The sequence below is a fragment of the Micromonospora sp. BRA006-A genome, from assembly GCF_033433935.1.
Taxonomy (GTDB): domain Bacteria; phylum Actinomycetota; class Actinomycetes; order Mycobacteriales; family Micromonosporaceae; genus Micromonospora; species Micromonospora aurantiaca.
Window position 1 is genome coordinate 3,068,288 of sequence record NZ_JANCLW010000001.1, and the last position, 51,482, is coordinate 3,119,769.

A 51,482-nucleotide genomic window follows, 5' to 3' on the forward strand; every position below is an offset into this window, starting at 1 on the left:
AAGAACAGCCTGCTGGTCCTCGTCATCGCGATCGGCTTCGTGTTCACCCCGTCGGTCGCGCGCATCGTCCGCGCGAACGTGCTGTCCCAGTACGGCGAGGACTACGTGGCCGCCGAGCGCATCATCGGCGCCCGGCGACCGCACATCCTCTGGCGGCACGTCCTGCGCAACTGCGCCGCCCCGATCCTCGTCTTCGTCACCGTCATGGTGGCCGACGCGATCGTCTTCGAGGCCTCGCTGTCCTTCATCGGCGGCGGCCTCGCCCCGCAGGAGGCGGCCTCCTCGTGGGGCTCGGTGATCGCGTTCGGCAAGGAGATGGTGCAGATCGGCGGCTGGTGGGCCACGTTCTTCCCCGGCCTGCTGATCCTGCTCACCGTGCTGGCGCTCAACGTGCTCTCCGAGGGCATGTCCGACGCCTGGGCCGCCCCGGCGGCGCGCCGCGCCACGTCCACCACCAGCGGTGACGCGCTGGAGCAGGCGAAGCCCGGCACCGGCGAGGTGGTCGAGCTGCCGGGTCTCGCCGAGGCGGCACGGCGGCTGCGCGAGCGCGCCCGCCCGCTGCCGCAGGGCAAACCGGTCCTTCAGGTCAGCGACCTGTCGATCGGCTTCGAGGGCCGCCACCGCGGCGTGGACATCGTCGACGGGCTCTCCTTCGACGTCCGCCCCGGCGAGGTCGTCGGCCTGGTGGGGGAGTCGGGCTCCGGCAAGTCGCTCAGCGTCCTGGCCGTGATGGGCCTGCTGCCGCAGGGCGCCCGGGTACGCGGCGAGATCCGCTTCCAGGACACGAACCTGCTGAAGCTCAACGCCAAGGGCCGCCGTGCCCTGATGGGCCGCGAGATCGCCATGGTCTACCAGGACGCGCTGTCGGCGCTGAACCCGGCGCTACGCGTCGGCGCCCAGCTCGCCCAGATGATCCGCCGCGGCGGCACCCGCTCGGCCGAGGAACTGATGCGGCTGGTCGGGCTGGACCCGCAGCGCACGCTCGCCGCGTACCCGCACGAGCTGTCCGGCGGGCAGCGGCAGCGCGTCGTGATCGCCATGGCGCTGTCCCGCGACCCGAAGCTGATCATCGCGGACGAGCCGACCACCGCGCTCGACGTCACCGTGCAGGCCCAGGTGATGAAGCTGCTGCTGGACCTGCGCGAGCGGCTCGGCTTCGCCCTCATCCTGGTCAGCCACGACCTCGCCCTGGTCAGCGACGTCTGCGACCGGGTCGTGGTGATGTACGGCGGGCAGATCGTGGAGACCGGCGTGACCGCCGACGTGATGGAGGCACCCGCCCACCACTACGCCCGCGGCCTGCTCGGTTCCGTCCTGTCCCTGGAGACCGGAGCGGAACGGCTCACCCAGATCCGCGGCGTGGTGCCGTCACCCGCCGACTTCCCGAAGGGCTGCCGGTTCTCCGACCGCTGCCCGATGGCGACCGAGATCTGCCGGGACACCGCGCCCGCCCTGGAGGGCACGGACGGCCACGGGTACGCCTGCCACCACCCCGCCGTCACCGTCAGCGAGAAGGAGCCGGCCCGATGAGCGCCACCGCCGAGCACCGGCCGATCGCCGAGCTGAGCGACGTGCACGTGGTGCACGCCTCGCGCGGCGGCGGCATGTTCAGCCGGGAGAAGGTCTACGCCCTCACCGGCGCCGACCTGGTGATCCGGGCCGGCGAGACGGTCGGCATCGTGGGCGAGTCCGGCTGCGGCAAGTCCACGCTCGCAAAGGTGCTCGTCGGCCTGCAACGGCCGACCGCCGGCACGGTGTCGTTCGCCGGCAAGGACGTGTGGTCGATGAGCGCCGCCGAACGGCGTGAGCACATCGGCGCGGGCGTCGGCATGATCTTCCAGGACCCGGCCACCTCGCTGAACCGCCGCATGCCGGTACGCGACATCCTGCGCGACCCGCTCGACGTGCACCGCCGGGGCACCCGGCAGCAGCGCGAGCAGCGGGTGACCGAGCTGATGGCCCTGGTGGGCCTGCCCCGCTCGGTCGCCGACGTGCTGCCCAGCCAGCTCTCCGGCGGCCAGCGCCAGCGGGTGTCCATCGCCCGCGCGCTGGCCCTGGAACCGGGGCTGGTCATCGCCGACGAGCCGACCAGCGCGCTCGACGTGTCGGTACGGGCCCAGATCCTCAACCTGCTGCTGGACCTCAAGGACCGGCTCGGCCTGGCGATGGTGCTGGTGTCGCACGACATCCAGACCGTCAAGCGGGTCAGCGACCGGGTCGTCACCATGTACCTGGGCCGCATCGTCGAGCAGACGCCCGCCGACCTGCTGCCCGAGGGCGGCCGGCACCCGTACACCCGGGCCTTGTTCTCGGCCACGCCGGGCCTGCTCTCCCCGATCGAGCCCATTCCGCTGGTCGGCCCGGTCCCGTCGGCCACCCGGCCGCCGAGCGGCTGCCCGTTCCGGACCCGCTGCTGGGCCGCCACCGACGGCTGCGCCGTGGACATGCCGGCGCCGCGCCCCGCCGAGGGCGAGGGCCACGAGTTCCGCTGCCACCACCCGGTGCCCGCCGGAACCGCGAACACCGAACTGGTCGCGCTCGCCACCTCGGCGACCGGCCGCACCACAACCGAGTCTGTCGAGGAGAACCTGTGACCACCCCAGCCCCGCGGTTCGCCGGAGTCGTGCCGCCGGCCGTGACCCCCCTGACCGATGAGGGCGAGGTCGACGTCCACTCGCTGGAACGGCTGGTCGAGTGGCTGCTCGACGCCGGCGTCGACGGCATCTTCGCCCTCGGCAGCTCCGGCGAGACGGTCTTCCTCACCGACCGGCAGCGGGACCTGGCCCTGGAGACCATCGTGAAGACCGCCGGCGGCGCCGTGCCGGTCATCGCCGGCTGCATCGAACCCACCACCCGCCGGGTCGTGGAGCGGGCCGAGGCGTCCACCCGGCTGGGCGCGGACGGCCTGGTCGTGACCGCGCCGTTCTACGCCATCGTCGGCCCGCACGAGATCGAGCGGCACTTCCGTGCGGTCGCCGCGGCGGTCGAGCTTCCCCTGCTGGCGTACGACATCCCGGTCTGCGTGCACAGCAAGCTCTCCGTCGACCTGCTGACCCGGCTCGCCGCCGAGGGCGTGCTCGCAGGCGTCAAGGACTCCAGCGGCGACGACGTCGCGTTCCGGCAGCTCGCGCTGGCCATCGCCGAGCACGCGCCGGAGCGCGACTTCAGCCTGCTCACCGGCCACGAGGTGGTGGTCGACGCGATGATGCTCGCAGGCGGCTCCGGCTCGGTGCCCGGACTGGGCAACGTGGACCCGGCCGGGTACGTGCGGCTGCACCGCGCCTGCGTGGCGGGTGACTGGGCCGCGGCCCGCCGCGAGCAGGACCGGCTGACCCGGCTGTTCCGCATCGTCGACGCGGCCGACCCGGCCACCTCGGCGGGCGCCACCCGGGGCGTCGGCGCGTTCAAGACCGCGCTGTCCCTGCTCGGCGTCATCGCCGGCAACGCGGTGTCGCTGCCGCTGCGGCCGCTGGACGCCGCCGAGACGGGCCGCGTGCGTACCCAGCTGGAACTGGCCGGGCTGCTCTGACCATGCCCGAGGTGAGCACGACCGCTCTGGTCGCCGCGCTCGACATCGGCGGCACCAAGACCACCGCCGCCCTGGTCACCGCCGCCGGAGAGGTCGTCGGTCGGCGTACCGCGCCGACACCCGGCCGCTCCGGCGCGGCCGCGGTGCTCGACACCGCCGCCGGCCTGGTGGAGAAGCTGCGGGCGGACGCGCCGGGCGTCGTACGGGCGCTCGGCGTCGGCAGCGCCGGAGTCATCGACAGCGGCTCCGGCCTGGTGCTGTCCGCCACCGACGTGCTGACCGGATGGACCGGCACGGACCTGCGCGGCGACCTGAGCCGGCGCCTGGGCGTGCCGGTCGCCGTGATCAACGACGTGCACGCCCACGCGCTGGGCGAGGCGCGTCACGGTGCCGCCGCCGGGTACGACACGGTGCTCTACGTCGCCGTCGGCACCGGCGTCGGGGCGTCGTTCGTCCTCGGCGACACGGTGCTCGCCGGTGCGCACAGCGCCGCCGGGCACGCCGGGCACCAGCCGTCGGCGTACGCCGGAACGCTGCCCTGCACCTGCGGCGGGCGCGGGCACCTGGAGGCGATCGCCGCCGGGCCCGCGCTGGCCGCCGAGTACGTCCAGCGTACCGGCCGGCCGGTGGCCGACCTGCGGGCCGTCGCCGCGCTCGCGGCGGACGGCGACGAGGCGGCCCGGGAGGTCGTCCGGCGCGGCGGCGCAGCCGTCGGTTGCGCCGTCGGCGGCCTGGTCAACGTGCTCGACCCGGCCGCCGTGGTGATCGGCGGCGGCGTCACCGGCCTCGGCGAGCCGTGGTGGCGGGCGCTGCGCGACGCGGTGCCCGCCGAGACGCTGCCCGCCCTGGCCGCAGTGCCGGTCCTCGCCTCCACCCTCGGCCCCGACGCGCCGCTGCTCGGCGCCGCCTCGCTCGCCTGGAAGGTCTCATGAACGCGCTCGTCGACCAGCTCCGTGACCGCCTGGTCGTCTCCTGCCAGGCGTACCCGGGTGAGCCGATGCGTGACCCGGACACCATGCGCCGGGTCGCGCTCGCCACCGCCCGGGGTGGCGCCGCCGGCATCCGCGCCCAGGGCCTGGCGGACATCGCGGCCATCCGCGCAGCGGTGGACCTGCCGCTGATCGGGCTCTGGAAGGACGGCGACGACGACGTCTTCATCACCCCGACGCTCGAGCACGCGCTCGCCGTCGCCGACGCCGGGGCGCACGTCGTCGCGCTCGACGGCACGTACCGGCCCCGGCCCGACGGCCGTACGCTCGCCGAGACGATCGCCGCCGTGCACGAGCGCACCGGCGCGCTCGTGATGGCCGACTGCTCCACGCTGGACGAGGGCATCGCCGCCGCCGCAGCGGGCGCCGACCTGGTCGGCACAACGCTCGCCGGGTACACCGCGTACACCACGAAGGGCGACGGGCCGGACCTGGACCTGGTCGCCCGGCTCGCCGCCGCGGTCGACGTCCCGGTGGTCGCCGAGGGACGCATCCACACGCCGGAGCAGGCCGCGCAGGCGCTGCGGGCGGGCGCGTGGACGGTGGTGGTCGGCACCGCCATCACCCATCCGAGCACGATCACCGGCTGGTTCGCCTCCGCCGTACGGGAGGCCGCGTCGTGCCGCTGACCGACCTCGACCTGGCCGGCTGTCTGGCGTACCGGCCGGAGCTTCACGTGCCGGCGGACCTGGACGCGTTCTGGGCGCGCACGCTCGACGGCGGCGGCGATCCGGAGGCGGCGGTCTACGAGCCGGTCGACACCGGGCTGACCCAGATCCGGACGTACGCCGCCACGATCCCCGGCTTCGGCGGCGAGCCGGTGCGCGGATGGCTGCACCTGCCGGCCGGTGCCGACGGGCCGCTGCCCTGCGTGGTCGAATACCTCGGCTACGGCCGGGGCCGCGGCCTGCCGCACGAGAAGCTGTTCTGGGCCGCGGCGGGCTTCGCGCACCTGATCATGGACAGCCGGGGCCAGGGCTGGAGTGCCGCCACCGGCGGCACGCCCGACCCGCACCCGTACCCGGCCGGCACCGTGCCCGGCTTCCTCACCCGGGGCGTCGCCGACCCGGCCGACCACTACTACCGGCGGCTCATCACCGACGCGGTCCGCTTCGCCGAGGCCGCCCGGCGGCACCCGGCCGTCGACCCGGACCGGGTGGCGGTGACCGGCTTCAGCCAGGGCGGCGGCCTCGCCCTGGCCGCCGGCGCGCTGTGCCCGGACGTCGTCGCGGTCATGCCGGACGTGCCGTTCCTGTGCGACATCCGCCGGGGCGTGCGCGTCGCCGGCCCGGACAGCCCGTACGCCGAGGTCGTCGACTACCTCGCGCTGCACCGCGACCGCGCCGACCGGGTGTTCCGCACGCTGTCCTACCTGGACGCCGCGGTGCTCGCGCCGCGCGCCACAGCGCCCGCGCTGTTCTCGATCTCGCTGCGCGACCAGGTCTGCCCGCCGTCCACCTGCTTCGCCGCCTTCCACCGCTACGGCGGCGACAAGGACGTGCGGGTGTACGAGTTCAACGACCACGAGGGCGGCGAGGCCGAGCACCAGCGCGAACAGCTCACCTGGCTGCGCGGGGTCCTGGGCGGCTAGCGGGCGCGTTCCACCACGTAGTCGGTCAGCTCCAGCAGGAACCGGCCGTCCTCGGTGTCGGCGGCGGCGCCCAGCGCCCGCTCACCCTCGCACCGGGCGGCCAGCGCGAGATCCCGGGCGCTGCGCCGCGCCGACTCCACGCAGTCGTACGCGAGCAGCCGCCCGTGCAGCCAGCGCACCTCGGCGTCGGTGCGCTCCGCCCGGGTCCGGCTCAGCAGCCGCACGAGCCGTTCGCGTTCCTCGGACGTGCACCGCCGCATGAAGTCGATCAGGATCAGCGTGCGCTTGCCCTCCCACAGGTCACCGGCGATCTCCTTGCCGTACCGGGCGTAGTCGCCGGTCAGGTTGAGCGCGTCGTCCTGGATCTGGAACGCCGCGCCCAGGTACCAGCCGTACCGGTCGAGCACGTCGACGGCGTTCTCCCGGCCGGTCGCCACGAGAACGCCGGTGCGGCACGGGTAGATGCAGGTGTACCAGGACGTCTTCTTCAAGCACATCCGGTAGTAGTCGTCCGCGTCGAGGTCGCACACGTTGTCGCGGATCCAGCCGATCTCGATCGCCTGCCCCTCCAGCGAGTGGCGCATCATCAGCTCGGTCTCGGTGAACAGCCGCCACGCGATCCCGGAGCCGAGCGCCGCCCGGTTCGCGGCCAGCCGCCGCAACGCCAGCAGGTTCGTCATGTTGCCGACGTTCAGCGCCACGCCCACGCCGTACTCGGCGTGCAGGGTCCGCCCGCCGCGCCGCTGCTCGCTCTCGTCCTGGATGTCGTCGTGGATGAGGAAGGCGTTGTGGAACAACTCCACCGTCACTGCGGCGTTGAGGCCCACCGCGTCGCCGCCGCCGAACGCCCGGCACGTCGCAAGGCACAGCGCGGCGCGCAGCCCCTTGCCCCACCGCCGGGGGTACTCCGCGACGAGGTCGTAGAGGTATCGCGGGCCGCCGTCGGGCACGTCGTCGAGCAGCGCGCCGAGGGCGAGCCCGCGATAGCGCTCCAGCATCCGTTCCACGTGCCCGCCGGCCACCCCGGCGGTCGGCGCCATCGCGCCGCTACCGGTCCGCCGGCCGCTTCGGGGCCGGCGACGCCAGCCGGTCCGCGAGCCCGTTGGCGACCTCGGGGGCCAGCCGCGCCAGATTGAGTACGGTGTCCAGCGCGTCGTGCGCGTCCGACGTGTACCGCCGGATCACCTCGCCGCGCTGGTCGTCGGCCATCTTCAGCTGCCCGACCACGGTGTCGATCAGGGCGTGCCCGTCGGTGCGGACCCGGGCGACGAGTTCGTCGAACGCCTCCGGGTCCACGCGCCGGCTCTCGGTCAGCTTCTCCTCGAGCCGCCGGGCGCCGGCCAGCCCCGCCGCGAGTTCCTCCTCCAGCACCGTGGCCGCGTGGGTCACGGTCTCCGAGGTCTCCTCGGCCACCTTCTCGAAGCGCTCGTTCGCGCGCTCACGCTTGCCCTCTGTCATGGGCGAAGTGTCACCGGACCAGGCACGACACACCAGACGAGTGTCGCCATGGTGACTGAGCGTGGCCGGGCCGGGTGGTCTTCCACTGGGTACGGGTACTCAGCGCAGTACCGTCTCGTCGCTCATGTGCGGGCGCGGCGGCGTCGACAGGATCCTTGTCATGGCCGAGACGCTGCACCGACACGCCGCTGCACGTACCGTCGACACGCCGCTGCCCGCCGAGGCCGCGCTGGCCCCCGCCGGCCGCGCGGTCGCCGCGCTGGCCCGGCTCGTCGCCCACCACCCGGCCGGCTGGCGCTGGCTGGCCCGGCGCCACCACCCGGTCCTCGACCGGCTCGCCGCCGCGAACGCGCGATCGACCTGCGTGCGCGCCGCCCGGCGGGTGCCCGCCTACCAGGCGTTCCTGCGGGCCCGTCCGGGCGGCCTGCGCCGCCGGCTGCGGGACTTCCCGGAGACCGACAAGCGCGGGTACGTCATGGCGTACGACGCCTCGGCCCGCTGCCGGGACGGGCGGATGCCGGAGCGGGGCGTGGTGGTCGACGAGTCGGCCGGCTCGTCCGGGCGGCCGTTCAACTGGCCGCGCGGCGAGCGGGAGCTGCGGGCGGTGCACCGCGACATCGCCGGGTACACCGGCCTGGCGTTCCCGATGCGCCGCCCGTTCGTCATAAACGCGTACTCGATGGGCGCCTGGGCGACCGGCACCACCACGGGCGCGGCGATGGCCCGGATCGCCACCGTGAAGAACACCGGCCCGGACCTCGGGAAGATCGTCGACACGCTGCGCGAGTTCGGGCCCGGCCACGACTACCTGGTGACCGCGTACCCGCCGTTCCTCAAGCACCTGCGGGACCGGCTCGACGCCGAGGACTTCCCCTGGACGCGGTACCGGATCTTCGCCAGTTGCGGCGGCGAGGGGATGACCGAGGCGCTGCGCGACTACCTGGAACAGCGGTTCGTGCGGGTGCGCTCGGCGTACGGGGCGTCCGACCTGACCATCGGAATCGGCGCGGAGACCCGGTTCACGGTGTGGCTGCGGCGACGGCTGCGCACCGACGCGGGGCTGCGCGCGGAACTGCTCGGCCGCGGCGAGCAGCGGCTGCCGATGGTGTTCCAGTACAACCCGTTCGCCACCTACCTGGAGACCAACGAGCGGCGGGAACTGCTCTGCACCGTCACCGGCCCGCACGTGCTCCAGCCGCGGCTGCGCTACAACGTGGGCGACGAGGCGCTGCTCGTGCCGTACCGGCGGATCGTCGAGCTGGCTCACGCCGACCCGGTACGCCGCGCCGAGTTCCGTACCGCGGTGGCCGAGGAGCGGATGACGCTGCCGCTGCTGCTGTTGTTCGGCCGCAGCGACTCCACCGTGTCCTACCTGGGCGCGAACCTCTACCCGCAGGACGTCGAGTACGGCCTCTACACCGGCAACCCGTACGCCGCCGAGATCAACAGGTTCTGCCTCACACTGCACGAGGACGCGGCGCTGGAGACCCGGCCGGTGATCCACGTCGAGCTGCGCCGCCCGCTGGACACCGCGGCCCGCGCGGCGCTCGCCGACGCGTGCCGCAACGGGGTACGCGCGCACCTGACCTCGGTGTCGCGGGACTTCGCGCAGTCCCTGGTGGAGGACCCGACCGCCGGCGACCTGCGGGTCGAGCTGCACGAACCCGACGGCGGCCCGTTCGCCGACATGCAGAAGATCAAGAACGTCTACCTGGTGAGGTGAACGATGCGTACCCGTGACTTCTCCCGAGCCCCGGCCCAGGCCCGCGCCGGCGCCATGTTCATCGGCGGCACCCGGTACGCGAACCCGCTGGTGCTGCTGCGCCTGGCCCCCGACTGGATCCGGATGGTGCGCGACATGCGCCGGATGTCCGGCTACTGCTGGCACACCGTCTACTGGCGGTTCCCGCTGACGCTCGGCACGATCGCGTTCTTCACCGACCGGGACGCGCTGCTGCGCTTCGCCCGTACGCGACACCACCGCAAGCTGATGATGTGGCTGACCGACGGCGAGCGCAACGCCACCGCCGGGTTCATCCGGCTCTACACCGCCTCCCCGGACGGCTACTCCAACGGCGCGTGGCGGGCCGAGGACGGCGCGATGGGCCACATCGAGCGGTTCACGCCGCTGGGCGCGGAGACGACCGGACCGGCGGTGCGGCGGTGACCGGCCACCGGTTCGAGCGCGTGACCGGCCGGCGCGGCCTGCGCGACTTCCTCACCCTCACCGACCGGCTGTACGCCGACGAACCCCGGTACGTGCCGACGCCCCGGCAGCAGATCCGCCGCTGGTGGCGCGACGGCGTGCCGATGTACGTGCTGCGTGACGCCGCCGGCGCCGTGGCCGGGCGGACCACGCTGCACACCGACGGCGACTTCGACGCCAAGCTCGGCCGCCGGTGCCAGCTGTTCGGGCTCACCGAGTTCACCGCGCCGGCCGCCCGTCCGCTGTTCGACGCGATCACCGCGTACGCCACACCCGGCCGGGATCTGCTGTTCGGGCCGGTGGCGCTGCTGCCCAACCAGGCCGGCGGCGTGATCACCTCCGGGTACGCCGACCGGGGTTTCGTGGACAGCGCGTGGAACCCGCCGTACTACCCGGACGCGTACGAGGAGAACGGGTTCACCGGGCGGTTCGTCTCCGACACCTGGATCTGCCCGGTGCCGCCGCCGACCGGCCCGGCTCCCGGCCTGGGCGTCCAGCCCGACGGCGCGCGTCTGGAACTGCACCGGGGGGACACCAGGCGGATCGACGAGCAGCTCGGCCTGCTGCGCGGGATGCTCAACGACTCCTTCGCCCAGCTCGGCTACTACACGCCGATCTCGGCGGCGCAGTTGCGGCGGCAGACCGACGGCCTGGCGTACCTGCTCGACGAGTCCCTGCTGCTCTACCTGACCCGCGACGACCGGCCGGTGGCGTTCGTGCTCTGCGTGCCGGACATCAGCGACTTCCTGGTCGCGGTGCGCGGCGACCTGAACCCGGTCAACCGGCTTCGGCTGCTGGCGACCCGCCGCCGGTACCGCCGGGAGGCGGTGCTGATCGTCAAGGGCGTGGTGCCGGAGTTCCAGGGGCGCGGCTACCAGCGGTTGCTCTCCGCGCACCTGCACCGCAACCTGCACGACGGCGGCTACACGGCGCTGCGCAGCACGTACGTCGGGCGGGACAACCCCGCGTCGGCGGCCCAGTACCGGCACCTCGGCGGACGCCCGCTGCACGGCTACACGTTCTACGCCAGGGAGCGGTGACCATGGACCTCGCCGCGTTCCACGCGCTGGAGCCGCTGTGCTGGCGGGCGCCGAGCGCACACAACACCCAGCCGTGGCGGCTGCGCTACGAGCGCTGGGCGATCACCGTCGGCTGGGATCCGGCCGACGCGCTGCCCGCGGGCGACCCGACCGGGCGGGACCTGCGGCTGTCGCTGGGCGCGTTCGTGGAGACCTGCCTGATCGTCGCCGCCGACGCGGGGCTGCGGCTGGACTGGGCCGCCGACCACGACGAGTCCGACCGGCGGGTGGGGCGACTGCGGCCGGCACGGCAGCCGTACCGGACGCCGTTCCGCACCGCCGACGTGTGGGACCGGCGTACCCACCGGGGCCGGTTCACCGCCGGACCGGACGCCGACGTGGTCGCCGCCGTGGACGCGGTCGCCCGCCGGGCCGGTGGCGCGGTCCGCGCGGTGCCGGCGGCCGGGCGGCTGCGCGCGCTGCTGCGCACTGCCGACCGGCAGGTGTACGCCGACCCGTCGGTGGTCGCGGAGCTGCGCCGCTGGCTGCGCCTGGACCGGTCGGGCCCGCGCTACCGGGCCGACGGGCTTAGTGACAGCTGCCTCGGGCTGGGCCGGGCCACTGCTGCCGGGCTGCGGGCGGCGCTGGCGGCGTACCCGGCGTTGCGCCCGCTGGGGCTGCCCCGGCTGCTCGCCGCCGCGGGCGGTGATCCGCTGGCGCAAGGCGGCGGGGTGCTGGCGCTCGTCGCGCCGCCCGGTCTGGACTCGGCCGGGCAGGTCGAGTTCGGACGGGTGCTGATGCGGATGTGGCTGACGCTGCACACGGCCGGGCTGGCCGCGCACCCGCTCAGTCAGCTCGTCGACGTGGCCACCACCCGGGACGCGCTCGGCGCGCTGCTGGACGTGGCGCCGGAGCGGATCGTGCACGTGGCCCGGGTGGGCCGGCCGGCCGCGCCCGCGCCCCGCTCGGCCCGCCGGGTCGAGCGGGGTGGTGGGGGAGTGCGGACGCGGACCCCCGCGGTGCGGGTGGGGTAGGACCGCCGGGGGTCATCGCGACGGCGGCGCGGTGCTGGCCCGCACCACGAGAGTGGTGCCGAGTTCGTAGCGTTCCTGGGCCGGGGAGCGGCCGTCCGCCAGGGTGAGGGCGAGCCGGGCGGACGTGGCGCCGATCTCGGTGAACGGCTGCCGCACCGTGGTCAGCGGCGGCGCGAGCCAGGCCGCCTGCTCGACGTCGTCGAAGCCGACCACGCTGAGCTCGTCCGGTATCCGCAGGCCGGCGTCCCGGGCTGCCGCGTAGACGCCCATCGCCTGCAGGTCGTCGCCGCAGACGACTGCGGTCGGCGGGTCAGGGCGGGCGAGCAGCCGAGCGCCGAGGTCACGGCCGTCCTCGAAGGTGAACACGCCCCGCTGTTCGAGGCTCTGGTCGAACGGGACGCCGGCGTAGTCCAGCGCGGCGTGGAAGCCGTCCAGGCGGGCGCGCGCGGACAGGTCCCGGACCGGTCCGGTGATCACGCCGATCCGGCGATGGCCGAGGTCGAGCAGGTGCCGGGTGGCGGCGAGCGCGCCGCTCCAGTTGTTGGACCCGACGGCGGGCGTGGGGAACAGGTCGCCGGTCGGGTCGATGGCGACCAGCGGTATTCCGTCGGCCGCGAACCGTTCGCCGTCCTCGGCGGTGACCAGGGCGAACGCCGTGATGACGGCGGTCGGCTGCCGCACCAGCAGTTGGTCCGCCCAGGGCAGCCCGGCCGACACGAGCCGGTGCACGTCGGTGAATCCGACGGTGTGGTCGTGGGCGGCGGCGACCTCCTGGACGCCGCGCAGGATCTGCATGGCGATCGAGGACAGCATCCGGTGGAAGACCACCTCGACGCAGAGGGCCGCGCCGGTGCTCTGCCGCCGCCGGTAGCCGTGGTCGCGGAGCAACGCCTCCACCCGCTGCCGGGTCTGCTCGCCCACCCCGCGCCGGCCGTTGAGGACCTTGGAGACGGTGGGTGGGGACACCCCGGCGAGTTCGGCGATCGTCGCGAGGGGCAGGTCGCCGCGCCGGGGCTTGCGCAGGTGCGGCCGCGGGCCTTCTTCGATCACGAGGGAAGTCTATGGCTGCGGCGCGAGGGCGAGTACGCGCCGCTCAGGCCGCCTGCGAAAGGTTATCGATAACATTTCGCGCTCCGGAAGAGTTCGCCGGTCGGGTCGTGGATCTCCGGATGTCTCGCGGGAACTTTCGCGAAACCTGTTCGTCACGTCTTGACGGCTGACACCTCCATCCATGAGAGTCCATATAGGCAGATGCGGCGCACGGACGGGAGCCCGGGTGCCGGTGGGTGGCGGGGCGCGTACGGGAAAGATGCCTGGGCAGCATCTTGTTAGCGCTAACACCGACCCTTCCTGCCGACACCAGACGCCGGTCCGGCCCGCGTCATCACGTCCACCCATCCACGCGCACGAGCGTGGCGGCAGAGGGGTTCCGATCCGTGGCGATCAGTCGACGAGCACTCATCAAGGCCGTGGCCGCATCCGGCGCACTCACCGCGGCGTCGGTCGCCGGCCTTCCCGGCGTGGCCTGGGCGGCGAACACCGCGTACGCGATGGCCTACTTCACCGAGACGCCGAACTTCCAGGGCGCGGACTACGGGTTGCACCTGGCGGTGAGCCGGGACGGTCTGAACTGGACACCGCTGAACCAGAACAACCCGGTGGTCACCCCGACCCAGGGACAGATGGGCCTGCGGGACCCGTTCGTCTTCCGCAAGCAGGACGGCAGGTTCGTCATCCTGGCCACCGACCTCAAGGGCACCAACTTCGGCCTGAACAGCCAGTACCTGCACGTGTGGGACTCGACCGACCTGACCGCTCTCACCGGCTACCGCCGGATCCGGATGCACACGCTGCCCAGCTCGCACACCTGGGCGCCCACGGCGTTCTGGGACGCCGGCCGCGGCCAGTACGGCATCGTCTACTCCTGCAACAGCGGCGGCGACGTGCTGATGGTCAACTACACGAGCGACTTCGTCACCGTCGGCCCGCAGCAGGTGTTCTTCAGCCCCGGCTTCGGTGTGCTCGACGGCGACGTCGTCGTCGACGGTGGCACCACGTACCTCTACTACAAGAACCTGTCCACCGGCCTGCTGCACGGCGCCCGCTCCGCGACCGGCGCGCCGAACAGCTTCACCACGTACACGAGCGGACTGCGGCAGGGCAACGCGATCGAGGCGCCACTGCTGGTCAAGAACAACGACGGCAGCGGCTGGCGGCTCTGGGGCGACTCGTTCAGCCCGGTCAACGCCGACTACTACATCTGGTCAACCTCGAACATCGGCGGCAACTCGTGGACCGCGCTCAACCAGCGCGACTACACGCCGCCGCTGAACGCCAAGCACGGCTCGATCGTCGGGATCAGCGACGCCGAGTACAACGGAATGATCTCCCGGTGGGGGACCCCGAACTGGGTCCGGCTCAAGTCGTCGAACCTGCCCGACCACGTGGTACGGCACAGCAACGGCGTCGGCCGCGTCGACGCGTACCCGTTCGATCCCTACCAGGACCAGATGTGGCGGATGGTGGCCGGCCTGGCCGACGCCACAGCCGTGTCGTTCGAGTCGGTGAACCGGCCGGGCAGCTTCCTGCGGCACCGCGACTACGCCATCCGCCTCGACCCGAACGACGGGACGGCGACGTTCCGTGCGGACGCCACCTTCCACCGCACCGCGGGGCTCGCCGACGGCTCGTGGACGTCGTTCCGGTCGCACAACTTCCCGGACCGCTACCTGCGGCATGCCAACTACCTGCTGCGGATCGACCCGCTCAGCTCGGCGTCGAGCGCGAGCGACAGGCAGGACGCCACCTTCCGCATCACGCCCTGACCGAGGAGGCCGTCATGACCAGAAGACTCCTGCGACACGGTGTCGCGCTGATCGCGAGCATGCTCTGCGCGGTCGCGCTGACGCCGGCCGTCGCCCACGCGGACAACCCCATCGTCCAGACCATCTACACGGCCGACCCGGCGGCGCTGGTGCACGACGGCCGGGTCTACCTCTACACCGGACACGACGAGGACGGCTCGACCTACTTCACCATGAAGGAGTGGCGGGTCTACTCGTCGGCCGACATGGTCAACTGGACCGACCACGGCTCGCCGATGAACCTGGCCACCTTCAGCTGGGCCGGCGCCGACGCGTGGGCCGGCCAGACCGTCTACCGCAACGGCCGCTTCTACTGGTACGTCCCGGTCAAGAACCGTGCCACCGGCCGGATGGCGATCGGCGTCGGCGTCTCCGACAGCCCGACCGGCCCGTTCCGGGACGCCATCGGCCGTCCGCTGGTGGAGAACGGTGAGATCGACCCGCACGCCTTCGTCGACGACACCGGGCAGGCGTACCTGTACTGGGGGAACCCGAACCTCTGGTACGTGCGGCTCAACGCCGACATGGTGTCGTTCTCCGGCAGCCCGACCCAGATCCCGCTGACCACCGCCGGTTTCGGCGCCCGCAGCGGGAACACCAGCCGGCCCACGCTGTACGAGGAAGGGCCCTGGGTCTACAAGCGCAACGGCACCTACTACAACGTCTTCGCGGCCGAGTGCTGCTCGGAGTTCATCGGCTACTCCACCGCCCCCGGCCCGACCGGTCCGTGGACCTACCGCGGCACGATCATGCCCCGCCAGGGCGGCAGCTTCACCAACCACGCCGCGATCATCGACTTCAACGGCGGCTCGTACTTCTTCTACCACAACGGCGCGCTGCCCGGCGGTGGCGGCTTCACCCGGTCGGTGGCGGTGGAGAAGTTCAGCTACCGCTCCGACGGCACCATCCCGACGATCAACATGACCAGCGCGGGCGCCCCGCAGGTCGGCACGCTCAACCCGTACGTGCGCCAGGAGGCGGAGACGATCGCCTGGTCCGCCGGAGTCGAGACGGAACCGTCCAGCGAGGGCGGGATGAACGTCGGCTGGATCGAGAACGGCGACTACATCAAGGTCAAGGGCGTCGCGTTCGGCGGCGGCGCCGGCTCGTTCACCGCCCGGGTGGCCTCCGCGACGGCCGGCGGCCGGATCGAGGTGCGGCTGGGCAGCCCCACCGGCGCCGTGGCCGGCACCTGCGCCGTCGGCGGCACCGGCGGCTGGCAGACGTGGAGCAGCGTCACCTGCCCGGTCAGCGGCGCCACCGGAACCCACGACGTGTTCCTGCGCTTCGCCGGCGGCAGCGGCTACCTGCTCAACGTCAACTGGTGGCAGTTCCGCTAGACCGGCCCACCCCACCACCATCCCCCGGAGGAGAACCCTGATGTCGAAGCGCAGAACGAGAGTCGGATCGGTCGCCGCGGCGATCCTGCTGGCCCTGGGCATGGGCGCCGCCATGGTCGGCGGCGCGCTGGGCGGCAGTGCCCGGGCCGCGGACATGGGCGCGGCGGCCGCGACGGCCGGCTGCGGGAAGGCCCCGACGCTGGCCAGCGGAACGCACACCATCACCAGCAGCGGCAAGAACCGCACGTTCATCCTGCGGGTGCCCGACGGCTACGACGTCAACCGCCAGTACCGGCTGGTCGTCGGCTTCCACTGGCGCGGCGGCACCGCTACCGACGTCGCCACCGGCCAGACCGTCCAGCGCGACGTGTGGTCGTACTACGGGTTGCAGCGGCTGGCGAACAACAGCACCATCTTCGTCGCGCCGCAGGGGATCAACAACGGCTGGGCCAACGCCGGCGGCGAGGACATCACCTTCGTCGACGACATCCTGCGCCGTGTCGACGCCGGCCTGTGCGTGGATACCAGCCAGCGCTTCGCGCTCGGGTTCAGCTACGGCGGCGCCATGAGCTACGCGGTCGCCTGCGCCCGGCCCACCGTCTTCCGGGCGGTGGCCGTCTACGCCGGCGGCCAGCTCAGCGGATGCAGCGGCGGCACCCAGCCGATCGCGTACTTCGCCGCGCACGGCATCCGCGACGGCGTCCTCGGGATCGCCGGCGGGCGGACGATGCGCGACCGGTTCGTCCGCAACAACGGCTGCGCCACGCAGAACCCGCCCGAGCCGAGCCAGGGCAGCCTGAGCCACCGCACCACCACGTACACGGGCTGCCGGGCGGGGTACCCCGTGGTGTGGGCGGCGTTCGACGAGGGACACATCGCCGCCCCGCAGGACGGCGCGCCGGGTGACAGCGGCTCGCGTACCTGGCTGCCGGGGGAGACATGGCAGTTCTTCACCCAGTTCCAGAGCACGACGCCGCCGCCCACCACACCCGCGCCGACCACCCCCGGCCCGACCACCCCGCCGCCGTCCGGCGTCGGCTGCAAGGTCACCGCGACGGTGAACGCCTGGAACACCGGCCTGACCGAAGACCTCACCGTCACCAACACCGGCAGCAGCGCGATCAACGGCTGGTCGCTGGTCTTCACCCTGCCGGGCGGGCAGACCATCACCTCCGGCTGGAACGCCACCTACTCGCCCGGCTCCGGTCAGGTGACCGCCCGCAACGTCTCCTACAACTCCACCATCGCGCCCGGCGCCTCGGTCAGCCTCGGCTTCCAGGCGAGCCACACCGGCAACACGGCCGCACCGGCGGCGTTCACCCTCAACGGCGTCGCCTGCGCGAGGTAACCCACCCCACCCGGTCGCGGGCGGGCCGACGCCGACCCGCCCGCGCACCGGCCGCACCACCACCCGACCCGCCCTGCGAGGAGAAGAGCATGTCCGACGTGACCCGAAGGAACATCCTCAAGGCCGGCGCGGCCGGGGCCGGTGCCGCGCTGGTGCCGGCTGCCTGGAGCGCCGCCGCACGCGCCGGGTCGGCGGCGCCACCACAGGTGCTGGCCGCGAACGACCTGGCACTCTGGTACGACGAACCGGCCGGCACCGACTGGCTGCGCGCCCTGCCGATCGGCAACGGGCGGCTCGGCGCGATGGTGTTCGGCAACGTCGACACCGAACGGCTCCAGCTCAACGAGGACACCGTCTGGGCCGGCGGCCCGTACGACTCGGCGAACACCAGGGGCGCGGCCAACCTGGCCGAGATCCGGCGTCGTGTCTTCGCCGACCAGTGGACCTCGGCCCAGGATCTGATCAACCAGACCATGATGGGCAGCCCTGGTGGTCAGCTCGCCTACCAGACCGTCGGCGACCTCCGGCTCGCCTTCGGTTCGGCGAGCGGGGCGACGCAGTACAACCGGACGCTCGACCTCACCACCGCCACCGTCACCACCACGTACGTGCTGAACGGCGTACGGCACCAGCGGGAGGTGTTCGCCAGCGCACCCGACCAGGTGATCGTGCTCCGGCTGACCGCCGACCGGGCGAACGCGATCACGTTCTCCGCCGCGTTCGACAGCCCGCAGCGGACCACTGTGTCCAGCCCGGACGGCGCGACCGTCGCCCTCGACGGCATCTCCGGCTCGATGGAGGGGGTGACCGGCTCGGTGCGGTTCCTCGCGCTGGCCCACGCCGCCGTCACCGGCGGCACGGTCAGCAGCTCCGGCGGCACGCTGCGGGTATCAGGCGCCACCAGCGTGACGGTCCTGGTCTCGATCGGGTCCAGCTACGTCGACTACCGCACCGTCAACGGCGACTACCAGGGCATCGCCCGCAACCGGCTGAACGCCGCCAAGAGCGTGGCCGTCGACCAGCTCCGTACCCGCCACCGCGCCGACTACCAGGCGCTGTTCGACCGGGTCACGATCGACCTGGGCCGTACCGCCGCCGCCGACCAGCCCACCGACGTACGGATCGCGCAGCACGCGAGCACCAACGACCCGCAGTTCGCCGCGCTGCTGTTCCAGTTCGGGCGGTACCTGCTGATCTCCTCGTCGCGGCCGGGCACCCAGCCGGCGAACCTCCAGGGCATCTGGAACGACTCGCTGACACCGTCCTGGGACTCGAAGTACACGATCAACGCGAACCTGCCGATGAACTACTGGCCGGCCGACACCACGAATCTGTCCGAGTGTCTCCTGCCGCTCTTCGACATGGTCAGGGATCTCACCGTGACCGGCGCGCGGGTCGCCCAGGCGCAGTACGGCGCCGGCGGCTGGGTCACCCACCACAACACCGACGCCTGGCGGGGCGCGTCGGTGGTGGACGGCGCGTTCTGGGGCATGTGGCAGACCGGCGGGGCGTGGCTGAGCACGCTCATCTGGGACCACTACCTGTTCACCGGCGACAGCGGCTTCCTCCAGGCCAACTACCCGGCGCTCAAGGGCGCCGCCCAGTTCTTCCTCGACACCCTGGTCGCCCACCCGACGCTCGGCTACCTGGTGACGAACCCGTCGAACTCGCCGGAGCTGGCGCACCACGCCAACGCCAGCGTCTGCGCCGGCCCGACGATGGACAACCAGATCCTGCGCGACCTGTTCGACGCGGCGGCCCGGGCCAGCGACGTGCTCGGCGTCGACACCACCTTCCGGTCCCAGGTGCGCACGGCCAAGGACCGGCTGCCGCCGAGCCGCGTCGGCTCCCGGGGCAACGTGCAGGAGTGGCTCGCCGACTGGGTGGAGACCGAGCGCACCCACAGGCACGTCTCCCACCTGTACGGGCTGCATCCCAGCAACCAGATCACCAGGCGCGGCACCCCGGCGCTGTACGAGGCCGCCCGCAGGACGCTGGAGCTGCGCGGCGACGACGGGACCGGCTGGTCCCTCGCCTGGAAGATCAATTTCTGGGCCCGGCTGGAGGACGGCGCCCGCGCCCACAAGCTGCTGCGCGACCTGGTGCGCACCGACCGGCTCGCGCCGAACATGTTCGACCTGCACCCGCCGTTCCAGATCGACGGCAACTTCGGCGCCACCTCCGGAATCGCCGAGATGCTGCTGCACAGCCACACCGGCGAGCTGCACCTGCTGCCCGCGCTTCCCAGCGCCTGGCCCGCCGGGCAGGTCGCGGGCCTGCGCGGCCGGGGCGGCTACACGGTGGCGCTGACCTGGAGCAACGGCCAGGCCGACGTGATCACCGTCCGCGCCGACCGCGACGGCACGCTGCGACTGCGGTCCCGGCTGTTCACCGGGAGCTTCACAGTCACCGACGTCACCGACGGCAGCACACCCGCCACCACCCGGCCGGAGTCCGACGTCGTCGCGCTCACCGTCCGCGCCGGGCACACCTACCGCGCGGCCCGGCCCGGCGTGACGCCGTCGCCGACCCCGACCGTCACACCCACGTCGGGTACGACGCCGAGCCCGGCGCCCACCACCAGTTCCCCGGCGCCGTCCGGCGCGCGTGCCACGTACGCGATCACCGGCTCCTGGTCGGGCGGCTTCCAGGCCGAGGTCACGGTGACCGCCGGCGCCACCGCGATTCGCGGCTGGACGGTGTCCTGGACGTTCCCCAACGGTCAGGTGATCACCCAGATCTGGAGCGGCACGCACACCCAGAACGGCGCGAACGTGACGGTGCGCAACGTCGACTACAACGGCTCGCTGCCGGCCGGCGGCTCCACCACGTTCGGCTTCATCGGCTCGTCGGGCGGCACCAACAACCCGCCGGCGAACCTCACCTGCACGACCACCTGAGCACCGGCGCACCCCGCTGCGGCCACCCGGCCGGGGCGGGGCGCGCCGCCGGTCAGGCCAGCAGCGTCTCGCGCAGCCGCGCACCCAGGTTCAGCTCGCCGACCACCCGGGGACCGGCCGGGTCGTACACGGCGATGCGGTGGTTGCGGCGCATCATCTCCCGCACGGCCGGCGGCAGCCGGGGCGGGTCGTCCATCGTCGCGAGCACCCGCGCGCCGGTGCCCATCAGCCGCTCCACAAGCGTCGCGCTGTCGGTGTCCACACGCACCCGGCCGAACTCCCAGCCGGCGGTGGTCAGGTCGAGCACCTCGAACAGGCGTGTCACGAACGGCTGCGGGTCGGTCACCCGGTCCAGCCGGTCGGCCCGCCCGCCGACCACCGCCACGGCGGCGCTGACCTGCGCGTACGGGTGCAACCCGCTGGGTAGAGCGCCGAGCGGCCAGCGCAGCGCGGGCCCGGCCTCCTTCCACAGGGGCCGGTAGTTGCGGCGGTGCACCAGCAGCCGCCGCCCGGTACGCCGGAACACCTCCTGCGCCTGGCTCAGCAGGTCGGCGTGCGCCTGGTCGGCGGCCTCGCAGACGATCCCGGCGGCCACCACGAGACCGTCGTCATCGGACAGCAGCCGGGTGATCGCGTCGGCCTGCTCCGGGAACCGGAGGCGGGCGTGCGCCCCGTAGGACCGCCGCACGTCCCGCAGCAGCTCCTGCTGACGTGCGGGGTCCAGTTCGACCCGTCCGCCACCGAGCAACCGCTGGAGCCAACCCATCGCGCCTCGCTTCCGTCGCCGTCTGCGGACCGGGCAATGCTAGTTCGTCGGCCGATGCTCGTATGGTGACGGGGTGACCGATCGATCCCTGACCCTGATGGCGGTGCACGCGCACCCCGACGACGAGGCGACGAGCACCGGCGGCGTCCTTGCGCGCTACGCGGCCGAGGGCGTCACCACAGTGCTCGTGACGTGCACCGACGGGGGGTGCGGCGACGGTCCCGGCGGGATCAAGCCGGGCGACCCCGGGCACGACCCGAAGGCCGTGGTCGAGATGCGCCGCGCCGAGCTGGCCGCGAGCTGTGAGGCGCTGAAGGTCACCCACCTGGAGACGCTCGACTACGGCGACTCCGGGATGATGGGCTGGGCGACGAACGACGCGCCCGGCGCGTTCTGGAACACGCCGGTAGCCGAGGCGGCCGACCGGCTGGTCGAGCTGATCCGGCGCTACCGCCCCGACGTGGTGGTCACCTACGACGAGAACGGCTTCTACGGCCACCCGGACCACATCCAGGCCCACCGCATCACGATGGCCGCCGTCGAGCAGACCGGCATCCCGGCCAAGGTCTACTGGACCACCGTGCCGCGCAGCGCGTTCCAGCAGTTCGGCACGATCATGCGGGAGATCGGGGTGGAGTTCCCCGAGCCGGAGGCGACCGACGAGATGCCGGCGCTGGGCCTGCCCGACGACGAGATCACCACCTGGGTCGACACCAGCGGCTACGGCGGGCAGAAGTTCGCCTCGCTCGCCGCGCACGCCAGCCAGGCGGAGAACATCTTCTTCCTGCGCCTGGGGCAGGAGCGGTTCACCGAGCTGATGGGCATGGAGACGTTCGTGCGGGTGCGCGACACCACCGGCGCCGCCACCCCCGAGGACGACCTGTTCGCCGGGTTGCGCTGACCGGTCGCCGGTCCGGCCCGGGGAGGTCATCGACTCACGTCGAGACGGTCTGCGCGGCCAGGTGCTCGAGCACGGCGCGGACGTCCCCGCCGGTCCCGGCCATGATCCGTCGTTGCCGGGTGGCGCCGGTGCCGTCCCGGCGCACCCGGTCCAGCTCGCGCCGGACCAGGTCCAGGTCGCCGTGGCGGGTCAGCGCGGGCGTGACGGTGCCGACCAGGTCGTCGACGAGGTTCCAGGCGGGCCGGGGCCGTCCGGTGCGCAGGTCGACGAGCATGCCGTCGACGCCGTCGTGGGCTGCTCGCCAGTGCGCGGCGGCGACCAGGCAGTCCCGGATGCGGGGTGCGGGTACGCCAGCGCGGACGTCGTCGATCAGGGTGGCCACGAGCGCCCGGACCAGTCCGGCGACCAGCACGGTGTCGTCCACGGTGGGGCACACGTCGCCGACCCGGACCTCCACCGTCGGGTACGACGCGGACGGGCGGGCGTACCAGTAGACCATCGCGGCGTCGAGCATGATCCCGGCGGTGATCAGGTCCGCCACGGTGGCGTCGTAGTCGGCGGCGGAGTCGAAGTGCGGCGTCGGTCCGATGCTCGGCCACCGTTCCAGCTGCATCGAGCGCCAGCTCGCGTGGCCGGTGTCCCGCCCGTCGTGCAGCGGCGAGTTCGCGGTGAGCGCCTGCACCACCGGCAGCCACTGACGCAGGTGGTTGCAGACCTGCACGGCCAGTTCCCGGTCCGGCACGCCGACGTGGACGTGGCAGCCGCAGACCGCCGGGTCGTGGGCCACCGGGCCGAACCGGCGGGACATGTCGTGGTAGCGCTGCTCGTCGGGCACCGTGCGGTGGGCCTCGCAGACCGGGGTGGCGCCGACGGCGACCAGCCGCGCCCCGGCCGCGTCGGCCGCCCGCGCGGCCGCCCGGCGCAGCGTGACCAGGTGCTCCCGCAGCTCTCCGAGATCGGGGCTCACCGGCGTCACCATCTCGACCATGCTGTGCCGGAACTCCTGCCGGCTCTGCTCGCGTGCGGTGCCGGAGAGCGCGCCGCGTACCCGGTCGGCGACCGGCATGCTCTCGCCGGTGGCCGGATCCAGCAGCAGGAACTCCTCTTCCACCCCGAGGGTCAGGACGGTGGGGATCTGCGGGGTGGTGGCGGTGGTGGTGGGCCGCGGCCTCACCGACGGCTCCACCGGCACGGAACGGTCGGCGGGTCGACGTGAGGCGGAGTCATGTCCCGACGGTACGAGGGCGAGGGCCGGCCCGAGGCCGTTTCCGCCGACCACCGCCCCCGCGGGTGGCGGCACGCAGAGCGGCAGAATGACGGGGTGACCTCACCTGGTGTCTCATACGGCGACCTCGACCTGTTTGCCGACGCTGGACGCTGGCACGACCTGCTGAGATTCGCTGCCTCAGTCGAGGCGGGGCCGGTCGACGAGCGGCGGGAGACGGCCCACGTGGTGGCGTTGGAGGCGCCGGCCGGGATCGCCGCCGCCGCAGCCGAACTGTTTCCCGACGACGACGAGGGCTCCCCGGGGCCCCTGTGGGAGGTGGTAGCCCAAAACCACACGTGGCGAGAACTGACCCCACATCTGGCCGACCCACGCACGCGGCATCTGACAGCCCACACTCGCGTGCTGCACGGCGAGGATCTCCGGGCGGACGCCGACCTCGATCCACAGCTGCTCGATGCCCCGCTGTGCCTTCTGCCGTGGGAAGCCGCCAACTGGTACAGCACCTTGGACATCCCCGAGTACGACCGGTCCGGCAGCTCGGGATGCACCATCTGGGCCTGTCCGAGCCGGTTGGCCGACCCGAAGCCGCTACCCGTGACCACCGTACGGCCGGCACCGCACGCCGCGGTGGCACTCCTCGACGGCCTGTCACCGGCTACGCAGGCGTACGCGTTCCACGGCACCGCATGGGAGGCGGCCTCGATGGTGGCCACCGACCAGGCCAGGATGCCCAGGGGCCGGCGGTGGCAGGGCCTGCGGGGCCGCGAGGGATCACAGGTTCGCTTCGCCGATGTCTACCCCAGCCTGGTGCACCTGGCCACCGGTGAAGGGCCTTACGCGCGCCGGACCGGACAGGCGCTCGGACGGACAGCTCTCTGGAAGGCACTCGCCGCCATGGCTGACGTGACCCCTTCCGCAGGTCCGGACAGCGTCAGCGCGCTTGTCGAACGCCTGCACTGCGTCGCGTGGCAGGAGCCGGACGACGAGATCTGGTACCTGCACCTGGCGATGGAAGACCCGGCACAGGGCATCGCCTGGATCCTCACCGGCAACGACTTCGACTGACCGGACAACGACCGTCAGCGCATCGGAGCGGCGGCCATGCCGGCTGTGAGCCGAGCATGACCGCCGTCCGTGAGGTCGTGCAGTGCTTCTGTTGATCCAGGTCAGCGCCGTGATCGGGCTCAGCAGTCGAAGTAGAGCGCGAACTCGTGCGGAGTGGGCCGCAGCCGGACCGGGTCGACCTCGTTGGCGTTCTTCCAGTCGATCCAGGTGGAGATCAGGTCGTCGGTGAAGACGCCGCCGTCGAGCAGGTAGTCGTGGTCGGTCTCCAGCGCCGCCAGCGCCTCGGGCAGCGAGCCGGGAACCTGCTTGACGTCGCCCCACTCCTCCGGCGGCAGGTCGTACAGGTCCTTGTCGATCGGCGCCGGCGGCTCGATCTTGTTCTTGATGCCGTCGAGACCGGCCATGAGCATGGCGGAGAACGCCAGGTACGGGTTGCTCGACGGGTCCGGCACCCGGAACTCGACGCGCTTGGCCTTCGGGTTGCTGCCGGTCACCGGGATGCGGGTGCAGGCGGAGCGGTTGCGCTGCGAGTAGACTAGGTTCACCGGCGCCTCGAAGCCCGGCACCAGACGACGGTACGAGTTGATGGTCGGGTTGGTGAAGGCGAGCAGCGAGGGCGCGTGGTGGAGCAGGCCACCGATGTACCAGCGGGCGGTGTCGGACAGCCCGGCGTAGCCGGTCTCGTCGTAGAACAGCGGCTCGCCGCCGCGCCAGAGGCTCTGGTGGGTGTGCATGCCGGAACCGTTGTCACCGAACAGCGGCTTCGGCATGAACGTCGCGGTCTTGCCGTGCGCCCACGCCTCGTTCTTGATCAGGTACTTGAACAGCTGAAGCTCGTCGGCCGAGTGCAGCAGCGTCGAGAACCTGTAGTTGATCTCGGACTGCCCACCGGTGCCCACCTCGTGGTGCGACCGCTCCACGGTGAAACCGGCGTCCACCATCCGGCGGACCATGCTGTCGCGCAGGTCGGCGTAGTGGTCCACCGGGGGCACGGGGAAGTAGCCGCCCTTGTAGGCGGTCTTGTAGCCGCGGTTGCCGCCCTCCTCGATCCGGCCGCTGTTCCAGGCGCCCTCGATCGAGTCGATGTAGTAGAACGACTGGTGCGCCGAGGTCTCGTGGCGGATCGAGTCGAAGATGTAGAACTCCGCCTCCGCGCCGAAGTACGCGGTGTCGGCGATCCCGCTCGCGGCGAGGTACGCCTCGGCCTTCTTCGCGACGTTGCGCGGGTCGCGGGAGTATGCCTCGCGGGTGAACGGGTCGTGGATGAAGAAGTTGAGCGCGAGCGTCTTCTGGGCCCGGAACGGGTCGATGAAGGCGGTGGCGACGTCCGGCAGCAGGAGCATGTCGGACTCGTGGATGGCCTGGAAGCCGCGGATCGAGGATCCGTCGAAGGCGAGGCCGTCGGTGAAGACGCTGTCGTCGAACGACTCGACCGGCAGGTTGAAGTGCTGCATCACGCCGGGCAGGTCACAGAAACGTACGTCGACGAACTTCACGTCCTCGTTGGCGAGGTATCGCAGGAGTTCCTCGGAATTGGCGAACACACGTCCTCCTGGCAGGTCCACTCCGTTAGCTGGCTACTGGCGACGCTATGGCCGGGGGGTTGCCCGGCCGTGTCTCGTCTGTTTCCGCCGTGTTACGTCGCTTGCGGAGCGTCATCCCGGCACCCTCTGAGCCGAATGTCGTATTTTTCGTCAGGGGTCGCGGCGGCGCTACCCTGGCCGCTGTGACCGATACCGCCGCCACACCAGTGCCGCCCGCCACCGACCCCGCGTTCACCCCGCCCAGCCTCGGTCGCCGCTTCGGCGCCCTGATCATCGACTGGGTGCTGTGCCTGATGGTCGCCCGGGCCTTCTCCGACCCGGTCCGCGACGGCTGGCCGCCGGTCCTGGTGCTGATCCTGGAGTACGGCTTCTTCATCGGCCTGTTCGCCCAGACCCCCGGCATGTTCCTCACCCGGCTGCGCTGCGTGTCCTGGGCCGACGGCGGCCGGATCGGGCTGCTCCGCGGACTGCTGCGCGGCTTCCTGCTGGCCCTCGTGGTGCCGGCGCTGCTGATGGACGAGCACCGGCGCGGCCTGCACGACCGGCTCGCCGGGTCGGTCGTCACCGACGCCCCGCGCCGCTGACCCGCACGACGAAGGAGCCGGCCCCGCGCGGGACCGGCTCCTTTCTCGCGTACGCCGGACGTCAGCGACCCCGGGTCTGCCGGAACGCGCCACGCGCCGGCCGCATGTTCTTCGGGATCGCGCCCTTGGGCATCTGCGGCCGCGCGGTGAGCGCCTTGAGCCGCTTGTCGAGCGCGTTGACGTCCTTCGGGGACAGGGCACGCGGCAGCCGCATCAGCGTCATCCGCAGCTTGCGGACCGGCAGCTCACCCTCGCCCTGCCCGATCACGTAGTCGTGCAGCGGAGCGGTGCCGATCACCTTCGCCAGGCGGCGCTTCTCCTGGCCGAGCAGGCCGCGCACGCGCTGCGGGTTGCCCTCGGCCAGCAGGATCACGCCCTGCCGGCCCACCACCAGGTGCACCATGTCCATCTGGGTGGTGGAGCTGACCGCCGGGGTGACCCGCCAGTCGCCGCGCATGCTCTCCATGATCTGCGCCGCCGCGCCCGGCTGCCCCTCGGCGGCGTTCATCATCGCCTTGTTCGAGCGCAGGTTGAGCACGATCAGCACGGCCAGCAGGGCGAGCAGGATGCCGATCGGCAACCAGATCCAGCCCCAGGCGATCACCGCGACCACGGTGAGCGCGAGCGGGATCAGCACCGCCGCCGCGGTCAGCGGCGCGAACCACTTGTCCTGCTTGGCGGTGAACCGGAACACCATCCCGATCTGCTTCAGCCGCTGGCCGAACGAGACCTTCTCCTGGGGCTTTGCCATACCGCAGAGTCTAGTGGTCGGCGCGCACCCCGTTGATCCGTGGCCGCCCCCTGCGCCGAGGGCTGAGTACCTTACCGCCGCGCCGTCCCGAATCGGCCCGCCGGTAAGGAGGCCGGACGGGGAGAAGATCAGGCGGCGTACCCATGCCCCGGGGGCACCTTCGCGCGGAGAGTCGATCTCGACAGGGACACACCGCACGACAGGGAGATCCGAGATGTTCGGCAACGACGCAGACCTCATCCTCAGCATCCACCGCAGCCACGCCGCCGAGCTGCAGGCCGACGCGGCCCAGGACCGGCTCGCCCGGTCGCTGCCACGCCGGCACCCGCGCGGCTGGCTCAGCCGCCGCCAGCACAACGCCCGCCCCGCCGACGCCCGCCGGTGACCGCACCGGCGGCCGTCGCCGGGTTCGTGGGCGCGGCCGATGTCGTGGGGCGTGGAGAGACCGCCGGTCCGGCCGCCACGGGGGTGGCCGGACCGGCGGCTTCGCGCGGGCCGATCGGCCCGGTCGGGGCGTCGGAGGGCCGTGGCATGCTCGACGGCGTGACCGTACGCGCCGCCAGCACCGTCCTCGTCGGCCGCCGGCCCGAGCTGGCCGCGCTCGGCGACGCGCTGGCCCGGTCCCGGACCGGCGAGCCCGCGACGGTGCTCGTCGGCGGCGAGGCGGGCGTCGGCAAGACCCGGCTGCTGGAGGAGTTCGGCACGCAGGTGGACGCCGCCGGCGCACGCCTGCTCGTCGGCCAGTGCCTGGAGCTGGGCGAGGCCGGCCTGCCGTTCGCCCCGTTCGCCGCCGCGCTGCGCGACGTGCTGCGCCACGACGGGCCGGCCGCCTTCGCCGGCTACGAGGCGGAGTTCGCCCGGCTGCTGCCCGAGCTGGCCCGGATGCCCGCCGGCGTCGCCGCGCCCGCCGGGCCGGCCCTCGCCGACACCCCGCGCGGCTACCTGTTCGACCTGGTCGCCGACCTGTTCCGGCGGATCGCCGAGGAACGCCCGCTGGTGCTGGTGATCGAGGACCTGCACTGGGCCGACCGGTCCACCCGGGATCTGATCGGCTTCCTGGTACGGGCCGCCCGCGCCACCCGTCTGCTGGTCGTCTGCACGTACCGCACCGACGAACTGCACCGCGGGCACCCGCTGCGGCCGTTCCTCGCCGAGCTGGACCGCGTCCGCGGCGTGGACCGGATCGAGCTGGGCCGCCTCGACCGCGACGGCACCGCCGCCGTACTGGCCGACCTGCTCGGCATCGACCAGATCGCCCGGACCGTCGACGAGGTGCACGAACGCACCCAGGGCAACCCGTTCTTCATCGAGGAACTGGCCGCCGCCGGTGGCCCGGTCGGCTGCGCGGCCATCCCGGAGACGCTGCGCGACCTGCTGCTGGCCCGCGTCGACCGGCTGCCCGAGCCGGCCCAGCGGGTGCTGCGGATCGCCGCCGCCGGCGGCACCCGCTTCGCCCACCAGCTCCTCGCCGAGGTGGCCGGCCTGCCCGAGGCCGAACTGGAGGACGCGCTGCGCGCCGCCGTCGCCGGGCAGCTCGTGGTGGCCGACCCGGACGGCGACTACGAGTTCCGGCACGCGCTGGTCCGCGAGGCCGTGCACGACGACCTGCTGCCCGGCGAGCACGCGCGGCTGCACGCCCGCTACGCCGCCGCGATCGAGGCCCAGCCGCACCTGGTCGCCGCCGGTCGCGCGCCGGCCGAGATCGCCCACCACTGGTACGCGGCCCACGACCACCCGCGCGCGCTCACCGCCGCCCGGGTCGCCGCCGAGGCGGCGGCCGAACGGTACGCGTACGCCGAGCAGAGCCGGCTGCTGGAGCGCGTCCTCGAACTCTGGGAGCAGGTGCCCGACGCCGCCGACCGGCTCGGCATGGACCACCTGCGGGTGCTGGAGGACACGCTCACCGCGGCGGTGACCGCCGGAGACCTCAGCCGGGCGCTCACGCTCACCCGGGCCGCGCTGGCCGAGGTCGACTCCGACGCCGAACCGCTGCGCGCCGCGCGCCTGCTCGACCACCGGGGCCGGCTGTTCGCGCTGCTCGGCAAGAGCGACGGCGCGACCGAGCTGCGCGAGGCGTACCGGCTGGCGGCGGGCGCGCCGCACGGCCCGGAACGGCTCGGTGTGCTCGCCGACATCGCGTCGCACCTGATGAAGGTCGACCCTCGGGAGGCCGCCTCGGTCGCCACCGAGGCCGCGGCCGGCGCGTCCGAGGTCGGCACCGACCTGGTGCTGCTACCGACCCGGATCGCCCTGCTGCACCGCATCGACGGCACGCCGGAGCTGGGGCTGGCCGAGCTGCGCCGGGTGGAGGCGCGAGCCCGGGCGGCAGACGACTCGTGGGCCCTGGTCAGCGCCCTGGTCTTCCTCTCCGACGTGCTCTACGAGCTGGGCCACTACGACGAGTCCGAACAGGCGGCCGCGGCCGGGGTGAGCGAGGCGCGCCGGGTCGGCATCAGCCGCTCGATCGGGGCGTACCTGCTGTCGAACCGGGCCGAGGCACTGATCGCGCTGGGCCGCTGGGGCGAGGCGGACGCCACCTGCGCCGAGGCGGCCCGGATCGACCCGCCCGGCGTGTCCGGGCTGCACTGGCTGCAACTGCGCGCCGGGCTCCACCTCGCCCGCGCCCATCCGGGCGCGGACGAGGTCGTCGGGCGGGCGCTGGCGTTCCTCGGCCGCCCGTACCTCTGGCCGAACCACCGGCTGCCGCTGCACGAGCTGCGCGTGGAGGCGGCGCTCGCCGCCGGCGACAAGCCCGAGGCGGTACGCGCGGCGCGCGCCGCACTGGCCGACGCGCACCTGGCCGACCTGCCCCGCGAGGGCTGGCCGGTGCTGAACGCGCTGGCGCGTACCGCCGCGCTGACCGGGGACGCGACGCTCGCCGCCGACGTGTCGGCGGTGGCCGCCGCGCTGCCGGCCCGGTACCCGGCCGAGCACGCCCACGCCGCCCACGTCACCGCGATCCTCGGCGGCACGGCGCCCACCGGTCCCGCCGACGCGCTCGCCGCGTGGCGGGCGGCCGTGGCGGCATGGCGGGCGGCCGGGCAGCCGTACCCGCTGGGCCGGGCGCTGCTGGGGCTGGCCGAGGCGGCCGCGGCGGCGGGCGAGCGCGACGAGGTGGCCGCCGCGGTACGGGAGACGGCCGAGCTGGCCGCCCGGCTGGGCGCCACTCCGCTGGGCGAGCAGGCGGCGACGCTCGCCCGCCGGGTCGGACTGCGTGGCACCGGGCGACCCGGGCCGGACCTGCTGACCAGCCGGGAGCAGGAGGTGCTGCGGCTGGTCGCCGAGGGGCACAGCAACAGCCGGATCGCCGAGCGCCTGTTCATCTCGCCGAAGACGGCGAGCGTGCACGTGTCCCGGATCATCGCCAAGCTCGACGTGACCAACCGGGTCGAGGCCGCCGCGCTGGCGCACCGCCTCGGCCTGCTCGACCGGCCGTCACCCGCTCCGGCCCAGCGCCGCGTCCGGTAGCGCGCCGGTCCGCGCCGCGCCGGCCGGTAACCGCGCCGGGTCCGGGTCAGCGGCGCGGCAGGTAGATCCGCCAGCCGGCCACCGTGACGACGTCGAGCGCGCCCGATTCGGCGCCGACGCGTTCGTCCAGCCGCGCGGCCAGCGGCGAGCCGGCCGGCGCCACCCACGCCGCGTCCGGATCGGCGGCCACCTCCCGCCGGTACCCGGGCAGCCGGTCGAAACCGGGGGTCAGGTCGTCGTCGACCACGGCGCAGACCACGTTCTCGCCCGTCGCGTAGGTGAGCCGGTTGCACGTCCAGTAGCCGCCGCGGACGTTCCGCACGTCGAGCGCGCCGAGCGTGTCCACGAGAGACCGGTGCCGGTCGGCCTCGGCGTGCACGGCCGGCGCCGCCCGGACCACGTCCACAGTGGCCGCCACTCCGGTGCCGAGCACCCCCGCGAGCACCGCCAGTGCCCCGACCCCCGCCATCCGGGCCCTCCTCCCGGCCGCCCGCCCGCCGGTCGCCTTGATCGACTCCACTTCGGGGAGATGGCGGTATCCGCCCTCCTCCGATACCGCCACCTCGGCGAACTGGCGTTCGGCGGGCCGGTCTGATGCCGCCACCTCGGGGAGCTGGCGCTGACCCGTCAGGCGGCGGGCGGCCAGCGGGCGGGCGGCCTGCCACAGTGGCCAGAACAGGGCCGGTACGGCGACCGCCAGGCACGACAGGTAGCGGCTGCTCTCGATCGGCGTCTGCCCGGCCGCGTTGCTCACCGCGTACGCGGCGAGGACACCCGCAGCGCCGCCGAGCAGCGCGAGCCGCACCCCAGCCGACACCCGCTCTGCCGAGCGCGGACCGCCGGGGGCGCGGCGAAGCGTGTGCCACGCGGTGAGCGCGGCGAGCACCAGCAGCACCGGGAACGCTACCGCCCACCAGAGCTGCCAGGTGGCACACCGGCCGGGGGAGCAGAAGCCCATCGCCAGCGGCGGCCCGAGCACCAGCCCGCCGTGCAGCCGGTCCGCCCAGTCGGCTGGTGCGCCCGTGCCACCCGCGGCCAGCACCGCGGCCACCGGGTTGCGGCCGTGCCGAAGGCTGTCCACGAGCATCGGCGCCGCGCCCAGCAGCAACGCGCCGGTCAGCACCACCCCGGCCCGGCCGGCCAGTTCCCGCCACCGGCGGGCCACGAGCAGCGCGCCGAGCATCAGCACGTACGGCAGGATCAGCGGGTCCACCCAGAGCAGCACCCCGGAGACCAGCCCCCAGGCCGCCCAGCGGGGCAGCCGCGCACCCGGCCCGGTCACGCAGAGCCCGACCGTGAGCAGGGCCAGCGCGGCACCGGCCGGGTTCAGCTCCGGATAGCCGCCGCCGGCGATGAGCTGGTTCTTCACCACCCGGTCCGCGCCGAGCGCCAGCACGGCGACCACCAGCAGGGCGTACCAGCGGTCGCCGCCGAGACGCCGGGTGAGCCGCCAGGACAGCAGCAGGAACAACGCGTACAGCGCCAGCGTGGGCACCCGCAGCACGAGCACCGACGGTCCGGCCAGCGCGACCAGCGGCGCGGCCAGGTACGCCTCCAGCGTGCCCATGTACGCCTGGCCGTAGAACCACACCGGGAAGCCGTCACCGCGGGCGATGTGCAGGGCAGCCAGCCCCATCGTCGCCTCGTCGCTGTTGGTGGGCGGTACGTCGGCGAACAGCAGCGCCAGCCGGTAGCCGACACCGGCGAACCCGACGAGCAGGGCGAGCAGCGTCGGCAACGGCAACCGCCGGGGCGTACGAGGGCGCGCGGCTTCGCGTGGCTCCTCGCGTACCCCGGCGGTCATGCCTGTGATCATGGCATCCGGCCGGCGGCCGGTGGCGGGTGACGCGGTGGCCGGCCGGCCTCAGCCGGCGACGGTGACCTCCCGGCGGGCGTCGAGCGCCTGCTGGTAGAGACGGCCCGCGCGGTACGACGAGCGGACCAGCGGGCCGCTCATCACGCCCGCGAAGCCGATCTCCTCGGCCTCCTCGCGCAGCTCGACGAACTCCTCCGGCTTGACCCAGCGGGTCACCGGGTGGTGCCGGGGGGAGGGGCGCAGGTACTGCGTGATGGTGATCAGCTCGCAGCCCGCCTCGTGCAGGTCACGCAGCGCCTGGGACACCTCGGCGCGCTCCTCGCCCATGCCGAGGATCAGGTTGCTCTTGGTGACCAGGCCGTCGGCCCGCGCCTGGCGGATCACGTCCAGCGAACGCTCGTAGCGGAACGCCGGGCGGATCCGCTTGAAGATGCGCGGCACCGTCTCCACGTTGTGCGCCAGCACCTCGGGCCGCGAGCCGAAGACCTCGGCGAGCTGCTCGGGGACGGCGTTGAAGTCGGGGATCAGCAGCTCGACACCGCAGCCGGACTGCAGCGCGTGGATCTGCCGGACCGTCTCGGCGTACAGCCAGGCCCCGCCGTCGGGCAGGTCGTCGCGGGCGACACCGGTGATGGTCGCGTAGCGCAGGCCCATCGCGGCGACCGACTCGGCGACGCGCCGCGGCTCGTCGGCGTCGAACTCGGCCGGCTTGCCGGTGTCGATCTGGCAGAAGTCGCAGCGCCGGGTGCACTGGTCACCACCGATGAGGAAGGTGGCCTCCCGGTCCTCCCAGCACTCGTAGATGTTGGGGCAGCCGGCCTCCTGGCACACGGTGTGCAGCCCTTCGCGCGAGACGAGCCCGCGCAACTGGGTGTACTCCGGGCCCATCTTGGCCTTGACCTTGATCCACGGCGGCTTGCGCTCGATCGGCGTCTCGGCGTTGCGCGCCTCGATCCGCAGCATCCGCCGCCCCTCCGGGGCGACAGTCGCGGTGCGCGCTGGCTGCTCAGTCGTCGGCGCGGATTGCTCGATCGTCACAAAACCGAGCGTACGCCGGTCGGTGCCGGTCGATGAACGAGGGCGACGGCCGTCACGCCGGAATGGCTGTGACACCGGACACCAGTGGCGAAAAAACCCGGTCACAGCGCGGTGCGTGCGGTGCTAGCGTGCCGGGCAGAGCTGTGACGGAGCCGAGTAACGGGCCGATCCGCCAGTCGAGAGAGCCGCCGGTTGCTGCGAGGTGGTCTGGCGCCGGTCCGCGAAGACCCTCCCGAGCTGCGGGAAGAACGGCGTTTCGCGCCCAGTAGAGCCCGCCCGGCCGGCCCCGGTGAAAAGGCGACGAACGAGGCTCCCGCCCAGGCGGGGGCGAAGGTGTGGTGGCACCGCGAGGTTCCCGCTCGCCCACACCTCCCTGGGGATCGCGTTGCGATTGGTCAAGGAGGTAGTCGTCGTGCAACGCATCCTGTCCACAGAACTCCCCGCCCATGTGGGCGCCACCGTGCGGCTCGCCGGCTGGGTCCACCGCCGCCGGCTGCTCAAGTCGGTGGCCTTCCTGATCGTCCGCGACGCCGCCGGGCTCGCCCAGGTGGTGGTCGCCGCGCCCGCCGTGCGGGAGCAGGTCGAGGCGCTCACCGAGGAGACGGTCGTCGAGGTGGTCGGCACCGTGGTCGCGAAGGCCACCGCGCCCGCCGGGGTCGAGGTCGTCGAGCCGACGGTACGTCCGCTCGGGCCACCTGCCGTCCCGCCCCCGTTCGACCTGTACCGGCCGGTGCTCGCCGCCGCCCTGCCCACCCAGCTCGACCACGCGCCGGTCGCGCTGCGGCACCCGGTCCGCTCCGCCGCGCTGCGGATCTCGGCGGCGGCCGTGTCCGGCTTCCGGGCCACGCTCGACGGGCGGGGCTTCGTCGAGGTGCACACGCCGAAGGTGGTCGCCTCGTCCACCGAGAGCGGGGCGAACGTGTTCGCGCTGGACTGGTTCGGGCGGCCCGCCTACCTGGCCCAGTCGCCGCAGTTCTACAAGCAGCTCATGGTCGGCGTCTTCGAGCGGGTGTACGAGGTGGGGCCGGTGTTCCGCGCCGAGCCGCACGACACGGTGCGCCACCTGGCCCAGTACACGTCGCTCGACGTGGAGCTGGGCTTCGTGGCCGACCACCGGGACGTGATGGCGGTGCTGCGGGAGACCCTGGCCGGGATGGTGGCGACGGTCGGCGAGCGGGCCGGTGGCGCGCTGGCGACGCTCGGCGTGACGGTGCCGGAGGTGCCGGCCGAGATCCCGGCGGTGCACTTCATCGACGCGCTGACGATCGCCGGGGCGCCGCCTGCCGAACCCGACCTGGCGCCGGCGCACGAGCGGGCGCTGGGGGAGTGGGCGCTCCGCGAGCACGGCAGCGACTTCCTCTTCGTCACCGGCTATCCGATGGTGAAACGCCCGTTCTACACCCACCCGGACCCGGCCCGGCCGGCGTACTCCAACGGTTTCGACCTGCTGTTTCGGGGCCTCGCGGTCACGTTCGGTGAGGGTGGTTTCGGGGTGGTCGAGAGACTCTCGGCGTCGGCGGATTGCGCTGAGCTGGGGTTATGCCGGACGTCCCTCGGGAGGGAGGGAAGGGTGTCTGCGCCCTTTGCTCTGCAGCCACGGACGCAGCGGTCGACCGATAGTGATCGTTGCGAATCCGGCTGCAGAGCAAAGTCGGCGGAGGTCACCTGCCGCGGACGCGGCGGTGTCACTCACCGTGACCGACGGTGAGGTAGGGCCCGGGCGGGCGGCGGTCCTGGGCGGGCGGCGATCCGGACCGGTCGGCCACCGCGCCGCCGAGCGGTCAGGCCGGGCCGAGCGGTCACGCCGGGCCGAGCAGATCCCAGGGGTTGCCGGCGATGTCGCGGAAGACCGCGACCCGGCCGTACGGCTCGGTGCGGGGCGGCCGGACGAACTCGACGCCCGCGTCGACCATCCGGCGGTACACCGCCTCGAAGTCGTCGACCTGGAGGAAGAAACCCACCCGGCCGTGGGTCTGGCCGCCCACCGCACCGGCCTGGTGCTCGCCGTCGGCGCGGGCCAGCAGCAGGCCGGTGCCGCCGCCCGGCGGGCGTACGACCACCCAGCGCTTGGGCCGGCCGTCGTTCGTCAGCGAGGGCTTGTCCTCGGCCAGCTCGAACCCGAGCACCTCGGTGAAGAACGCGATCGCGGGGTCGTACTCGGCCACGACGAGCGTGACCAGGTCGAGCCGCACCGGGCTCAGACCCGCGTCAGCGTCGGCAGGTGCCGCTCGACCACCGGCAGCACGTCGGCGACGGTGATCGGCCGGCCCAGCTCGGCGGTCAGGGAGGTGACCCCGGCGTCGCGGATGCCGCAGGGCACGATCCGGTCGAAGAAGCCCAGGTCGCAGTCGCAGTTGATGGAGAAGCCGTGCAGCGTGACGCCGCGCGCCACCCGGATGCCGATGGCGGCGACCTTGCGGGCCGGGCCCCGGTCGTCCTCCGGCACCCACACGCCGCTGCGCCCCTCGACCCGGCCGGCGGACAGCCCGAACTCGGCGCAGACGTCGATCAGGAGCTGCTCGGTGCGCCGGACGTACGCGACCACGTCGACCGGGTCGGGCAGCCGGACGATCGGGTAGCCGACGAGCTGCCCCGGACCGTGCCAGGTGATCTTCCCGCCGCGGTCCACGTCCACCACCGGGGTGCCGTCCATCGGGCGGTCCCACGGCTCGGTGCGCTTGCCGGCGGTGTAGACGCTGGGGTGCTCCAGCAGCAGCACCGTGTCGCCCTGTTCGCCGGCCACCACCGCCTCGTGCAGCCGGCGCTGCTCGTCCCAGGCGGCCTGGTAGTCGAGCAGGCCGGCGCGGACGGCGGTCAGCCCGGAAGTCGTCACGCTCACCCGTCCAGCCTAGTCCCGCCCTCCGGGAACCGGACCCGTGAGCCTCGTCGCCATCGCGCCGGGGCTGCGGTCGGTGCGGTGGCGGTGCTCAGGCCGGCACCCGCCACAGCCAGACGTCCTCCACCCGCTCGGGCGGCCCGAGCAGCGCGGTGGCGGTGCGTCGCAGCGCCTCCTCGTCGACGTCGAACTTCGCGCCGTGCACCCGGTCCGGCAGCACCACCGCCTGGACGCCCCAGTAGCGCAGGTCCGCCCGGGACTCGCGGATGCTGCCGTCGGTGATGATCGGCACCAGCCCGGTCCGGCCCGCCTGGTCCATCAGCGAGTCGAAGGTGCGCGGCACCGGGCCGATCCGGCCCCGGCCCTCCGGCCCGCCCGGCCCGAGGAAGAAGCCGGACGGGATCCGGAACTCACCCTGCCGGTGGGCGAGCGCGTACGCCTGCCAGCGTTGCCCGTCCGGGTAGACGTCGACGGTCAGCGGCAGCGGCGTCAGCACCCCGTCGGGCGGGACGTAGCGCTGCCAGGCGCCGCTGGTGATGAACGCCGGGATCGGTTCGCGGACGCTTGTCAGCAGCGGGATCGGCACCAGCGGCAGCAGCGCGGCGGCGAAGCCGAGCGCCCAGGCGAGCCCGCTCACCCGGCGCCGGGGCGGCCGGGCCCGCAATGAGTCGATCGCGTACGCCAGCAGCAGGCCGATGACCGGCGCGACCACGAGCGCCAGCCGGGACGGCAACGCCGCGTTGATCACCGGCAGGTTGTCCAGCACCCCGAACGGCAGCGTCTGGTCGAAGCGGCGGCCGTTCCACTTCACCGTCGGCCCCCACGACAGCACCGCGAAGACCACTGCTGTCACGCCGAGGGCGGCCAGCGTGGCCCGGAACGCGCGGTCCGCGCGCCGCCACAGCAGCGCGAAGCAGGCGATGGCGAGCAGGAGCAGCGGTACGCCGAAGAACGAGTTCTCCTCCGTCGGGTTGGGCGCCAGCGAGGTGCCCCATCCGGCCCAGCCGGCCAGTGACCGGCGCGGGTACGACCCGTACGCGGCGATGTCCTCGGAGTGGATCAGCGGGTCGAACCCGGTGCCGTGGAACCGTTGCGGTCCGAGGAAGTGCAGCCACAGCGGGTACGCCAGCAGCGCCCCCGCGACGAGCGCTGTCACGCCCAGCCCGGCCGCCATCCGGGGCAGCGCGGCGCGTACCTCGGACCGGCGGGCCGGGTGCAGCGCCCACACCGCGAGGAACACGCCGAGCGCCAGCGCGGTGAAGAACAGCCCTTCGGCGGCGATCGAGAACGCGGCCGCCACCAGCAGGCCGAGCACGATCCCGCCGGTGACCGCCCGGCCCGGACGGCGCAGCCGGAACACGCCCCAGATCAGCAGCGGCACCAGCCAGCCCGCGGTCCAGTTCAGGTGCGCGTTCGCGTGCGACACCATCGCCGGGCAGAAGGCGATGAACAGCGCGCCCACCCCGGCGGCCAGCCGGCTGCGGACCAGGTGCCGGCTGAGCAGCCAGTACCAGGCCACCGCCGTCGCGGCCAGGTTGAGTGTGAGGATCACCAGGAACGTCGCGGGCGGCCCGATCAGGTACGTCAGCGGCGCGAAGACCGCCGCGTACACGGTGATCGAGGTGTTCACCGCGAGGTTCACCCCGTCCGGGACGTTGATCAAGGTGGTGTACAGCGGGTTCTGCCCGTGGGTCAGCGCGTGCCCGCCGAACGCCAGCAGCCACTCGAACAGCGCCTGGTCGCTGGAGTTGACCGTGATCGCGCGGCTGTTCGGATCCCGCCACATGCCACTCGTCACCCAGAGGGCCAGGGCCAGCGCGGCGAGCGTGACCAGCAGGTCGGCGCGCCGGTCGCGGACGCGCGTCGGCGCCGGGCCGGTGGCCGTGGACGGGGAGGAGGGCACGCAGCGGACGTTACCAACCGGACCTGGGCAGACCGCCCGGACACGGAACTCGCCGCACACTTCGGTGGTCGTGAATGTGTGAGCGGCGGCCATTCCGGTGTGACGAAACGCGGCCGTAACGTCGCGGCAACTCGGAGGTGACTCAGTTCACATTCCACGATCGGGAGGTCCCCGTGCCCCGCTCCTCATCCCTCATCGCCCGCGTCGCCGGGGCGGCGGCCGGGGTCGTGCTGGCCGCCGCCACCGCGCTGGTCGCCGCCCTTCCGGCCCAGGCCGCCTCGCTGACCCAGGTCACCGGGTTCGGCTCCAACCCCGGCAACCTGGCCATGTACGCGTACCGCCCGGACGGCCTGCCCGCCGGCGCGCCCGCCGTGGTGCTGCTGCACGGCTGCGTGCAGAACGCCTCGACGTACGTCACCAACTCCGGCTGGCAGAAGTACGCCGACCAGTGGAAGTTCACGCTCATCGCGCCGCAGCAGCCCAGCGGCAACAACGCCAACTCCTGCTTCAACTGGTTCGAGACCGGTGACACCGCACGCGGCCAGGGCGAGGCGCTGTCGATCAAGCAGATGGTCGACTACGCCAAGACCACCTATGGCACCGACGGCGCCCGGGTCTACGTCAGCGGCCTCTCCGCGGGCGGCGCGATGAGCGCGGCCATGCTCGCCGCCTACCCCGACGTCTTCGCCGGCGGCTCGATCATCGCCGGCATCCCGTACCGCTGCGCCACCAGCACCGTCACCGCGTTCAGCTGCATGAACCCGGGTGTGGACAAGACCCCGGCGCAGTGGGGCGACCTGGTCCGCGGCGCGTACGCCGGGTACACCGGGAAGCGCCCGCGGGTGGCGATCTGGCACGGCACCAGCGACACCACGGTGGCGACCGCGAACGCCGCCGAGTCACGGGACCAGTGGACGAACGTGCTGGGCGTGCCGACCACACCGACCAGCACCTCCACGCTGCCGGCCGGTACGAGCCTGGAGGTCTACGGCACCGACCAGGTCCGCCTCTACCGGGTCGCCGGGATGGGCCACGGCACCCCCGTCGACCCGGGTGCGGGCACGGACCAGTGCGGCACCGCCGGGGCGTACTTCCTGGACACCATCTGTTCGACGTACCGGGACGCGGTCTTCTTCGGGCTCGGCGGTGGCGGCGCCTCGCCGAGCCCGACCCCGACGGCGACCGCGTCGCCCACCCCGACGGCCTCGCCCTCGCCGACCAGCGCGCCGGTCTGCGTCACCGCCAGCAACTACGCGCACGTGGTGGCCGGGCGAGCCTACCAGTCCGGCGGGTACGCCTACGCCCTCGGCAGCGGGCAGCGGATGGGCCTCTACAACACCTTCTACACGAGCAGGCTGAAGCAGACCGGGCCCGCGTACTGGGTGATCGGCTGCTGATCCGCCTCCGCCCCGTCGCGCCGCCCTCGCCCGCTCACTCGGTGAGGGCGGCGCGCAACGCGCCCGCCAGGTCCGGGTGCGCCCACGGGAAGCCGGCCTTGTCGAGCACGGCGGGCAGCACCCGCGCGCTGGTCAGCGCCTCCTGCGCGAAACCGCCGAGCGCCACCTTCAGTGCCACCGCCGGGATCGGCATGATCGCCGGGCGGTGCAGCTGGCGGGCCAGCTCCTTGGTGAACTCGGCGTTGGTGACCGGCGCCGGGCCGACCACGTTCACCGCGCCGGCGATGCCGTCGCGGGCCAGCAGGAACTTCGCGGCGTCGAGCCAGTCCCGCATCGAGATCCACGGCAGCCACTGCCGCCCGTTGCCCAGCTTGCCGCCGACGCCGAGCCGGAACGGCAGCAGCTGCGGCTTGAGCAGGCCGCCGTCGCGGTGCAGCGGCAGTCCGGTACGCAGGCGCACCACCCGTACGCCCGCGTCCTCGGCCGGGCGGGTCGCGGCCTCCCAGACCCGGCAGACGTCGGCGAGGAATCCCTCACCCGCAGGCGCCTCCTCGGTGACCGTCCGGTCGCCGGTGTCGCCGTACCAGCCGACGGCGGAGGAGTTCAGCAGCACCGCGGGCCGGTCGGCGGCGGGCAGGCCGGCGATCGTGATGGCGAGCGTGGTGGTGCTGTCCACCCGGCTGGTCCGGATCAGCTTCCGGTACTCGTCGTTCCAGCGTTTGTCGCCCACCCCGGCGCCGGCCAGGTTCACCACCGCGTCGGCGTCGGCGACGCACTGCGGGTCGAGCTGCGCGGCGGAGGGGTTCCACTGCCGTTCGGCGGGTGTGCGCGGTGGGCGGCGGACCAGGCGGGTGACCTGGTGGCCGTCCGCGGTGAGGCAGTCGACCAGTCGGGTGCCGAGGAAACCGGACGCGCCGGCCATGAGGATCCGCATGCTCACATCTTCGAGTACGCGGCGCGATTCGGATGCGTTGAGCGAAATCACTCACTCGTCACGCCCACTCGTCACGCGCCGATGGCCGGCCTCAGTCGGTCGGCCTGCTGACCGGATGCACGGTGATCAGACCGTCGAGCCCGAGGAAGTCGGCGGGGTTCGTGGTGTAGAGGGGAAGCGCGTTGGCGTGTGCGACGGAGGCGATCATCAGGTCCGCTACCCGGCGCCGCGTTCCCCGCCCGGCGGCGAGCACCGCCGCCGAGACCAGGCCGAAGGCCCGCGCCGCCTCGGCGTCGAACGGAAGCGGCTCGAAGGTGGCCTCGACGTGCTGCAGGACGCTCATCCGGCGGGCGCGCTCGCGCGGATCGTCGGTGTGATGTGGACCGGCCGAGAGTTCGGCAAGCGTGACCGCGCTGATGACCATCTCGTCGGGCAGTTGCGCCCCGCCGAGTCCGCCCAGATGGATGACGATGTTGGTGTCGATCAGACCGCGGACGGGGAGGTCACCAGTCACGGCTGGGCAGCTCCTGGTCGATCGTGCCGTCGAGGTCGGCCCGGAAGCGTGCCTCGTCCAACCGGGGCGCGCTGGCGAAGGCCGCGAGAACCTCGGCTCGCGGGACGAACGTGCGCCGCCGGATCGGGATCAAGCGTCCGATCGGCGTGCCGTTGCGGGTGATGGTGAAGGACTCTCCGCGCTCGACTGCGCGCATGATGGCGCCGGAGTCGTTGCGCAGCTCGCGTTGGGTGATCTCGCGATGAGCGTGCTCGGCCACACCGGCAGCCTACCGCCTGTGTGCTACGAAGTGCTACACCCCTTGGGGTGTGGCTGCCGGTGCGGTCGAGCGGGTCAGGCGTCGGCCGGGGCGGTACGCAGCTCGGCGAGCAGGCGTTCCACCTCGGCGAACGCGTCCTGCGGCAGTGGCCCGTACGCCAGCGCTCCCAGGTTCTCCTCGGCCTGCGCGACGGTGCGGCAGCCGGGAATCGGCAGCGTGTGCGGGCTGCGGGCGAGCAGCCAGCCCAGCGCGCCCTGGGCGAGCGTGCGGCCGTCGGCGGTCAGCGCCTCACGGACCAGGGCCACCCGCTGCGCCCACTCGGCGCGCGGTACGCCGCCGGTGAACCAGTCCAGCCACTCCGGTGCCACACCGCGTACGTCGTCGTCGCCCCGGGCGGTCGGCGCGTCCTGGTACTTCGCGGTGAGCAGGCCCATCGCCAGCGGCCCTCGGTTGAGGCTCGCCAGGTCGAACTCCCCGCACACCGCGAGCATGGCGGCGTTGTCCCGCAGCACCGACTGGTCGTGCTGGATCGCCGCGCAGTGCGGTCCCGCCTCGGCGAAGGCGCGCGCCGAGGCGGGGTCGTCGGTGCTCCAGCCGTACGCCCGGATCTTCCCCTCCGCGACCAGATCCTCCAGCGTGCCGACGAGATCCAGCGCCCGTGGCACCGGCAGACCGCCCAGGTGGAGCTGGAAGAGGTCGACGTGGTCGGTGCCGAGCCGGCGCAGCGAACCCTCCAGGCTGCGTCGCGCGTACTCGGGACTGGCGTCCTCGCCGAGCGCCTGGCGGGTCTCCTCGTCGGTCGGGTAGCCGAACTTGGTCGCGATGACCGCGCGGTCCCGGCGGCCCGCCAGCGCGCGCCCGAGTACCCGCTCGCTGTGCCCGGCGCCGTAGTTGCTGGAGGTGTCGAACAGCGTCGCGCCCAGGTCGAGAGCCCGGTGGACGGTACGCACCGACTCGTCGTCGTCCACCTCGCCCCAGCCGAGCGGTTGGGTGCCGTCCCAGAGCGGGCCGCCGATCGCCCAGCAGCCCATGCCGATCGCGCTGACCTCGATGCCGCTGCGGCCCAGCCGTCGTGTCGTCGTCATGCGCCAAGTGTTCACTTTCGAGTGTGCTCGAAGTCCAGCTCTTTTCCCGCCAGCCGGGGCAGGAGCGGAGCGAGCGCGTCGACGGCTCCGGCGCGTACCACGAAGCGGGTGACACCCCAGCGGCGCCGGTGCCCGGCGACCGCAGAGACGATCTCGTCGGGCGTGCCGGCCAGTACGAACGGGGTGGCCAGCACCTCCGCCGGGGTGAGCCCGGTCTCGGCGGCCGTCCCGGCGGCGGCCGCCTCGGCGTCGTCGGTGACGGCGACGTGCTGGACCAGCGCCTCCAGGACCGGCGGCGTGTCCCGGCCGGCCGCGCCGGCCGCCACGTGCGCGAGCTGCGCCTCGATCTGGTCGGCCCGCCACCGGACGGTGTGCTGGTGGCCGTCGGGCAGCGTCCGGCCCAGGCCGGCCAGGCCGACCACGTCGGCGTGCCTCCCGGCCCAGCGCAGCAGCGTCGAGTTGGAGGCGCCGACGGTCAGCGGGATCCGGTCCTGGACCGGGCGGGGCCGGTCGAGCCGTGCCGCGTACGTCGTCAGGTCCTCGGTGTCCAGTGTGACCTCGTCGCCGGCGAGCAGTGCCCGTACCGCCTCGGTCACCGCGACGCAGCGGCGGACCCGGCCGGTGACGTCCGGGCGCTCGCGCCCGACGGCCCGCCACTCGGCCGGCGTGTGGCCGGCGCCGACGCCGAACCGGGCCCGCCCGCCGGAGACCACGTCCAGGGTGGCGATGTCGGCGGCGAGCAGGATCGGCTCGCGGACCCCGGCGTTGGAGACGTACGAGCCGAGGCCCAGTGTGCTGGTCACCGCCGCCGCGGCGGCCAGCGCGACGAACGGCGAGGCGCAGGAGCCGGGGTGGTCGGCCGCGAACAGCGCGTCGAAACCGGCCGCCTCGACGATGCGGGCCAGCTCGGTCCAGCTCGCCGCGTCGGTCGGCTGGGCCTGTACGGAGAAGGTCGCCATCGCCTCAGCATCGGCGCGCGCCGGGCCGCAGGCCACCCCGCACGCGCCGATTCTGCCGACGGCCGAACGGTAAGGAAGGGCCCCTTCTTAACGCCTGGCGAGGTGAAAGGGCCCCTTCTTAACACGCGTCACACGGCGTCGAGGCGGGCCAGGTCGGCGGGGGACAGGCGCAGCGCGGCGGCGGCGACGTTCTGCGCCAGATGCGCCGGGTCGCCGGTGCCGGGGATGGCCAGCACGTTCGGGCCCCGGGCCAGCGTCCAGGCCAGCCGGACCTGAGCCGCCGTCACGCCGTGCTCCCGGGCCACCGCGAGCACCTCCGGGTGCTCCTCGCCGGTGGCGCCGGCCTCCCGGCCGCTCGTGACGAGGGAGAAGAACGGGACGAATGCGGTGCCGTGCGCCGCGCAGTCGCGGATCAGCTCGTCGTGCTGACGGCGGTAGCCCAGGCCGTACGAGTTCTGCACGCACACCACCGGGGCGATGGCGCGCGCCTCGGCGACCTGGTGCGGGCGTACGGCGGAGACGCCGAGGTGCCGGATCAGCCCGGCGTCACGCAGCTCGGCCAGCGCGCCGAAGTGCTCGGACAGCGGCTCCGGGCCGTGCACCCGCAGGTTCACCACGTCCAGGTGGTCGCGGCCGAGCTGACGCAGGTTCTCCTCCACCTGCCCGCGCATCTGGTCCGGCCGGGCCGCCGGCAGCCACTGCCCGGACGGATCCTTGCCCGGCCCGACCTTGGTCACGACGACCAGATCCTCCGGGTACGGCCACAGCGCCCGGTTGATCAGCTCGTTGGCCGAGCGCAGCGGCGAGAAGTAGAACGCGGCCGTGTCGATGTGGTTGACGCCCAGCTCGACGGCGCGGCGCAGTACGGCGACGGCCCGGTCCCGGTCGCTCGGGCTGCCGTCGGCGTTCGCGGTCAGCCGCATCGCGCCCAGGCCCATCCGGTTGACGGTCAGGTCGCCGAGCTGCCAGGTGCCGGCCGCGCCGGCGTGCACGGTGTCGATGGTCATGTGGTCCCCGTATCCCTCGTCTGCGGCCCCACGGCGGGGCCGACAGGTACCACGGGGGCGGCGGGCAGCCGGTTCACTCGCCTTCGTCGCGGTCCTCGGGCTTCTCGAGCCAGCGGGCCCGCCAGGCCGCCTCGTGCGCCTCGTGGCTGGTGCGCTCCTCGAAGACCAGCTTGCGCAGCGCCTGCCGGCCGTCGGCGAAGACGATCACCTCGGCGGCCACCATACCGACGGTGACGGCGGTCAGCATGCCCAGCGCGGCCAGCCCCGGCACCCGCTCCGCGACCGGGATGAGCACGCCCAGCAGCAGCACCGCGCCGACCCGGGTCCAGCTCAGCGTGCGCAGGGTACGCAGCTGGAACAGCATGTTGCCGCAGAGGTAGCAGATGACGCCGCCGTACAGCAGCGGCACGCCGGGACCGTGTGCCGGCTCGCTCGGCGGCACGTTCGGGTCGGCGATGCCGTGCACGATCGTCTCGGCGCCGAGCGCGAACAGGATGATGCCCGCGATCATGGGCAGGAACAGGTACGCGTACGCGTCCCGGGCCATCGCCACCCGGGGGCCGTCCTGCGCGACGTGCAGGGCGATCCGGGCGGCCGGCCCGATCATGTCGTAGTGCGCCCACCAGAGCGCGGCGGTGAAGAAGATGCCGAGCACCGCCGCGGCCACGGCCGGCCAGGTGGGCGGCTGGCCGAGCAGGTTGCTGCCGACGCCGACCGAGATCACGGACTCGCCCAGCGCGATGATCAGGATGAGGTCGTACCGCTCGGTCCAGTGTTCGGCGGACGCGACGCCCCAGCCCCACGTGCCGGCGATGATGCCGGTGCCGTACTGGAGCAGGATGACCCCGGCCCACAGCACGTCCCGGAGCACCGCCGCGGAGAACAGGTCGTCGATCCTCGGCGGCAGCAGCGCGGCGACCAGCAGCAGCGCGGTGCTGCCGACCACCTCGGGGGCGAACCGGATCAGTTGCCGGCGCTCGTTCGGGCTGTCCCGGACGGCGTGCCGGTAGAGCAGCAGGTGCACCAGCCGCAGGACGGTGTAGCTGAGCGCCGCGACCATCGGCCCGGCCTCGTTGCCGCGCGGGTCGCGGAACGCGTTCGGCAGCGACAGCGCGAACGTGAACAGCGCGGCCATGCCGACGGTCATGAGCACCGGGACGAAGCCCTCGCCGAGGCGTACCCGGGTGGCGACCACGCTGTGCACCACCCACGACCACCAGAGCACGGCGAGGACGAGCAGCGCGTGCAGCAGCGCCCCGCCGGTCACCTGGAGAGCGGTGGCCCGGGTGATGATGAAGAACGAGAAGACGAAGACCAGGTCGAAGAAGATCTCGAACCGGTCGACCCGGGCGCCCGGGGCCACCGGCACCGCCGGCCCCAGGCGTCCCCGCCACCCGTACGAGCCCACCGGCCGAGTCTGTCAGCGCGCGCCGGGGGCGCGGGCCGGTTCCGGTCAGCCCGGCCGGTGGCGCAACCCGTCCATCAGCAGGTCGAGCAGGCGTCCGGCCTGGGCGCGCTGGTCCGGTTCGCCCGCGACCAGGGAGACGCCGCTGAGGCTGGCGAGCACGTCGGCGGCGGCCACGTCGGCGCGTACGACACCCGCGGCGGCACCCGCCGCGAGCAGCGCCCCGAGCGCGGCGAGCAGCCGGTCGCGGCTCTGCGCGTACGGGTTGGCGCCGGAGGCGATCACCAGCCGCAGCGCGTCGGCCATGCCCCGCTTGGTGGCGAGGTAGTCGACGAACCGGTCCATCCACGCGCGCAGCGCCGCGTCGGCGGGCTGGGCCGCGAGCAGCGCCGGGGCGGCGTCGCAGAGCTTCTCCAGCTCGTTGCGGTACGCGGCCTCGATCAGCGCCTCCCGGCTCGGGAAGTGGCGGTAGAGCGTGCCGATGCCGACGCCGGCCTCCTTGGCGACCCGGTCCAGCGTTACCTCCGGGCCGTCCTGGGAAAACGCCTGGACCGCGGCGTCCAGCAGCCGCTGCCGGTTGCGCAGCGCGTCCGCGCGCAGCGGTCGGTCGGGCACGGGCCCTCCTCCCTCGGCCGGGTCGCCGGGCCGGAACGGTGGTGAACCGGAGCACCCTCCGGTTATGCTGGCGAAGTAACGGAGGATCCTCCGCTTCTCATCGTAGCGGGCGGACATCGGTCCGCGTCGCCGTCGACAAGGATGGACCATGACAACCCCGACACCAGTCACCACCCCGTTCTCCGCCGAGACCACAGCCCTGGAGGTGGTCCGCGACCTGGACCTCACCGGCCGGCGGGCCGTCGTCACCGGCGGTGCCTCCGGGATCGGCGTGGAGACCGCCCGCGCACTCGCCGCCGCCGGAGCGGACGTCACACTCGCCGTCCGCAACACCGAGGCCGGGCAGCGCGCCGCCGACGACATCACCGGCACCACCGGCAACGACCGGATCCTGGTCGCGCCGCTCGACCTCGCCGACCTCGCCTCGGTGGCCGCGTTCGTCCGCACCTGGGACGGGCCGCTGCACATGCTCGTGAACAACGCCGGGATCATGGCGTCGCCCGAGATGCGCACCGAGCAGGGCTGGGAGATGCAGTTCGCCACAAACCACCTCGGGCACTTCGCGCTCGCCACCGGGCTGCGCCCGGCGCTCGCCGCGGCCGACGGCGCGCGGATCGTCTCGGTCAGCTCGGCCGCGCACCTGCGCTCACCGGTGGTGTTCTCCGACATCCACTTCCGGCAGCGGCCGTACGACCCGTGGCTGGCGTACGGGCAGTCCAAGACCGCCAACGTGCTCTTCGCGGTGGAGGCGACCCGCCGCTGGGCGGACGACGGCATCTACACCAACGCGCTCATGCCCGGCGCGATCCGGACCAACCTTCAGCGCTACATCACCGAGGAGGAACTGGCCCGGATGCGCGCCCAGAGCGGCGGCGGCGCGGCCATCTTCAAGACCCCCGAGCAGGGCGCGGCGACCTCGGTGCTGGTCGCCGCCTCACCGCTGCTCGACGGCGTCGGCGGCCGGTACTTCGAGGACTGCCAGGAGGCCGGGCCGAACCAGCCGGGTACCCGCACCGGCTGGGCCGGGTACGCCCGGGATCCGGAGGCCGCCGAGCAGCTCTGGACCGTCTCCGAGGCGCACCTGCGCGGCTGACCCGCGGAAACGAGGAAGGGGGCGCGCGGCATGTCGCCGCGCGCCCCCTCGCCGTCTCGGATCTACAGACCCAGCTCGGCCTCGAAGTTGCCGCCCTCCAGCCGCTCCTTCACCGCGGTGAGGAAGCGGGCCGCGTCGGCGCCGTCGATCAGCCGGTGGTCGTACGACATGGCCAGGTAGACCATCGACCGGATCGCGACGACCTCGCCCAGCTCCGCGTCGTTGACCACGACCGGGCGCTTCACCACGGCACCCGTGCCGAGCATCGCCGACTGCGGCGACGGCACGATCGGGGTGTCGAACAGCGCGCCCCGGCTGCCGGTGTTGGTGAGCGTGAACGTCGCCCCGGCCATCTCGTCCGGGGTGATCTTGTTGGCCCGGGTGCGCTCGGCCAGGTCGGCGATCCGCTTGGCGATGCCGCCCATGTTGAGGTCACCGGCGTTGTGGATGACCGGCACGAGCAGGCCGCGCTCGGTGTCCACCGCGATGCCCAGGTGCTCCGCGGCCGGGTAGGTGATCGTGCCGCCGTCCAGGTCCATGCTGGCCTGGATGATCGGGTACGTCTGGAGCGCCTCGATCGCGGCCAGCGCGAAGAACGGCAGGAAGGACAGCTTCACGCCGTGCTTGGCCTGGAACGAGTCCTTGGCCCGGGCCCGCAGCTTGGCGACCTTGGTGACGTCGACCTCGACGACGGTGGTCAGCTGCGCCGTCTCGTGCAGCGACTGCTGCATCCGCTTGGCGATGGTGGCCCGGATCCGCGGCAGCTTCTCCGTGGTGCCCCGCTTGGCGCTCGGCTCCGGCTTGGCCGGGGCCTCGGCCTTGGCGGCCGGCGCGGCGGCGGCCGGCTCCGGCTTGGCGGCCTTCGCCTTCTCGGCCGCCTCCAGCACGTCCTGCTTGCGGATGCGGCCACCCACGCCGGTGCCCTTGATCGAACCCAGGTCCACGCCGTGCTCGGCGGCGAGCTTGCGCACCAGCGGCGTCACGTACCCGGCGGCGTCCTCGCCGTGCTCGGCCGGAACGCTCCGGCGCTGCGCGGCGGCCGGCGCGGCCGGCTGGGCTGCCCGCTCGGCCTTGGCCGGCTGCGCGGCCTGCTCCGCCTCGGCGGCCGGCTCGTTGTAGGACGCGCCCGGCGTAGGCTCCTCGACCTCGACCTCGACCTCGGGCTCCGGCTTCGGCTCGGGCTTGGGCTCGGGCTTCGCCTCGGCCTTCGGCTCCGGCTTGGGCTCGGGCTTCGGCTCGGCCTTCGCGGGCGCGGCGCCGGCCACCCCGACGATCGCCAGCACGGCGCCGACGTCGGCGGTCTCGTCCTCGGCGACCTTGATCTCCTGCAGCGTGCCGGCGACCGGCGACGGGATCTCGGTGTCGACCTTGTCGGTGGAGACCTCCAGCAGCGGCTCGTCCACCTCGACGGTCTCGCCGACCTGCTTGAGCCAGCGGGTGACCGTACCCTCGGTGACGCTCTCGCCCAGGGCCGGCATGGTCACCGGCGTGCCCTCGCCCGACGGCGCGGCGGGCTCGGCCGGCGCCTCGACGGCCGGCTGCTCGGCCTCGGCGCCCGGCTCGGCGGCGGCCTCCTCGGCCTCCTGGGCCTGCTCCGGCTCGGGGCCGGTGCCCTCGGCGGCGGCCGTCGGCTCGGTGGCCGGCTCGGCCTTCTCCGTCGGAGCCGCGCCCGCGTCCTCGCCCTCGCCGGCGATGACCGCCAGCTCGCTGCCGACCTCGGCGGTCTCGTCCTCGCCGACCACGATCCGGCTCAGCACGCCCGCCGCGGGGGACGGGATCTCGGTGTCGACCTTGTCGGTCGACACCTCGAGCAGGGGCTCGTCGACCTCGACGGTGTCACCCTCCTGCTTGAGCCAGCGCGTGACGGTGCCCTCGGTGACGCTCTCGCCGAGCCGGGGCATGGTGACCGATACCGGCATGTTCTCCAGACTCCTTCATTCCCCTGGTGGGATCATCGCCCGTCGCCGGACGCCGCGGTTGTCGTGTCAGGCGTGCGCGTGCAGCGGCTTGCCGGCCAGGGCCAGGTGCGCCTCGCCCAGAGCCTCGTTCTGCGTCGGGTGGGCGTGCACGAGCTGCGCCACCTCGGCCGGGTACGCCTCCCAGTTGTAGATGAGCTGCGCCTCGCCGATCAGCTCACCGACCCGGGCGCCGACCATGTGCACGCCGACCACCGGGCCGTCGTCCACCCGGACCAGCTTCACGTGGCCGGCGGTCTTGAGGATCTGGCTCTTGCCGTTGCCGCCCAGGTTGTAGTTGTAGGTCTTGATCTTGTCGGCGCCGTACTGCTCCTTGGCCTTCGCCTCGGTCAGGCCGACCGACGCCAGCTCCGGGTCGCAGTAGGTGACGCGCGGGATGCCGGCCTCGTCGATCACGGCCGGGTTCTTCCCGGCGATCTCCTCGGCGACGAAGATGCCCTGCTGGAAGCCGCGGTGCGCGAGCTGCAGGCCGGGCACGATGTCGCCGACCGCGTAGACGTTCGGCACGCTGGTGCGCAGCCGCTCGTCGGTCAGCACGTAGCCGCGGTCCATCTTGACGCCCTGCTCCTCGTAGCCGAGGCCGGCGGTGTTCGGGCCGCGGCCCACGGCGACCAGCAGCAGCTCGGCCTCGACCGTGTCGCCGCCCTGGATCGTCAGCTTCACGCCCTTGTCGGTCTTCTCGACCTTCTCGAACGGCTTGCCGACCTTGAAGTTGATCTTCCGCTTGCGGAACGCCCGCTCCAGCGCCTTCGACGACTCCTCGTCCTCGGCGGCGACCAGGCGGGGCAGCGCCTCGACGATGGTCACGTCCACGCCGAAGGACTTCCAGACGCTGGCGAACTCGACGCCGATCACACCGCCGCCGAGGACGATCGCCGACGACGGGACGCGGTCCAGGGTCAGGGCGTGGTCGCTGGTGATGATCCGCTCACCGTCGACGTCCAGGCCGGGCAGACTCTTCGCGTACGACCCGGAGGCCAGCACGACATTGCGGCCGGTGTAGCGCTTGCCGTCCACCTCGACGACGTTCTTGCCGACCAGCTTGCCCGCGCCGGCCACGAAGGTGATCTTCTTGCTGCTGCCCACCAGACCCTGGAGACCCTTGTACAGGCGGGAGATCACGCCGTCCTTGTACGAGTTGACCGCCTTCATGTCGATGCCGACCAGCTCGGCCTTCACACCGAACTGCTCGGACTCGCGGGTCTGGTCGGCGATCTCGGCGGCGTGCAGCAGCGCCTTGGTCGGGATGCACCCGTTGTGCAGGCAGGTCCCGCCCAGCTTGCTCTTCTCGATGAGGGCGACGGAGAGGTCCAGCTGGGCGGCACGCAGCGCCGCCGCGTAGCCGCCGCTACCACCTCCGAGGATGACGATGTCGAAGGTCGTGTCGTTCGGCTCGCTCACATCCAACTCCCAGGTCGCGTCACTGCATCGGGGGTTACGGCGGAGTAACAGGCACACCCCACCTCGGTCATCTTGTCACCACCACGGACCGAGCGCGTACCGAGGTGCCCAACGACACGTCGGTGACACGTACCCTTGGCACCGTCTTCGATGACGGCTTGGGGGAGGAGTGGATTCGGTGGGGCTGTTCCGACGACGCAAGCGGGCGGCCCCGGCGAGCCGCGACCGCGCCGCCGACCGCGCCGATCTGGACCATCTGGAGAACTTCGTCCGGACCCGTAAGGGCGTCGAGGCGTTCATCGAGCCTCGTACGACGGTCACCGAGACCACGATCATGCTGATCGCCGACGACGGCGAGTGGACCCGGCGGCGTGTCGGCGGGCCGGACGAGGCCCGCCGCTGGGCGCACCGGATCGCCATTCCGATCTACGACGTGCGGCTGATGGGCTATCCGCAGCGCATGCGCGACTACAACGAGCGCCGCAAGCGCCGCCCCGAACTGTTCTGAGCTACCTGTGCGCGGGTGTTAAAAAGGGCCCCTTCTACAACGCGAGGCGTTAAGTGAGCGTTTGAGAAGCCGGTTCAGGTGCTGGTTGCCTGGGCCGGTTTCGTGTTGCGGGCCAGGCGGGTGACCATGACGTGGATCATGGCCCAGGTGA

45 protein-coding genes (1 of these 45 cut by a window edge) are annotated in these 51,482 nt (G+C 73.1%); 23 read left to right on the top strand and 22 right to left on the bottom strand.

Translation table 11 applies throughout. The features are described 5' to 3' along the window. The 6 genes in view from NMK34_RS13715 to NMK34_RS13740 are tightly spaced (at most 2 nt apart) and all read left to right on the top strand, a layout consistent with a single transcriptional unit that may run on beyond the window. Positions 1-1,530 carry the 3' portion of a dipeptide/oligopeptide/nickel ABC transporter permease/ATP-binding protein gene (locus NMK34_RS13715; RefSeq protein ID WP_318333702.1) on the top strand. It extends 429 nt beyond the left edge of the window, so only the last 1,530 of its 1,959 coding nucleotides appear in the window; the start codon falls outside the window, past its left edge; it ends in the stop codon at positions 1,528-1,530. After that, the gene (locus NMK34_RS13720; RefSeq protein WP_318333703.1) at positions 1,527-2,594 is read left to right on the top strand and encodes an ABC transporter ATP-binding protein; all 1,068 of its coding nucleotides are present in this window, start codon (positions 1,527-1,529) and stop codon (positions 2,592-2,594) included. The genes NMK34_RS13715 and NMK34_RS13720 overlap by 4 nt, the downstream gene beginning before the upstream one ends. Continuing rightward, a complete protein-coding gene (locus NMK34_RS13725) occupies positions 2,591-3,529 on the top strand; it encodes a dihydrodipicolinate synthase family protein (protein WP_318333704.1) in 939 nt (312 codons plus the stop codon). The genes NMK34_RS13720 and NMK34_RS13725 overlap by 4 nt, the downstream gene beginning before the upstream one ends. 2 nt (positions 3,530-3,531) lie before the next feature. After that, positions 3,532-4,461: an ROK family protein gene (locus NMK34_RS13730; protein WP_318333705.1), complete on the top strand. Its 930-nt coding sequence runs from the start codon at positions 3,532-3,534 to the stop codon at positions 4,459-4,461. Further along, positions 4,458-5,147, top strand: a complete 690-nt coding sequence (locus tag NMK34_RS13735) for an N-acetylmannosamine-6-phosphate 2-epimerase (protein WP_318333706.1) — start codon at positions 4,458-4,460, stop codon at positions 5,145-5,147. Before NMK34_RS13730 ends, NMK34_RS13735 begins: the two co-directional genes overlap by 4 nt. After that, positions 5,138-6,109: an acetylxylan esterase gene (locus tag NMK34_RS13740; RefSeq protein WP_318333707.1), complete on the top strand. Its 972-nt coding sequence runs from the start codon at positions 5,138-5,140 to the stop codon at positions 6,107-6,109. The genes NMK34_RS13735 and NMK34_RS13740 overlap by 10 nt, the downstream gene beginning before the upstream one ends. On the opposite strand, the gene NMK34_RS13745 is transcribed toward NMK34_RS13740, so the two are convergent. Together NMK34_RS13745 and NMK34_RS13750 are read right to left on the bottom strand one after the other, a co-directional pair. Then, entirely contained in the window at positions 6,106-7,149 is a 1,044-nt protein-coding gene (locus tag NMK34_RS13745; protein ID WP_318333708.1) for a polyprenyl synthetase family protein, read from the bottom strand. The genes NMK34_RS13740 and NMK34_RS13745 overlap by 4 nt on opposite strands. 7 nt (positions 7,150-7,156) lie before the next feature. Then, the gene (locus NMK34_RS13750) at positions 7,157-7,567 is read right to left on the bottom strand and encodes a hypothetical protein (protein ID WP_318333709.1); all 411 of its coding nucleotides are present in this window, start codon (positions 7,565-7,567) and stop codon (positions 7,157-7,159) included. 160 nt (positions 7,568-7,727) lie between these two features. Between NMK34_RS13750 and NMK34_RS13755 the strand changes: the two genes are divergently transcribed. From NMK34_RS13755 to NMK34_RS13770, 4 genes are read left to right on the top strand one after another with little or no spacing between them, the layout of a single operon-like run. Beyond that, complete coding sequence (locus NMK34_RS13755) at positions 7,728-9,290, top strand: phenylacetate--CoA ligase family protein (RefSeq protein WP_318333710.1); 1,563 nt, start codon at positions 7,728-7,730, stop codon at positions 9,288-9,290. A 3-nt stretch (positions 9,291-9,293) separates the two neighbouring features. Further along, on the top strand, positions 9,294-9,734 hold the full coding sequence (locus NMK34_RS13760; protein WP_318333711.1) for a DUF4188 domain-containing protein: 441 nt from the start codon (positions 9,294-9,296) through the stop codon (positions 9,732-9,734). Next, on the top strand, positions 9,731-10,813 hold the full coding sequence (locus tag NMK34_RS13765; RefSeq protein ID WP_318333712.1) for a hypothetical protein: 1,083 nt from the start codon (positions 9,731-9,733) through the stop codon (positions 10,811-10,813). Before NMK34_RS13760 ends, NMK34_RS13765 begins: the two co-directional genes overlap by 4 nt. Positions 10,814-10,815: 2 nt before the next feature. After that, positions 10,816-11,826, top strand: coding sequence for a nitroreductase (locus NMK34_RS13770; RefSeq protein WP_318336341.1), 1,011 nt, complete (start codon positions 10,816-10,818; stop codon positions 11,824-11,826). A 12-nt stretch (positions 11,827-11,838) separates the two neighbouring features. Here the strand turns inward: NMK34_RS13770 and NMK34_RS13775 are convergent, their stop codons facing one another. Then, the gene (locus NMK34_RS13775; RefSeq protein ID WP_318333713.1) at positions 11,839-12,876 is read right to left on the bottom strand and encodes a LacI family DNA-binding transcriptional regulator; all 1,038 of its coding nucleotides are present in this window, start codon (positions 12,874-12,876) and stop codon (positions 11,839-11,841) included. 386 nt (positions 12,877-13,262) lie between these two features. Between NMK34_RS13775 and NMK34_RS13780 the strand changes: the two genes are divergently transcribed. The 4 genes from NMK34_RS13780 to NMK34_RS13795 all read left to right on the top strand — a co-directional run bounded on the left by NMK34_RS13780 (position 13,263) and on the right by NMK34_RS13795 (position 20,278). After that, on the top strand, positions 13,263-14,651 hold the full coding sequence (locus NMK34_RS13780; protein WP_318333714.1) for a glycoside hydrolase family 43 protein: 1,389 nt from the start codon (positions 13,263-13,265) through the stop codon (positions 14,649-14,651). 14 nt (positions 14,652-14,665) lie between these two features. Continuing rightward, a complete protein-coding gene (locus tag NMK34_RS13785; protein ID WP_318333715.1) occupies positions 14,666-16,030 on the top strand; it encodes a glycoside hydrolase family 43 protein in 1,365 nt (454 codons plus the stop codon). A gap of 40 nt (positions 16,031-16,070) precedes the next feature. Then, positions 16,071-17,378 (top strand): cellulose binding domain-containing protein, encoded by a 1,308-nt coding sequence (locus tag NMK34_RS13790; protein WP_318333716.1) that lies wholly within the window; start codon positions 16,071-16,073, stop codon positions 17,376-17,378. 89 nt (positions 17,379-17,467) lie between these two features. Continuing rightward, on the top strand, positions 17,468-20,278 hold the full coding sequence (locus tag NMK34_RS13795; protein ID WP_318333717.1) for a glycosyl hydrolase family 95 catalytic domain-containing protein: 2,811 nt from the start codon (positions 17,468-17,470) through the stop codon (positions 20,276-20,278). Positions 20,279-20,330: 52 nt separating this feature from the next. Here NMK34_RS13795 and NMK34_RS13800 read toward each other — a convergent pair whose 3' ends face one another. Beyond that, positions 20,331-21,044: a hypothetical protein gene (locus NMK34_RS13800; RefSeq protein WP_318333718.1), complete on the bottom strand. Its 714-nt coding sequence runs from the start codon at positions 21,042-21,044 to the stop codon at positions 20,331-20,333. A 73-nt stretch (positions 21,045-21,117) separates the two neighbouring features. Between NMK34_RS13800 and NMK34_RS13805 the strand changes: the two genes are divergently transcribed. Next, complete coding sequence (locus tag NMK34_RS13805) at positions 21,118-21,945, top strand: PIG-L family deacetylase (RefSeq protein WP_318333719.1); 828 nt, start codon at positions 21,118-21,120, stop codon at positions 21,943-21,945. A 34-nt stretch (positions 21,946-21,979) separates the two neighbouring features. Here NMK34_RS13805 and NMK34_RS13810 read toward each other — a convergent pair whose 3' ends face one another. Continuing rightward, positions 21,980-23,119, bottom strand: coding sequence for a glutamate--cysteine ligase (locus NMK34_RS13810; RefSeq protein WP_318333720.1), 1,140 nt, complete (start codon positions 23,117-23,119; stop codon positions 21,980-21,982). Between the two features lie 147 nt (positions 23,120-23,266). Between NMK34_RS13810 and NMK34_RS13815 the strand changes: the two genes are divergently transcribed. Further along, entirely contained in the window at positions 23,267-24,238 is a 972-nt protein-coding gene (locus tag NMK34_RS13815; RefSeq protein ID WP_318333721.1) for a hypothetical protein, read from the top strand. 119 nt (positions 24,239-24,357) lie between these two features. Here the strand turns inward: NMK34_RS13815 and glnA are convergent, their stop codons facing one another. Further along, a complete protein-coding gene (gene glnA / locus NMK34_RS13820; RefSeq protein WP_318333722.1) occupies positions 24,358-25,782 on the bottom strand; it encodes a type I glutamate--ammonia ligase in 1,425 nt (474 codons plus the stop codon). Positions 25,783-25,955: 173 nt separating this feature from the next. On the opposite strand from glnA, the gene NMK34_RS13825 reads away from it, so the two are divergent. Further along, on the top strand, positions 25,956-26,366 hold the full coding sequence (locus tag NMK34_RS13825; RefSeq protein ID WP_396882393.1) for an RDD family protein: 411 nt from the start codon (positions 25,956-25,958) through the stop codon (positions 26,364-26,366). A 61-nt stretch (positions 26,367-26,427) separates the two neighbouring features. Here the strand turns inward: NMK34_RS13825 and NMK34_RS13830 are convergent, their stop codons facing one another. Continuing rightward, positions 26,428-27,117, bottom strand: coding sequence for a DUF4191 domain-containing protein (locus tag NMK34_RS13830; protein ID WP_013287747.1), 690 nt, complete (start codon positions 27,115-27,117; stop codon positions 26,428-26,430). A 214-nt stretch (positions 27,118-27,331) separates the two neighbouring features. Here NMK34_RS13830 and NMK34_RS13835 point away from each other — a divergent pair, with 214 nt between their 5' ends. Together NMK34_RS13835 and NMK34_RS13840 are read left to right on the top strand one after the other, a co-directional pair. Then, complete coding sequence (locus NMK34_RS13835; protein ID WP_013287746.1) at positions 27,332-27,502, top strand: hypothetical protein; 171 nt, start codon at positions 27,332-27,334, stop codon at positions 27,500-27,502. A 158-nt stretch (positions 27,503-27,660) separates the two neighbouring features. Further along, positions 27,661-30,585 (top strand): ATP-binding protein, encoded by a 2,925-nt coding sequence (locus NMK34_RS13840; RefSeq protein WP_318333723.1) that lies wholly within the window; start codon positions 27,661-27,663, stop codon positions 30,583-30,585. A gap of 46 nt (positions 30,586-30,631) precedes the next feature. On the opposite strand, the gene NMK34_RS13845 is transcribed toward NMK34_RS13840, so the two are convergent. Together NMK34_RS13845 and lipA are read right to left on the bottom strand one after the other, a co-directional pair. Next, complete coding sequence (locus tag NMK34_RS13845; protein WP_318333724.1) at positions 30,632-32,389, bottom strand: DUF423 domain-containing protein; 1,758 nt, start codon at positions 32,387-32,389, stop codon at positions 30,632-30,634. 60 nt (positions 32,390-32,449) lie between these two features. Continuing rightward, a complete protein-coding gene (gene lipA / locus NMK34_RS13850; protein WP_013287743.1) occupies positions 32,450-33,439 on the bottom strand; it encodes a lipoyl synthase in 990 nt (329 codons plus the stop codon). 412 nt (positions 33,440-33,851) lie between these two features. Between lipA and aspS the strand changes: the two genes are divergently transcribed. Continuing rightward, positions 33,852-35,147, top strand: coding sequence for an aspartate--tRNA(Asn) ligase (aspS, locus tag NMK34_RS13855; RefSeq protein ID WP_318333725.1), 1,296 nt, complete (start codon positions 33,852-33,854; stop codon positions 35,145-35,147). A 91-nt stretch (positions 35,148-35,238) separates the two neighbouring features. On the opposite strand, the gene NMK34_RS13860 is transcribed toward aspS, so the two are convergent. From NMK34_RS13860 to NMK34_RS13870, 3 genes are all read right to left on the bottom strand, one after another. Next, a complete protein-coding gene (locus NMK34_RS13860) occupies positions 35,239-35,631 on the bottom strand; it encodes a VOC family protein (RefSeq protein ID WP_318333726.1) in 393 nt (130 codons plus the stop codon). A 5-nt stretch (positions 35,632-35,636) separates the two neighbouring features. Beyond that, positions 35,637-36,278, bottom strand: a complete 642-nt coding sequence (lipB, locus tag NMK34_RS13865; protein ID WP_318333727.1) for a lipoyl(octanoyl) transferase LipB — start codon at positions 36,276-36,278, stop codon at positions 35,637-35,639. 88 nt (positions 36,279-36,366) lie between these two features. Beyond that, on the bottom strand, positions 36,367-38,178 hold the full coding sequence (locus tag NMK34_RS13870) for a DUF2079 domain-containing protein (RefSeq protein ID WP_318333728.1): 1,812 nt from the start codon (positions 38,176-38,178) through the stop codon (positions 36,367-36,369). A 173-nt stretch (positions 38,179-38,351) separates the two neighbouring features. On the opposite strand from NMK34_RS13870, the gene NMK34_RS13875 reads away from it, so the two are divergent. After that, entirely contained in the window at positions 38,352-39,575 is a 1,224-nt protein-coding gene (locus NMK34_RS13875; RefSeq protein ID WP_318333729.1) for a PHB depolymerase family esterase, read from the top strand. Positions 39,576-39,609: 34 nt separating this feature from the next. On the opposite strand, the gene NMK34_RS13880 is transcribed toward NMK34_RS13875, so the two are convergent. From NMK34_RS13880 to NMK34_RS13915, 8 genes are all read right to left on the bottom strand, one after another. After that, positions 39,610-40,509: a TIGR01777 family oxidoreductase gene (locus NMK34_RS13880; RefSeq protein WP_318333730.1), complete on the bottom strand. Its 900-nt coding sequence runs from the start codon at positions 40,507-40,509 to the stop codon at positions 39,610-39,612. Between the two features lie 91 nt (positions 40,510-40,600). Beyond that, on the bottom strand, positions 40,601-41,023 hold the full coding sequence (locus NMK34_RS13885) for a type II toxin-antitoxin system VapC family toxin (protein ID WP_318333731.1): 423 nt from the start codon (positions 41,021-41,023) through the stop codon (positions 40,601-40,603). Further along, on the bottom strand, positions 41,013-41,282 hold the full coding sequence (locus NMK34_RS13890; RefSeq protein ID WP_318333732.1) for a type II toxin-antitoxin system prevent-host-death family antitoxin: 270 nt from the start codon (positions 41,280-41,282) through the stop codon (positions 41,013-41,015). The genes NMK34_RS13885 and NMK34_RS13890 overlap by 11 nt, the downstream gene beginning before the upstream one ends. A gap of 74 nt (positions 41,283-41,356) precedes the next feature. Next, positions 41,357-42,367, bottom strand: coding sequence for an aldo/keto reductase (locus tag NMK34_RS13895; protein WP_318333733.1), 1,011 nt, complete (start codon positions 42,365-42,367; stop codon positions 41,357-41,359). Between the two features lie 11 nt (positions 42,368-42,378). Continuing rightward, positions 42,379-43,326, bottom strand: a complete 948-nt coding sequence (locus NMK34_RS13900; RefSeq protein WP_318333734.1) for an LLM class flavin-dependent oxidoreductase — start codon at positions 43,324-43,326, stop codon at positions 42,379-42,381. Positions 43,327-43,454: 128 nt separating this feature from the next. Then, entirely contained in the window at positions 43,455-44,333 is an 879-nt protein-coding gene (locus tag NMK34_RS13905; protein ID WP_318333735.1) for an oxidoreductase, read from the bottom strand. 73 nt (positions 44,334-44,406) lie between these two features. Continuing rightward, on the bottom strand, positions 44,407-45,741 hold the full coding sequence (locus tag NMK34_RS13910) for a low temperature requirement protein A (protein WP_318333736.1): 1,335 nt from the start codon (positions 45,739-45,741) through the stop codon (positions 44,407-44,409). Positions 45,742-45,786: 45 nt separating this feature from the next. Continuing rightward, positions 45,787-46,353, bottom strand: coding sequence for a helix-turn-helix domain-containing protein (locus NMK34_RS13915; RefSeq protein ID WP_318333737.1), 567 nt, complete (start codon positions 46,351-46,353; stop codon positions 45,787-45,789). 148 nt (positions 46,354-46,501) lie between these two features. Here NMK34_RS13915 and NMK34_RS13920 point away from each other — a divergent pair, with 148 nt between their 5' ends. Further along, a complete protein-coding gene (locus tag NMK34_RS13920) occupies positions 46,502-47,446 on the top strand; it encodes an SDR family NAD(P)-dependent oxidoreductase (protein ID WP_318333738.1) in 945 nt (314 codons plus the stop codon). Positions 47,447-47,508: 62 nt separating this feature from the next. Here the strand turns inward: NMK34_RS13920 and sucB are convergent, their stop codons facing one another. Next, positions 47,509-49,365 carry a 2-oxoglutarate dehydrogenase, E2 component, dihydrolipoamide succinyltransferase gene (gene sucB / locus NMK34_RS13925; RefSeq protein ID WP_318333739.1) on the bottom strand — a complete coding sequence of 619 codons (1,857 nt, stop codon included), beginning with the start codon at positions 49,363-49,365 and terminating at the stop codon, positions 47,509-47,511. Positions 49,366-49,431: 66 nt separating this feature from the next. After that, positions 49,432-50,823 (bottom strand): dihydrolipoyl dehydrogenase, encoded by a 1,392-nt coding sequence (lpdA, locus tag NMK34_RS13930; protein WP_269697387.1) that lies wholly within the window; start codon positions 50,821-50,823, stop codon positions 49,432-49,434. A 178-nt stretch (positions 50,824-51,001) separates the two neighbouring features. Between lpdA and NMK34_RS13935 the strand changes: the two genes are divergently transcribed. Continuing rightward, complete coding sequence (locus NMK34_RS13935) at positions 51,002-51,331, top strand: hypothetical protein (protein WP_318333740.1); 330 nt, start codon at positions 51,002-51,004, stop codon at positions 51,329-51,331. The last annotated feature ends 151 nt before the right edge of the window (positions 51,332-51,482 follow it).

What these genes read in the sequence shown, in the direction of transcription:
- NMK34_RS13760 (WP_318333711.1), top strand. Translation starts at nt 9,294, where the DNA reads ATGCGTACCCGTGACTTCTCCCGAGCCCCGGCCCAGGCCCGCGCCGGC.
- NMK34_RS13735 (WP_318333706.1), top strand. Translation starts at nt 4,458, where the DNA reads ATGAACGCGCTCGTCGACCAGCTCCGTGACCGCCTGGTCGTCTCCTGC.
- NMK34_RS13790 (WP_318333716.1), top strand. Translation starts at nt 16,071, where the DNA reads ATGTCGAAGCGCAGAACGAGAGTCGGATCGGTCGCCGCGGCGATCCTG.
- NMK34_RS13900 (WP_318333734.1), bottom strand. Translation starts at nt 43,326, where the DNA reads ATGGCGACCTTCTCCGTACAGGCCCAGCCGACCGACGCGGCGAGCTGG.
- NMK34_RS13845 (WP_318333724.1), bottom strand. Translation starts at nt 32,389, where the DNA reads ATGACCGCCGGGGTACGCGAGGAGCCACGCGAAGCCGCGCGCCCTCGT.
- NMK34_RS13795 (WP_318333717.1), top strand. Translation starts at nt 17,468, where the DNA reads ATGTCCGACGTGACCCGAAGGAACATCCTCAAGGCCGGCGCGGCCGGG.
- NMK34_RS13755 (WP_318333710.1), top strand. Translation starts at nt 7,728, where the DNA reads ATGGCCGAGACGCTGCACCGACACGCCGCTGCACGTACCGTCGACACG.
- NMK34_RS13730 (WP_318333705.1), top strand. Translation starts at nt 3,532, where the DNA reads ATGCCCGAGGTGAGCACGACCGCTCTGGTCGCCGCGCTCGACATCGGC.
- sucB (WP_318333739.1), bottom strand. Translation starts at nt 49,365, where the DNA reads ATGCCGGTATCGGTCACCATGCCCCGGCTCGGCGAGAGCGTCACCGAG.
- NMK34_RS13880 (WP_318333730.1), bottom strand. Translation starts at nt 40,509, where the DNA reads ATGCGGATCCTCATGGCCGGCGCGTCCGGTTTCCTCGGCACCCGACTG.
- NMK34_RS13895 (WP_318333733.1), bottom strand. Translation starts at nt 42,367, where the DNA reads ATGACGACGACACGACGGCTGGGCCGCAGCGGCATCGAGGTCAGCGCG.
- NMK34_RS13835 (WP_013287746.1), top strand. Translation starts at nt 27,332, where the DNA reads ATGTTCGGCAACGACGCAGACCTCATCCTCAGCATCCACCGCAGCCAC.
- NMK34_RS13800 (WP_318333718.1), bottom strand. Translation starts at nt 21,044, where the DNA reads ATGGGTTGGCTCCAGCGGTTGCTCGGTGGCGGACGGGTCGAACTGGAC.
- NMK34_RS13770 (WP_318336341.1), top strand. Translation starts at nt 10,816, where the DNA reads ATGGACCTCGCCGCGTTCCACGCGCTGGAGCCGCTGTGCTGGCGGGCG.
- NMK34_RS13720 (WP_318333703.1), top strand. Translation starts at nt 1,527, where the DNA reads ATGAGCGCCACCGCCGAGCACCGGCCGATCGCCGAGCTGAGCGACGTG.
- NMK34_RS13745 (WP_318333708.1), bottom strand. Translation starts at nt 7,149, where the DNA reads ATGGCGCCGACCGCCGGGGTGGCCGGCGGGCACGTGGAACGGATGCTG.
- NMK34_RS13785 (WP_318333715.1), top strand. Translation starts at nt 14,666, where the DNA reads ATGACCAGAAGACTCCTGCGACACGGTGTCGCGCTGATCGCGAGCATG.
- NMK34_RS13920 (WP_318333738.1), top strand. Translation starts at nt 46,502, where the DNA reads ATGACAACCCCGACACCAGTCACCACCCCGTTCTCCGCCGAGACCACA.
- NMK34_RS13830 (WP_013287747.1), bottom strand. Translation starts at nt 27,117, where the DNA reads ATGGCAAAGCCCCAGGAGAAGGTCTCGTTCGGCCAGCGGCTGAAGCAG.
- NMK34_RS13905 (WP_318333735.1), bottom strand. Translation starts at nt 44,333, where the DNA reads ATGACCATCGACACCGTGCACGCCGGCGCGGCCGGCACCTGGCAGCTC.
- NMK34_RS13750 (WP_318333709.1), bottom strand. Translation starts at nt 7,567, where the DNA reads ATGACAGAGGGCAAGCGTGAGCGCGCGAACGAGCGCTTCGAGAAGGTG.